The organism is Paraburkholderia phenoliruptrix, assembly GCF_047325075.1.
GTDB lineage: Bacteria > Pseudomonadota > Gammaproteobacteria > Burkholderiales > Burkholderiaceae > Paraburkholderia > Paraburkholderia phenoliruptrix.
This window is the reverse complement of the sequence record NZ_CP168530.1, coordinates 57672-115342: the sequence shown is the minus strand read 5'-3', so window position 1 is coordinate 115342 and position 57671 is coordinate 57672. Positions and strand designations below refer to the sequence as shown.

Below are 57671 nucleotides of genomic sequence, written 5' to 3'. Positions count from 1 at the left end.
TTCTTCGAGCGAAGCCGCCTGTTGTTCCGTGCGCGAGGAGAGGTCGATGTTGCCCGCTGCGATTTCCCGTGAAGCCACCGTCACCATTTCCGTGCCCGTGCGAATCGAGCCAATTGCAGTGGCCAGACGGCGCTGCATGAGCGCGACGGCGTGCAGCACGCTGTTGCCGCCGACCGTGCTGGCGTCGATCGGCGTTTGAAGGTCGCCTTCGGCGATCTGCTCGACGAGGCTTGCGACTTTCGCGGGTTCGCCGCCGATCTGCCGCACGATCGAGCGCGTGACCGCGAGACCCATGGCAAGCGCAATGCCGACGCCCACGACCGCACAACCGACGATCCACCAGGTGACGTCGCCGACGAGCGCCACGCCCGCCTCGGCACGCGCCTTTGCCGACGCATCGCGCAGGTTGGAAAACTCGATCAGGATCTTGCGGATTTTCACATGCAGCCCGTCGGTGTTCTCGCGCATCTCGGCAAGCGCGCCATTCTGGTCGCCTTGCCGCGCGAGCTCCTCGACTTTTTGCACCGACGCGAGATAGACCGGCCACGTGGCGTCGAAGTCGGCCAGCAACTGCTTTTGCCGATCGTCGAATTGATGCGTGCGCTCATAGTCGAACGCGGTGACGATTGCCGCCTCGCCGCTCTTGTTGAACGTGAGCGTCTCTTCACGACCCTTCGGGTCGGTTTTCACGACGTAATCGTAGAGCCGTCGATAGTGCGCCGCAGCCTGCCACGCAGCGGTGCCGATCTGCCGGATGGGCACGACCTCGCTGTCGTACATGGCGGTCTGCATGGTCGCGAGTTCGCGCACCTTGACCGCGCCGACGCTGCCGACAACGGCGGTGACGAAGGCCGAAAACAACAATGCGCCGACGAGTTTCTGATTCAGCTTGAGGCTGGCAAACAATTTCATGGTGACGAGTTCCTGTGGATCCTGGTCCTGCATCCGCTGATTCCCGAAAGTTCGGCGCGGGCAGGACAGAACAGGCGCCGCGGCTTGCGGCGGGTGAGTCGGCTGTTGCCTCGGAACTCGTGTAAACGGCTAAAGAGGCCGGATTCTGAAGGGCATATGCTGGAGTGGTGCGGCGACTGCCTGGATTGGGCTACTGCTGCGATGACGCTTCCAGACGGCCCTTCAGTCGCAAGACTGCCGTGTCCGATTCCGATTGAATCCGCCCGCGCAGCACCGCCCAGTTCAATACCGCGAACCACAACGACGGCGCGCGATAAGTGAACTCGCGTTCGAACGCGGTTCCGTCGACGGTCGGGCTCAGCGAATAGCTGACCGTGCCGGCGGCTCTGCCATCAATCTTTCCTGCTATGACCCATCGGCTGGGGCGCACGCGTTGAGCGACGGTCCATACAACCTGCCCGCGTCGGCCGGCCACGCTGAATGCCTCTGTCACCTGCTCGTCCACATCGAGCGGATGGTCCACTGTGCCGCTGACCGCCAGTGACGACGGGTGCCAGTCCGGCCAGTGGGCTGGCGTCGTGACGTAATCGAACACGACCGGAGGAGGGCGCCGTATCGACGCCGTAGAAACGATGCGCGTGTCGAATCGAAGCCGCTGCGGTAAAGGGACGAAGAGCACCGCGAGAGCAACAAGCAGCGCGAAGGTTGCGACGATAAACCGTGTGCGGGTTTTCATGGCGCCTCCTGTCCAACGCTGTTGGACGCGAGGATATTTTATGGCGGGGCGGGAGGCGGTGGCTGATCGAAAACACCGAATAGCGCCGCAAATTTCATTCCAACGCGAGGTGACGTTAATTTGAATTCGGCCTTTTAGGGGGCGCGACGGCACGCCTCCCTCACCGCGCGTCGTTCTATCCCCACGCACATGCCGCATCAATCCGACTGTGCGCCAGCGCACAGTCGGCAACACATTTTTCGCGCCTAATTGCGCAGATATGTGGCCTTCCGGGAGATTGATCATGGCACGGGTCGAATTCGAGGTCAGCGAACGCACCATTGACACTGTCAGGCGGATCGAAGAGCGGTTCGTGTCGCACCACATCGACGTATCCATCAATGCGCTGCACCTCTTCGCGTTGACCCTGCATGCGCAAGAAGCGGAAGAAGAAAACAGGACGCGCTTAAACCGCATCGAAGAACTGCTGGACACGTTTTTCGGCGACGACGCCTTCTTCGACTATTACGGCTCCACCTACGGCAACCGCAAACTGACCTTCAATCGGGCGCTGCACGTGGTCCACCATTTCGGCGAACTAAGCAAGTTTCCGTGGACGCCGACACCCGATTAAGGTCGGGAATCTTCAAGCGGTCATGCAATGAGCACGGTCCCTCCACCGACGCCTGGCGCTACTCCGGCGCCCGCTCCGGTTCAAGCGCCGGCTCCGGCGCCACCGGTGCCACCGGCGCGCACCCAGACCGATTGGGTCGACCCCGATGCGCCAGGCTCGCCGTCGACCGACAGGTTGTATATCCGAAGCCAACTATTCACCGCGCGGATGAAAGCGCACGACGTTCTCCTGGAACATCTGAAGCAAACGGTCACCATCGCGAGTGCGACGCTTGCACTGACCATCGGCTTTATCAAGGACATTCTGGGGCCCGCCACCGGCAACCTGCGCGCGGAATGGCTGTTGAAAGCGTCGTGGGGCCTGCTCGGCCTCGTCATACTCCTCGCCATCTACGTGCTCGCTACGCTCATCAATAATCTCGACACGGCGGGCAGGAGCGCCGAGAAGGCATTCAAGGCGGGCGACAATCGCCTGCGGCAACTGGTCACGTTGGGCACGTTTCTGTCTTTCGGCGTGGGTATGCTATTTCTCGGCCTGTTCGCCGCGCTCAACTATGACAGTGTGGTGCACAGGCCGCCGCAAAACGTGGCGGTCGGTTCCGCGACACTGGCTATCGAGGCTGCAAAAAAGGCAACGCCGAACGCGCAGGACATCAAGCGTGTCGCCTCCGTCGATCTCATTCCGGGAGCGGGCGGTAGCGGATCACCCAGCGCGGTATGGCATGTGGTTCTCGAAACGCGCGGAACGCAATCGGCCGTCCCGCCCTCCGGCATCGCGAGCTCAGCTCGCCCGGCTGGCGGGGCGGCGAAACCGAAGGGCAAGCGCAGGCATACGGTCGTCAGCCATACTCCGCCGGCGCAGGCCGCCGACACATCGCCCGCTTTGCAGCGAGTCGACTACTATATCGACGCAAAGACCGGTGCAGTTACCGTGCAGCCCTAAGTGAGGGGGGTCACCCGGATTCGCCCGGATTCACCCGAGCCGGAACAACCCCACGACCTTCGACAACCCATGCGCCTGTTCATTCAACGTCGCCGAAGCGGCTGTTGACTGCTCAACCAGCGCCGCATTCTGCTGCGTGGCCTGATCCATCTCCGCGACGCTGCGGTCGATCTGACTGATCCCCGCGCTCTGCTCGCTCATCGCGCCGTCGATCTCGGCAATGACGCGATTCACACGGTCAATGCCTTCCACGATCTCCTGCATTGCCGAGCCGGCCGCCTGCACACGCTGCGCGCCCGTGCCGACACTTGCTTCGGACGCCTGAATCAAGTCCTTGATCTCGCGCGCCGCAGTCGCGCAGCGCTGCGCCAAGGTGCGCACTTCGCCGGCGACAACGGCAAAGCCGCGGCCGTTTTCACCGGCACGCGCCGCTTCCACCGCCGCGTTCAGCGCCAGAATATTGGTCTGAAATGCAATGCTGTCGATCACGCCGATAATTTCGGTGATGCGCGCGGACGACTTCGCAATCTCGTCCATCGTGCTGACCGCGCTCGTGACCACTTCGCCGCCGCGTGCCGCGGCCTGGCTTGCCGACGTCGCGAGCCGCGTCGCTTCGACGGCGGCTTCTGCGGACTGTTTGACGCTCGCGGTCAATTCCGTCAGCGCAGCAGACGTATTCTGCAAGTTGGAAGCCGACGTCTCTGTGCGTTGCGACAGATCGCGGTTACCCATTTCGATTTCACTCGTCGCCGTCTTCATGTTCTCGACGCCGGCCCGCACTTCATGCAGCACCGCGCCGATCTTCTCGACGAAAGCATTGAACGACGCGGAGATTTGCGAGACCTCGTCATTGCCGACAACCGGCAGACGATGCGAAAGGTCGCCGCTCCCCGAGCCGATCTTATCCATCGCGTCGCGCACCTTCGAGAGGCTGCGGAACGAGTGCGACGTAAAGAATGCAGCGACGCCCACGGCAGCCAGCGTCAGCAACACCATTGCCACGCCCAGTGCTTTGAGCACGTTGCCGAGGCCCGCGGTGGCTTCCGCCTTGTCGAGTGCAATGACCAGATACCAGTCGGTCCCATGCACCGGTTGCGCCTTGAGCAGTTTGGCGGCGCCGCCCAGTTCGACTTGCAGCGGCGCGGTGGCCTGCGCAAGCGAAGCGAGCGCATCAGGCGTGAGGGCCGCGGAAATGTCGGTCGCCTGCTTGAGCGTCAGCTTCGCATCCGGATGCGCGATCACCTGACCGTCGCGCGCGACGACAAACGCCAGACTTGCAGGCGTGGGGTGGACGGCGGCCACCACTTCGCGCACGCCTTCGAGCGGCACCGCGCCGCTCAATGCACCGGTCGGTTCGCCATTGCGAATCATCGGTGCAGCAAAGGAAACATAAGGCACGCCCGTCGACGCATCGCCGTACGGCTTCGTCACGATCAGTGTGCCTGCTGCAATCGCTGCCTTATACCAGGGACGCACGGTCGGGTCGTAGTCTTTCGGTGTGCCCGGACTCGTTGAAAAGAAACTTTTGTCCGTCCAGCCGACTGTCGTGATCGGGAAACCGTCGGCGTTACCCAGATGCTTGACGAAGCCTTGTGGATCGCCGTGCTCGACTTCTTCTGCAGTGGCCTTCACGGCTTGTGCCTTGGCTGCCACCCATTTGTCGATGGCGAGCGTATTGGCGCCCGCAATGGCGGTCAGGTTCTGCTCGATCGTCTCCATCGTATTGGCGCGCACCGTGACGTAGGTCGCGGCACCGGAAAGCGCGAGTGCGCCGATGACGGTCGCCGACGAAATGGTCAGAATGCGGGTGCGGAGTGAGGACATCGTGTTTTCCGTGAGGGTGAAAGGGGTACTGCACGAATCGAACGCCGGTTGCGACGCCTTTAGCGCGGTTCTGCCGGGGCCGCGGATCGGGAGCCTTTTTACGGACTACGGCGGAAAAAGGCAGAACTTGAGGTTCGAGGGTAGCGAAGGCACGACGGGCGCCAGTGTCGGCGGCGCGGCCTGGGAATCCTGCGCGCGGGCTCAGAGAACGAATAATTAAGCGGCCACTGCGTCGGGCAATCTCGGCGTCGAGGCTTGCGACCCCTAGCTCCCCATGACCTTCTTTGATTTCTTTTTCTTCGCGCCCGGTTCGACTCCAATGCGCGAGTCACGCCTGCTGACGAGTTTGACCAGCGTGCCGGCAATCGCTTCGAAGTCCTCATTCCTTTGCGACAGATAAAGCCATTTGCCCAGCACAGGATGCGGCGCGAGTTCCGGAAACTCGCGAACAAGATCTGCATGCCGTTCACGTGACGTACACACCAGCAGCCCATTCCACGGTTCTTCGCCATCGCCGACCGAGAGGCACAGCAGGCCGTCCATATAAGCGGCTTCGAAACCGAACATGCGTTTTCTCATGAAGCCCGCGTCGTCGTTCAATGGGTCGAACACCCATAGCAATGAGTTCTTGACGGTTGATCCCATAAGCGCTCCTTTTTCGAAGGCTTATCTTAGAGCGGATGCTGTGAAAGCGCATCTTCAGCTCATCCCAAAAGACCTTTTGCGGGTCCGCTGCTTTATAATTATCGAGTCGTTGGGAAACACCTGGCGACCAGGTTTAGCAGCCTGCGATACAAACCGCACACCCGCTCAGGCGGGTCGTGCGTCTACTGCTGCACGTCTATATTGTCTATGGGTGGGCCGTGGTGGGGGAGCCGCGAGGCTCGCCGGTTTGTTTGTATCCCGGTCTGCTAACCCCGCTACGTGCCCGCTCACCCACCTTGCAAGCGAGTGTCGGGCGATCTGAAGAAGTAAAACAGGAGATCGCAGCATGAGCAAATCCACCAAGAATCCACTCGCCATGCGCCCGCCCGTCGACGCCCTTCAACACGAAAAGCTCGCCCCGTCGGCGTTCGATCTATGCGACCGGCAATTGAGTCAACTGAATGCCTTGACGACGCTTGCGGCCTCGATATGTAGGATTCCTGCTATTACCAGCGATGAGCGGCACCGTCGCCAGACCATGCTCGAATTGCTCGTCGACACGGCGGAACAGTATCAGCGCGAATTGGAATGCGACCGTGCGTGAGTTGTATCAGGTGATCGCGCTCGACGCGAAAGGGGTGCCGCAAAGCCGTATTACGGCGAGCCGTGCGACGCGGCTTCTTGCAGAGGCATCGCAGATAGCGCAGCAGGAGCCCGAGTCAAGCGGGAACGCTGTGACTTTGCAGCATTGAAAGGCTGGGCGAGATAAAACAGCGTGCAATTGCAGCGGGAAACGCAGAAGGCGCAGAATGAACAGCGCCTTCCGTCGGCGGCAAAGCGCCGCATGCCCACGCGAAACCCGCTGTCACTGAGCCGGCGCGCCAGATCCGGTTTGCGACGATCCCGTCGCCGTCGAGCCATACCCCGTGGTGTCGCTTTGCGCCATCGCATTCTGCGCGGCGACGCGAGCTTCGGCTGCCTGAATATCGGCGGGATAGTTCGCATCCACGGCCGTCGCCGGGTTGTAGCCGGCCTGTTCGATCTGCTTTAACTGCGCCTTCACTTCGGCGCGCGTGAGCGGCTGTTCCGACTGTGCAAACGAGGCGGCCGGCGCAGCCAGAACAACGGCGAGCGCGACTGCTCTAATCAGCGTTTTCATATGCTTCCTCCGGGAATGGCGTTCCGATGCCGCAGCGGATTCTCGGCACCATGCGCGGATTGTAGGAAGCGGTTATGCAAGAGGAAACGTCCAATACAGTAATTCAGTCTTGCAGCAATTGATAAGTCGGCTAGCTGTAATCGAGCACGTCAGCCTTTGCAGCGAGCTGTCACACGCCCTGGCGCACACCCACGCAGTATGCCGTGACCTGGCGGTACGTGTCGCCGGGCCGCAGAATGACATCTTCCTGTTCTGCCGGCATATTCACCTGGTTCGGAAAACCGCCCGCTTCGAGACAAAGCCCGGCATGCGCCTGATAGACCACTCCGCCGCGCCCCGCTTCGCCTTTCAACCAGTTGCCGCTGTAAAACTGCAAACCTCGCTGATCCGTTGAGACGGTCAATTCGCGGCCGCTGCCGGGGTCGTAGAGACAGGCGACTTCGCGCAGATTGCCGGAGCCACCAGCCGCGTTGCGTAACACATAGCAGTGATCGAATCCGCCTGCCTGCACCAGTTGCGCGTGCGGCCAGTCGAGGCGCGCGCCAATCGGCGCGCTTTGCCGGAAGTCGAATGCGTTGCCCGCCACATCGGCGAGGCGCGTAGGGATCATGGCCGCGTCGACTTCGAAGAACTGATCCGCGTCGATTGACAGCATATGTCCGCGAATATCGGTGCCGGGGCGTCCCGTCAGATTGAAGTAGCCGTGGCTCGTGAGATTGAGCGGCGTGGCGGCGTCCGTCATGGCTTCGTATTCGATCGTCAAGGTGCCGTCGTCGTCGAGCGTATAGCGGACTTGCGTGGTCACATTGCCGGGAAAGCCGGCATCGCCTTCCGGCGACTCGAGGCGCATGAGCAGAGACCCGTTGTCTTCGCTCACGTCCCATATCGCGCGATGAAAGCCGACGCTCCCGCCATGCAACAGTTTCGTGCCTTCATTGCGGTCGAGCGTGTACTCAATGCCGTCGAGCGTAAAGCGTGCGTCGGCAATGCGGTTCGCCCAGCGGCCAATCAGGCCGCCCATATAAGTTGTGGCCGCAACATATTGAGCGGGCGTGTCGTGGCCGAGCAGAATGTCGCCGAGTCGTCCGGCGCGATCCGGCGCGTGCCACGAAACGAGTGTGCCGCCCAGATTGCTGATGGCGACCTTCATGCCGTGCGCGTTGCGCAGTGTGAAGAGCGACACCGGGTCTCCGCCTCTCAGCGCGCCCCATGATTCGGAGGAAAGTTGTGCAATGCTGATCATGTCGTCGATAAAGAATAAGAGAGTAAAAGCATGCTCAGCCTGGCTCGGAAGCCTGAGTCGAGTTGGCGCGCTCCTGATACTCGCGCGGCGTGCATCCCAGCTCGCGGCGAAAGACCGCATACATGTATTGCAATGACGTGAAGCCGCAGCGTATGGCCACTTCGGCGCTGGACGCATCGCGCTTCGCAAGCAGCGCCTTCGCGACGTCGAGTTTGTGGCGCAAAATTTCCTGATGCACCGTGCATTGCCGCTCGCGTCGAAAGTACTCTTCGAGCGACGAACGCGACACGCCGACATAATCGGCCACCTGTTCCGTGCGAATGCCCTGGCACGCGTACTGACGAATAAAGTGCCGCGCGCGCATCACATACGGACTCGCGAGTGGTTGGTGCTTCGTCGATTCGAGCACGTTGATGCCGACAGGCGGCACCAGAATGCGCCGCCCTGGAAAGCGGGCGCCCCGCAACATCTGGTGCAGAAGGTGAGCAGCGGTGCGGCCCATTTCCTCGGTGCCCTGAATGACCGACGAAAGCGGAATGCGCGTGAGCGTGCGCGTGAGCGGATCGTTGTCGATGCCGATAATCGCGACTTCCTCGGGCACGGGAATGCCGGCAATCAGGCACGCTTGCAGCAAATGCCTTGCACGCGCGTCGGTCACGGCAATGATGCCGACGGGCTTCGGCAACTCGCGCAGCCATGCGGTGAGTTGCTCGGTCGCCTGATTCCATGAAGGTGCACTGGTCGACAGGCCGCGATAAACCTCGCTCTGAATCTGCTCCGCGCTGTGGCCGTCCGCGTGACGCAGATGCGCGAAGGCAAGCTCACGCTCCTGCGCCCAGCGGTTTTGCTGCGCCTGCGGCAGGCTGTATAGCGCGAAATGCTCGAGGCCCGCGCCGATCAAATGCGTGTAGGCGAGGGAGACGAGCTTGCTGTTATCGGTCGCAATATAGGGTAAGTCCGGAGGATACTGCGCCGGGTCCTCGAATGACGAGCCCACTGCGACCACCGGCAACGGACAATCGCGGAGCGCTTCGCTCACGGCTGGATCGTCGAAATCGGCGATGATGCCGTCGCCGTCAAAGCGCTCGATGCCCGCCAGCCGGCAGCGAAAATCTTCTTCCAGAAAGAGATCCCACGCCACGCGCGTGGACAGGAGATAGTTGCCGATGCCGGTAATGATCTCGCGGTCGTAGACCTTGTTCGCGTTGAACAGCAGCGCGATTCGATGCGTCGTCTGGGGTGTTGGCGGACGGGTCATGGCGGTGAGCGGCATGCGAGTCGTCAACCCGCAGTACCTTTGTCTCCTGAGTCCTTGTTTTTAAGCGTCCGGTTATTCTAGGCCGCGAATCGCGCGCCTGGGCAAAACAAAACGGCGGGCGGTAAGAAACATCAAGCACACTGCGCAATTTCGCAATTGCCGATGCCTCGTGCAAGCGGCAGCATGGCGTCACCTTATCGACCGGCCCGGCCATGTCGCACGGGTTGCGGTGCAACATATCCCTTTAGATGGGAAGGAGACGCTGATGTCCTACTTCGAACATATTCCCGAGATCCGTTATGAAGGCCCGCAATCGGACAATCCGCTTGCGTATCGCTACTACGATAAAAGCAAAAAGGTCCTCGGCAAAACGCTCGAAGAACATCTGCGCATTGCAGTGTGCTACTGGCATACCTTTGTGTGGCCGGGCGTGGACATTTTCGGCCAGGGCACGTTCAGGCGCCCCTGGCAGCAGCCCGGCAACGCCATGGAAATGGCGCATCTGAAAGCGGATGCCGCATTCGAATTCTTCTCAAAGCTGGGCACGCCGTATTACACCTTTCACGATACCGATGTCGCGCCGGAAGGCACAAGCCTGAAGGAATACAGCGAGAATTTTTCCCGCATAGTGGACTACCTGGCGCGCAAACAGCAGGACACGGGCATAAAACTGCTGTGGGGCACGGCCAATCTGTTTTCGCATCCGCGTTATGCGGCCGGCGCGGCGACGAGTCCCGATCCGGAGACCTTCGCCTTTGCCGCCACGCAGGTACGTCATGCGCTTGACGCGACGCAGCGGCTCGGCGGAGAGAATTATGTGCTGTGGGGTGGACGCGAAGGTTACGACACGCTGCTCAATACCGACCTCGTGCGTGAACGCGATCAACTCGCGCACTTCCTGCATATGGTGGTCGAGCATGCCCACAAGATGGGCTTCAAAGGTTCTCTGTTGATCGAGCCGAAGCCGCAGGAGCCGACCAAGCATCAATACGATTACGATGTCGCGACCGTGCACGGCTTCCTGCTGCAATACGGGCTCGAGAAAGAAATCCGCGTGAACATCGAGGCGAATCATGCGACGCTTGCCGGCCACTCGTTTCATCACGAGATCGCGACGGCGTATGCGCTCGGCATCTTCGGCAGCGTGGACGCGAATCGCGGCGATCCTCAAAACGGCTGGGACACGGATCAATTCCCCAACAGCGTGGAAGAGCTGACACTTGCCTTCTACGAAATCCTGCGGCACGGCGGCTTCACGACGGGCGGCATGAACTTCGACTCGAAAGTGCGCCGGCAAAGTGTGGATCCTGAAGATCTGTTTTATGGCCACGTGGGCGCAATCGATAACCTCGCGCTCGCTGTCGAACGCGCGGCTGTGCTGATCGAAAACGACCGCCTCGGCCAGTTTAAACGTCAGCGTTATGCAGGATGGGACGCCGAGTTCGGCCGCAAGATTCTGTCCGGCGACTACTCGCTGTCGACACTCGCAGCCGAGGCGTTGTCGCGCGATCTGAATCCGCAGCATGTGAGCGGTCAGCAGGAACGCATGGAAAACATCGTCAATCAGGCTATTTATAGCGGACGCTAAAGAGCATCGTTGCAATCGAAGAAGACGCGCGGGCGTGTCCCGCGCGAAAACAAAAAGAAGCTTTGGGTTGTCGCTTGTCCGGACCTGCGGCTCGCAGCGCAGGCCGTCCAATCCGGTATTCCGGCTATCAGAAGAAGGAGACAGAGATGAAATTCGCAACGCGTCGTACTGTACTGAGTTCGCTCGTGTGTGGAGCGGTGCTGGCCAGCCTGTCGCTTGTCGCGCCGCTCGCGCACGCGAGCAAGGATCACCCTGAAATCGGTTTCTGTATCGACGACTTGCGCGTCGAGCGCTGGTCGCGCGATCGCGACTATTTCGTCGCCGCGGCGGAAAAGCTCGGCGCGAAAGTGTCGGTGCAATCGGCGGACGCCAGCGAGGAACGGCAAATCTCGCAGATCGAAAACCTGATCTCGCGCGGCGTGGATGTGATCGTCATCGTGCCGTTCAATTCGAAGACGCTCGGCAACGTGGTGGCGGAAGCGAGAAAGGCGGGCATCAAGGTGGTGTCATACGACCGCCTGATTCTGGATGCCGACGTGGATGCCTATATCTCGTTCGACAACGAAAAGGTCGGCGAATTGCAGGCACAGGGCGTGTATAAGGCGCAACCGAAGGGCAACTACTTCCTGCTCGGCGGCGCGCCGACCGACAACAATGCGAAGATGCTGCGCGAAGGACAACTGAAGGTATTGAAGCCGGCCATCGACAAGGGCGACATCAAGATTGTCGGTCAGCAATGGGTGCCGGAGTGGAGCGCGTCGACGGCGCTGCGCATTGTCGAAGATGCGCTGACCGCGAACAACAACAAGATCGACGCCATTGTCGCGTCGAACGACGGTACGGCCGGCGGTGCGATCCAGGCACTCGCCGCGCAACACATGGCGGGCAAGGTGCCGGTGTCGGGCCAGGACGCGGACCTCGCGGCGGTCAAGCGCGTGATCGCGGGTACGCAAACGATGACGGTGTACAAGCCGTTGAAGCTGATTGCCGGCGAAGCGGCGAAGCTCTCGGTCGCGTTGGCGAAAGGCGAGAAGCCCGCCTTCAATGCGCAATACGACAACGGCAAGAAGAAGGTCGACACGGTGCTGCTGCAGCCCACGTTGCTAACGAAGAGCAATGTGGACGTGGTCGTCAAGGACGGCTTCTACACTCAGGCTCAGCTCGCGAGCCAATGAGCGTAACGCGCGCGGTGTACGCCGGTACGGTTGCATCGTATCGGCGTGCCCGCGCGCCCTGCAGCGAGGCATAGCGAATGACGCAACCGTTACTGACGATGCGCGGCATCGTCAAAGCGTTTTCAGGCGTAAAGGCACTCGACGGCATCGACCTGACGGTCGCGCCGGGCGAGTGCGTCGGCTTGTGCGGCGAAAACGGCGCAGGCAAATCCACGCTGATGAAAGTCCTGTCCGGTGTCTATCCGCACGGTACCTGGGAGGGCGAAATAACCTGGGAAGGAAAGCCGCTGAAAGCGGCGAGCATACGCGATACCGAGCGCGCCGGCATTATCATCATTCATCAGGAGCTGATGCTGGTGCCGGAGTTGTCGGTGGCGGAGAACATCTTTCTCGGCAACGAAATCACGCTGCCCGGCGGCCGCATGAATTACGCCGCGATGTATCAGCGTGCCGACGAATTGCTGCGCGAGCTCGGCATTAGCGGCATTAATGCCGCACAGCCTGTCATGAATTATGGCGGCGGCCACCAGCAGCTGATAGAAATTGCCAAGGCGCTCAACAAGCGCGCAAAACTGCTGATTCTGGATGAGCCGTCTTCTTCGCTCACTTCAGCCGAGATCGCGATTTTGCTGGATATTGTGCGCGATCTGAAGCGGCGCGGCGTGGCGTGCGTGTACATCTCGCACAAGCTCGACGAAGTCGCCGCGGTTTGCGACACGATCAGCGTGATTCGCGACGGACGCCATGTCGCCACCGAGCCGATGCGCGCGCTCACCACCGACCGCATCATCTCGCTGATGGTCGGGCGCGAAATCAAGAACCTGTTTCCGCGCGAGCCGCATCCCATCGGCGACGTCATTTTCGAAGCCCGCAACGTGACCTGCTTCGACGTGACGAATCCACGCCGCAAGCGCGTGAACGATGTGTCGTTCCAATTGCGGCGCGGCGAGATTCTCGGCGTGGCCGGACTGGTCGGCGCCGGGCGCACGGAGTTGATGCAGGCGATTTTCGGCGCGTATCCCGGCGTGAGCGAGGCGACGGTTCTCATGGAAGGCAAGCCGGTCAAGATTCGCGCGCCTATCGATGCGATCCGCGCGGGCATCGGCATGGTGCCGGAAGACCGTAAGCGCCACGGCATCGTGCCGGGCCTGAGTGTCGGCCATAACATTACGCTGGCGGTGCTGCAGCGTTTTGCATCCGGTGGACGTATCGACTCGGCAGCGGAACTCGACACGATACACACGGAAATGAAGCGGCTTTCCGTGCGCGCGGCTCACCCGATGTTGTCGATAGCGAGTCTGTCCGGCGGCAATCAGCAGAAGGCGGTACTGACGCGCATGCTGCTGACCGATCCGAAAGTGCTGATACTCGACGAGCCCACGCGCGGTGTCGACGTCGGCGCAAAATTCGAAATCTACAAACTCATTTTTCAACTGGCGCAGCGCGGCATGTCGATCGTGATGGTGTCGTCGGAATTGCCGGAAGTGCTCGGCATGAGCGATCGCGTTCTCGTGATCGGCGAAGGCGAGCTGCGTGGCGATTTCGTCAACGACGGCCTCACGCAGGAAGACATTCTCAGCGCCGCGATCCGTCCCGTGCAGCGAGTCCCGAACCCTACCGCAGCGAGTGCAGCATGACGCCCGACGTTACTTCCCAACGCGCCGACGAGACCGCGCCACGAGGCGCATTCGGCGGCACACAGCGCATTCAGCAACTGTTCGCGCGCTACAAGATTCTCGCGTTACTAATTGCCGTGGCCGCGATCTGGATTTTCTTTTCGCTGCTGACCCACGGCGCGTTTGTCACGCCGCGCAACCTGTCGAACCTGCTGCGGCAAATGTCGATTACCGGCATGCTCGCGTGCGGCATGGTGTTCGTGATCATTGCAGGCGAGATCGATCTGTCGGTTGGATCGTTGCTCGGCTTGCTAGGCGGTGTGGCCGCGATACTCGACGTGAACCGCCATTGGCCAATCGGCGTCACATTGCCGGTTGTGATGTTGTTGGGTGTACTGATCGGCCTTTTCAACGGATGGTGGTCGACCTACCGGCGAGTGCCTTCGTTCATTGTCGGACTTGGCGGTATGCTCGCGTATCGCGGCATTCTGCTTGGCGTGACAGGCGGCTCGACTATCGCACCGGTGTCCGACAGTTTCGTGTTCGTGGGTCAGGGCTATCTGCCGAAACTCGCCGGCGATACGCTCGCGGTGGTGCTGTTTCTGCTGCTCGCGTTTCTCACGATACGTCAGCGCCGCAATCGCGAGCGCTATCAGTTGAGCGTGGTGCCGATCTGGCAGGACGTCGCCAAAGTGGTCGGGGCGGGCGCGATTCTCGCGGGCTTCGTCGCGACGCTGGATCGCTATGGCGGCATTCCGGTGCCTGTGTTGCTGCTGCTCGCGCTGCTCGGTATCTTCACGTGGATTGCCACGCAGACCGTGTTTGGCCGCCGCATCTACGCGGTGGGTTCGAATCTGGAAGCGACGCGCCTCTCGGGCGTCAACACGGATCGCGTGAAGCTCGTCATTTTTGCGCTGATGGGCTTGATGTGCGCGTTCGCCGGCATCGTGAACACCGCGCGCCTTGCCGCGGGTTCGCCGTCCGCGGGCTCGATGGGCGAACTCGACGCGATTGCCGCGTGCTTTATCGGCGGCACGTCGATGCGCGGCGGCTCCGGCACGGTTTACGGCGCCTTGATCGGCGCACTGGTCATGGCAAGCCTCGACAACGGCATGTCGATGCTCGACGTCGACGCCTATTGGCAGATGATTGTGAAGGGCGGCATTCTCGTGCTGGCCGTGTGGATCGACGTGATGTCTGGGTCCAACCGCAGATAGCTCAGACGAATAAAGCCGGGGCGTGCAGCCATTTAATGAAACGCCTCACGACTCGCGCACCCCCGGCTGAGTTCGCTAGCGCGCCCGCCCCGCGCGCATACGGCCTCGTCCGACGAATTTAAGTCCGCGCGCGTTCCTCCGTCTTACTAATATTGCGTGGGGAACGCAGGGCGCGAATCGCGCCCCCCATGCGTCTTAGCGGCGGGCAAGCGGGGCAGGCCATTATCATGAAGCGCAGAACCTTCGTCATCGGCGGTGCGGGCGCGGTGGGCGCGTTGCTGGTCGGCTGGTCTGTGTTGCCCGCGCGGCAGCGCCTCACGACCAGTGCGCCCTTGCCGGTGGAAGGCACCCAAACGGCGCTCAATGGCTGGGTCAAGATCGCCGCGGACAACACCGTGACCGTCGTGGTCTGTAAGGCGGAGATGGGGCAGGGCGTGCACACCGGTCTCGCCATGCTGCTTGCTGAGGAACTGGACGCCGACTGGTCGCGCGTGCGCGTCGAAGACGCGCCGATCGACAACATCTATAACAGCGTGCAGAACGTCGTTGACGATCTGCCGTTTCGCCCCGATCAGGACAGCATCACGAAGCGCGCGGTGGTCTGGTACACGCGCAAAGTCGTGCGCGAGGCCGGCACGATGATGACGGGCGGCTCGTCGAGCATCAATGATTTATGGACTCCTATGCGTGAGGCCGGCGCCTCGGCGCGCGCGATGTTGATTGCCGCCGCCGCCGCGCAATGGCATGTACCGCCCGGCGAGTGCGTCGCGGAAAGCGGCTACGTCGTGCATCCATCGGGACATAAGGCGAGCTTTGGCGAGTTGTCGTCGATGGCCGCGCAGCAGGCGCTGCCGCGCAAGATCACGTTAAAAGATCCCGCCAGTTTCAAGCTGATCGGCAAACCGCTGCGGCGTGTCGAGGCGGCGTCGAAGATCAACGGCACCGCGCGCTTCGGCATCGATGCGTTGCCGGACGGCCTGCTGTACGCAAGCGTCGTGATGTGCCCGACGCTCGGCGGCACGGTCGCGAGCTTCGATGCGGCAGCGGCGCAGGCCATGCGCGGCTTCGTCAAGGCGCTTGCTGTCGCGCCCTATGCGGGCGGCACCGGCGGCGTCGCCGTCATCGCGGACAACCCGTTTCGCGCGATGAACGCCGTCGACGCGATCAGGGTGAACTGGACGCACGGCGCCGCGGCTTCGCTGTCGAGCGCCGAAGTGGAGCGCCGCCTCGCGCTCGCACTCGACGACGGCGACGGCCACGCGTACTACCGTCGCGGCGAGGTCAACGACGCGCTAAACGGCGCGGCCCGCACCATCGCCGCTGAATATCACGCGCCGTATCTGGCGCATGGCGCGGTCGAGCCGCTTAACTGCACGGTGCAGGTCGCGGACGGCGCGGCGAATGTCTGGGTGTCGACGCAGATGCCCGCGCTCGCGCGGCATCACGTGGCCAAGGTGCTGCATCTCGACGACGACAAGGTCCAGGTGCATACGCAATTGCTCGGCGGCGCATTCGGACGGCGCCTCGAACTCGATTACATTGCGCAGGCCGCGGCGATTGCGCGCGAGGCGGGTGGCCGTCCCGTGCAAACGCTCTGGTCGCGCGCGCAGGACTTCACGCACGATTTCTATCGGCCGGCCTGCGTAGCGCGCCTCAAGGCAGGCTTTGACAGCAACGGCAACCTCGTGGCGTGGCACAGCGCGTCCGCGAGCCAGGCGATCGTGCCCGACGCGCTCGCGCGCTATTATGGCGCGCCGCGCATTCCGCTCGACAAGACCACGGTGGAAGGCGCATTCGATCAGCCGTATGAATGGCCGGCGGCGCGCGTCGCGCACAAGATCGTGGACTTGCCGGTGCCGGTCGGTTTCTGGCGCTCGGTCGGCCACTCGCATCAAGCCTTCTTCACCGAGAGTTTTACCGATGAACTCGCCGTGGCGACCGAACACGATCCGATTGCGTTTCGCGCCGCGCTGCTCGCGCAGCATCCGCGGCATCTGGCTGTGTTGCAGCGAGCGGCGCTGCTCTCAGATTGGCAGCATCCATTGACGCATGCCGCCGACGGCGCTCCGCGTGCGCGCGGCGTCGCGCTTCACGAGGCATTTGGCAGCGTCGTCGCGCAAGTGGCGGAAGTGTCCATTGGGCCCGGCAGCCGGATTCGCGTGCATCGCGTGATCTGCGTGATCGATTGCGGCTTGCCGGTGAACCCGAATCTGATTCGTCAGCAGATGGAGAGCGGCATCGTCTTCGGGCTTTCCGCCGCGTTGCAGGACGAAATCACGATTGTGAACGGCCAGGTCGAGCAGAAGAACTTCGTCGACTTTCCGGTGGTGCGCATCAACGATTGCCCGGTGATCGACGTCGACATCATGCCGAGCCAGTTGCATCCGCAAGGCGTCGGCGAACCTGGCGTGCCGCCGATTGCGCCCGCCGTGGCCAATGCGGTTTTCGCACTCACGGGCAAGCGCCTGCGCACGCTGCCCCTGAAACTCACATAAAGCGGGAGGCGCAGATGGGATCGCTGAACATCAACGGACAGGCGGTGGCCGTGCAAGTGGAGCCCGATATGCCGCTACTGTGGGTGCTGCGTTGCGAACTCGGCATGACGGGTACGAAGTTCGGCTGCGGCGTCGGCATTTGCGGGGCGTGTACGGTGCATCTGAACGACAAGCCGTTTCTGTCGTGTCAGATACCCATGTCGAATTTGAATACGCAGAAGATCACGACGATAGAAGGACTGCAAGGCGCAGAAGCGCAAGCGTTGAAAGCTGCGTGGGTCGATCTCGACGTGGTGCAGTGCGGCTACTGTCAAAGCGCGCAACTGATGGCTGCTTGTGCGCTGCTGAAGGAGAAGCCGCATCCGACCGACGCCGATATCGACGCGGCCATGAGCCATATTGTGTGCCGTTGCGGCACGTATCCGCGTGTGCGCGCCGCGATTCATCAAGCGGCGAAGCGCCGGCCTGCGTGATGCACCGGCGCTTCGAGGGCAAGCGCCTTCTAGCCCGCCAGCAACTCGAGCACGGCCACCACCGCCGTGAAGATGCCGATGCATCCGCCCAATGCTGCTGCGCTTTTCATGAATGACGACATACGTTGGCCTCGTAACGTGTGGTGAGTGGCCCGTATTTAACCGCAAATGAAATGCAAAAGAAAGTTTGTCAAAAATAAAACGTAAGCAATCGCGCGATGAGGTTAGGGAGCTTTGCTTGTCGCCGTCGGTGCTGTTGCGCTCGCTCCTGTCGGCGTGCCGGCCGCAGGCGCGCTTTGCCGATCCTGTTCCCAGCCGCCGCCGAGTGCGAGGAACAGATTGACCTGGTCGATGGCCACCTGGCCTTCGGCCGCCGCGACCTGCGATTTCGTCGAGGTGAGCGTGCGCGTTGCGTCCAGATCGGAGATAAAGGACTCGCGGCCCGCGCGATACAGCCGGTGCGTTTCGTCAGCGGATTGCGCTGCCGATTTGAGCGCGGCGCGCAACGCTTCGGCGCGAGCGTAATCGGACGCGTAGGTCGCGAGGTTAGTCTCGGTTTCGCGCAACGCGGTCAACACGACGCCGTCGAAGCGGGCGAGCGCCACCTGGCTCGACGCCGCTGCTTCCCGCACGCGGCCGCGCGCGCCGTTCGCGGGAAAAGTCCAACTGATGAGCGGACCGAAGCCCCAACGCGCGGTGGGCGAGGTGCCGAGATCTTCGAGCACGCCCGTTAAACCCGCCGAGGCGCCGATACTCACCGTGGGATACAGCGCGCCGGTCGCCACGCCGATGCGCGCCGTGGAAGCCGCCAGTTGACGCTCGGCCTCGCGCACGTCGGGCCGGCGCTTGAGCAGTGCGGCGCCGTCGCCGACGGGAATGGGCTGCCTGATCTGCGGCAGCTTTTCGCAGGCGAGAGCGGCGGGCGGCAAGTCGGACGGCGCGCGCGCGAGCAGCCCCGCGAGCCGGTATTGCGCGATCTTGCGGCGCGCGGTGTAACGCGGAATGTCCGCGGCCAAGGTATCGACCTGCGTTTGCCCGCGCGTGACTTCGGTCTGATTGCCCCGGCCCGCGTCACGCAGGCGCCGCGATACATCCACGCGCTGCCTTTGCAATGCAAGCGATTGCTGCGCGATTTTCAGCTCCTCGGCTGCCGAACATTGTTCGACGTACGCGCGCACCACATCGGCGACCACGGTGATGCGCGCGAGATCGCCCGCGGCCTGCACGGCTTCGGCGTCGGCCTGGGCCGCTTCCACGCCGCGCCGCAGCTTGCCGAACAAATCGATCTCATAGGCGACGCTGATGCCGACGTCGCCTTCGTTCACGACCGGCAATTTCTCGGTCAGCAAGTATTGTTCGCCCGATTCCTGCGCGCGCTGGAAAGCCGCCGACGCCTTGCCGGAGAACCCGCCTTGCGCCTGCGCGACGCCGAGCGCCTCGCGCGAGCGCGCGAGATTCGCGGCGGCCACGCGCAGGTCGGTATTGGATTGCAGTGCTTCGTCGACGAGACTGTTCAGGACCGGATCGTCGTACAGCTTCCACCACACGGCGGGCACATTGGCGCGCGTGGTGAGCGCAGTGTCGGCGCCTTCGATGGGCGCATTGGCGAGCGGCGTGTTGACGAGTGCCTCTTTCGGCAACGAATAATTCGGGCCGACATTCATGCAGCCGTTGAGCAGCGCGGCGAGCGGCAGCAGGGCGAGTGCGCGCGCGCTCACGGCGCGCAACGGCAGGGACGGCATGCGGCGCGACAGTTTCATTGCGAGGCGCCCGAAGCGATGGCAGCGGGCGCGGATTGTGCCGCGGCCGCCCCCGAAGCATAGGAAGCGCCCGCCGCATGCGAGGCCCGCGTCTTCCCGGCTTCGCGCACCGACACGGTCGCGGTGCGCCCCGCGATGAGGCGGAAATCGGCGGGCACTTCGTCGAGCGCGACGCGCACCGGAATGCGCTGGGCGAGCCGCACCCAGCTGAAGGCCGGATTCACGTTCGGCAGCAGATTGGTGCCCTGCGTGCGGTCGCGGTCCTCGATACCTGCCACGATGCTCTGCACGTGGCCACGCAGCACGTGAGACTCACCCATGACGCTGATGTCCACCGGTTGGCCGATCTCGATGCCGCCGAGCTTCGTCTCTTCGAAGTAGCCGTCGACGCGAAACGAATGCATGTCCACCACGGAAAGCACCGCGCGTCCCGCCGCCACGAATTCGCCGGCACGCGGCGCACGGTCGTTCAGATAACCGTCGACGGGGCTCATGATCGTCGAGCGTTGCAGGTTCAGCCTGGCGGTGTCGACGGCAACATTCGCGTCGGCCAGTGCCGCTTCCGCCTGATCGACGCGCGAGCGGCTCTCTTCGGCGACTTCGGCGGCGACGAGGTTGCCGAGCTTCCGATTGCGCGCGTCTTCGCGGCGCGCCTGGTCGAGCGTGGCGCGGCGTTGCTGCGCCGTGGCCTGCGCCTGGCGCAGTGCAAGCGCATAACGCGCCTGATCGATGACGAACAGCACCTGGCCTTGCTTCACCTGCTGGTTGTCCACGACTTGAACCGACGAGATCAGTCCCGAGACATCGGGCGCGACCTGAATCACGTCGGCGCGCACATGCCCGTCGCGCGTCCATGGCGCGAACATGTAGTAGCCGACCAGCTTCCACAGCACGAGCGCCGCAATCACGACGACGATCAGGGTCAGCAGGATCTGACCGACGGAGAACCAGGTTTTTTTCACGTTGATTTCACGAAACGAGTCTGTGCAAAACGACGACGACAAGGCCCAGCACCAGTACATAGATGCCGAGATCGAAGATGGAGCGATGCCACACGAAGCGATAAAAGCCGACGCGCGCGAGCACCGCGCGGATGGCGAGGTTGATCAGATAGGCGACCAGCATCAGCACCAGCACGGCCGGCACGAATACGCCGAAGATATCGATTTCACCGATCATCGCGGGAACAGGGCAAAGGTGTTGGGCGGCGCATCAGGCACCCGCCTCGCGTGCGGGCGGCGCGACTGCTTGCAGCGTGGCGGGAAAGAGCGACAGACGCAAGCCGATCAACGCATGCAGCGCGTCGCGCAAGTGGCGTGCCGAAGTCTGCGAGGTCGCGCTCGGCGCGTCGGCATTCGCGAGCCCTTGTGCGGTGACGCGCGCGACGGCTGAATCGATCGACGACATGAGGCTCCTCGGCACCGGCTCGCGCGTGCGACGGTTCACGCAGCTTTCGTAATAGGCGCGTACGTCGTCGAGCACCTGCTCGATCGCGGCCGGCGCTTCGCCGCCCAGCTTGCGCGTGAGCCGGCGCAGGTCGATGGAGTTGAACGCGATACGCAGATCGCGAAAGCTTTCGATAGAAGGATGCCGATGGTCGTCGGTCGCGCCGAGCCGCGGAATCAGCTGCATCAGCCGGTCGAGCATGCGCGCCGCGTGATTGCGTGGGTCTTCGATGGGTCGCGTGGAGGCGGTCAAGGCGACGTCGCTCCAGCTTGAGCGCAGCAGACGAGCGGCTGCCAGCTCTGCGCCGAACGGGCGTGTCACGCGAGTCCACACATAAGCGTAGAGCAGCCCGGCGAGACCCGCGAGATTGCTGTTCAGGAAGGTCAGGAAGTTCGCGTCGTAAGCGTCCTGAATGCTGATGAATGTCGCGGTGTTCACCGCGACGAGCACCGTCACCATATTGAACTGCGGGCGCGGAATCAGCGTGCCGACCAGAATGAATGGCGCGGCGAACAGAATCACCAACATCGGGAAGTCGTGCACGTGCGGCAGGACGGCGAACAGATACACGCCTGCCGCGACCACGCTGATAGCGGTTGCAACGAAGAAGCGGAACACCATCGGCGCGGGTTCGTCGAGTGCGGCGAAGAAGCAGCACGCCACGGCCGCCAACGTCACGGCGCTGGCGCCATCCGCCCAGCCCGAGCCGATCCACAAACTGCACGCGAGAATCACGGCTGCTGCGGTGGAACCGGTGGAAAACAGCATCATGCCGCGATCGTAGAAACGTTCTGTGCCGCCAAGCCGCCAATGACGAAAACGCGGCCGCCAGAAGCCTTCTTCACGCGTGATGATGATGCGCAGCGAGCGGCAGTCCTGCCATACGTCGATCACCTGCTTCATGCGCCACAGCGCGCTGGACAGCAGCGCGCCCTCCCACGTGGTGAGCGCGGCGGGCGGCGGCTGCATCGCGGCAACACGCTCGCGCAGCGCGTTCGCGGCGGGGTCGGGATGATAGCCCGCGCTCGCGGCCGGCAGCGGCGCATTGAACCATTTGACGATATCCGCGAGCAGTGCTTCGAGCCCTTCGGGCCACATGTGGCTGCCGCTGTTATAAAGCGCGATGAGCGGATCGGCCAGCGCCGACATGAGCGGCAGCAGCAGTTGCATGCGTCCGCGAAGTTCGTGCGCGCGCGTGAGCAGGTCGGGGCGCGTGTGATCGTACGCGAGCTGGCTCAGCAGCAACTCGAGACCGTTGATGGTGGCCGCGAGCCGCTGCCGCGCACCGGAAATCGCCGCGCCCGCAATGCGCCCCGACAGCGTTTCCGTCGAGTAAAAGGCGGCGTCGCGAAACCACGCATCGGTCCGTTCGATGATGGTCGGCGCGAGCCGGCTCGGAAACAGCACACTGCCCACGATGCTCGCGCAGACAATGCCGAGCGTGATCTCCTCCGTGCGGCTCACGGCAAGATCGAACACACCCGTGGGGTTCGTCACGGCGGGCAGCGCGATGATCGGCATCGTATAGCTTGCGAGCAGGAACACGTAGCTGCGCGCGGTGCGGTCGGACATGGCGAGAAAAAGCAGCGTGCCGACCCACAGCGCGAGGACCACGCTGAACAGGTAGGGCGATTCGACGAAGGGCGGCACCAGCAGCACGGCCGCCGACGCGCCGAGCACGGTGCCGAGCGCACGATAAATCGCCTTCGAGCGCGTGGCGCCGACGAATGGATTCGACACGATATACACCGTGGCCATCGCCCAGTAGGGGCGCGGCAATTCCAGCGCGAGACCGATGTACAGCGCGATCATCGCGGCGGCAAAAGTCTTGACCGAAAAGAGCCAGTCGCGAGCGGAGGGGTAGATCATGGCGCGTTACGCCGGTCCTCAGGCGTGGCGCGACGCGGCTTCGCGCGTTGTGCTTTTGCTGACCTGGTGGAGGGGCTCTGCTTCGCGTCACGCGCCGCACTCACGGGTTGGGGCTCTTGGGCAGAATCAGCGGTGAAAGCGGACAGCACGCGCAAGGTGGCTTCGAGGTCGCTGCGTGAAATGCCTTTGAGCGCCTGTGCACGCAGTGTGACGAGCTCTTCTTCCATTTTCTGCGTCACGGCTCGGCCTTCTTTGGTCAGCACCACGGTTTTGGCGCGCCGGTCCGCGGGGTCTTCGTCGCGGCGCATGAGGCCCGCGGCGCACAACTGGTCGAGCAGACGCACAAGCGAGGGCCCTTCAATGCCGATGTAATCGGCCAGCGTGACCTGACGGACCGCTTCGCCAAGCCGGCTCGCCGTCAGCAGCGGCGTGGCGCAGGCCTCCGACACGTTGAATGCGGACAGCACGCCATGACTCGTGCGCCGCCACTTGCGGGCAGCAATCACGAGCGTGCTGCTGACTTTGCGGCGTAAGGCGTCGAGATTCGTCATGGCCGGTATTGTATTTCCAAAACAATCGTTAGCAAACTATCGAATTGGAAATTTTTTGGCGGCGCCGGATGAAGCAAGTATTTCAGGCAACCAGTCCGAGCCGGATGGTTCGTGCGAGGTCGTCGAGCTGAAACGGTTTGCGCAATACCGTGCAGCGTTCCACCGCAAGACCGGAAATGTCGACGTCGGCGTAACCGGTTGCGAGAATCACCGGCAGATCGCGGCGCATCTTGCGCGCCTCCGCGATGACGTCGATGCCGTTCATGCCGGGCATCGCGAAGTCGACCATCAGCAGGTCCGGGTTGTCGTCTTCGAGACGGTTCAGGCCGGCGCGCCCGTCGGCGGCTTCCGTCACGTTGTAACCGAGCATTTTCAGCGACTCCACGAGCATGGCGCGCACTTCGCTGTCGTCTTCGATCACGAGCACGCGTTTTTCGCCGACAGCGTTCGCCTCGGTATCGAAGACCTCGGCATTTTGCGGGGCCACGCGGTCGCGCTGCGGCAGCCACAGTTCGACCGTGGTGCCGACACCTTCTTCGCTGACGAGCCGTGCGGTGCCGCCGGCCTGGCGCGCGATCCCGTAGACCTGGCTCAAGCCGAGTCCGGTTCCTTTGCCGATCGGCTTCGTCGTAAAGAACGGATCGAACACGCGCGTCACGATGTCGGGCGGTATGCCCGAGCCGGTGTCGGCGACCTCGATCACGACATAGCGGCCCTCGGCGAGGGTTTGATCGGGTGCAGGGCGCTCCTTCACGCGCACGCTCAACTGGCCGCCGCCGGGCATGGCGTCGCGTGCGTTGATCGCGAGATTCAGCACGGCAAGTTCCAACTGGTTCGCGTCGGCCTGCGTCCACATCTCGTCGCTTTCGAATTCATTGCTGTAGCTGATGCCGGATCCGAGCGACACGGTGATGATGTCGCGCATGCCTTGCAGCAAGGCGACGACGTCCACGGCTTTCAGGTCGAGATTGCTGTTGCGCGAGAAGGTGAGCAATTGGCCCGTCAGTTTCGCGCCGCGTTCGGTCGCGCGCTTGACGGTCGCCGCCATGCCGCGAATGCGCTCGTCGCCGCTCACGCGCGCAATCAACTCGGAGTTGACCATGATGACGTTCAGCAGATTGTTGAAGTCGTGCGCGATGCCGCCGGTGAGTTGCCCGAGTGCTTCCATTTTCTGCGACTGGACGAGCACGGCCTGCACCTTTGCGCGCTCGTGGATTTCCATCATCAGCCGGTTGTTGGCTGAGGCGAGCTCATGAGTGCGCTCGGCGATCCTGCTTTCGAGCGAATCGTTTAGCTGGACTAACGCTTCCTGCGCCTCGATGCGCTCGGCGAGATGGCGGCGCGATTCGTATTGGCGGGCGCGCGCGCGCAGCCCCGAGGCGACCGCGCGCCGCAGCGTCTCCGAGTTGAGCGGTCGTTCGAGAACGACGACATTGCCGAGCCGCTCCAGCACCTCGATGCCGCGCGCCGAGCGATGCCCGATGCCGGCCGCCGCGAGGAGAATGAAGGGAAAGTCGGACCACGCCGGCTGGTTTTCGAGCCAATCGAAAAGACGCGTCGCGTGTTTGTCGGCGAGCGCTTCTTCGGCGATCAGCGCACTGCCCGCGCCGGCGTCGAGCGCTTCGGTCAGCGCGTCGGCATCGCGGCAGGCGACGCATACCCGGTTGTCCTTGTTCAGGACTTCGGCAATGACATCGGCGTCGCGGCCAAACGGCGCGAGGATCAGAACGCGTTGCTCCATGAGCTTACTGCCGCGATGTGTCGATGACGTGGTCGGTCGCGCCGAGCAGCGCGGTGCTGCCGCGATAGGCGGGCAGCCCCGAGAGCACGCCTTCGAAATCGCGCAGCGCTTCGCCCACCTCGACGCCGGTCTCTGTCAGCCTGAACTGGCGGATGGAACGCTCGTGGGCATTCGCACGACTCTTCACGGCAGTCACGGCAGTCAGGACTTCGCCGTGATGCTCGAAGTAACGGAACAGGATGACGACGTCGCTGAGATAGCTGATGTCGATATCGCTTTGAACCTCGCCGATAATGCCGTGCTGCCCGAGCACGAGCATGGTGATGATGCCTTGCTGGTTGAGATAGCCGAGCAGTTCATGCATCTGCAGCAGCAGGTAGCGTTCGCCGGGCATGGCTTGCAGGTAGGCGTTCAGGCTGTCAATCGCGACGTATCGCACGCCCCTTTGTTCGACCGAGACGCGCACGTCGCTTGCGAACTCGCCGGGTGAGATTTCGGCGGGGTCGATCTGGCGCAGCGTGAGCAATCCGTTATCCACATAGGGCTGCAGGTTCATGCCGACCGTCGCGCACCGCGCGATCAGCGTGACGAGCGTTTCGTCGAATACGTAATAGAGGCAGCGCTCGCCTCGTTGAAGGGCCGCAATCAGACATGAGACGACCGTGGTGGTTTTGCCGACGCCCGACGGACCCACGATCAGCGCGTTGGTGCCGGGAATCAGGCCGCCGCCGAGCAGCACGTCGAGGCCCGGCGTGCCGGTGCTCATCATCGCCGTACTGAATTCGGCGTGATGCTCTGCCGCGACAAGGCGCGGGTAGACCTGGATGCCGCCCGTGTCGAGCGAGAAGTCGTGATAGCCCTCGCGAAACTTGATGCCGCGCATCTTGGCGATGCGCACGCGGCGCCGGTTGCCGCCGTAGTCGTGCACGAGATTGTCGAGCGTGATCACGCCGTGCGCGATGCTATGCAACTGGATGTCCGACGGATCCGAGGTGTTGTCGTCGAGCAGCAGCACGGTGCACTCGCGCGTGGCGAAATAGCGCTTGAGCGCAAGAATCTGCCGCCGGTAGCGCAGCGGGTTCTGCGACAGCAGGCGCAACTCGGACAGACTGTCGAGCACGATGCGCGCGGGTTTGATCTCATCCACTTGCCTGATCACATTACGGACGGTTTCGCCGAGTTCGACCTCCGCGGGATGCAGCACCGATTGCTCGAATTGCGGATCGAGGCCCTCGTCGGACAGCAGTTCCAGAATGTGGAACTGGCTCAGGTCCCAGCCGTGGCTCTCGGCGACCGAGATCAACTCCGAGCGCGTCTCCGAGAGCGTAATGTATAGACCGGTTTGGCGTTCCTCGATGCCTTTGAGTAAAAATTGCAAGGCCAGGGTAGTTTTACCCGTGCCAGGCGCGCCTTCCACGAGATACATGCGGTGCGGCGTAAAACCGCCTCCCAGGATGTCATCGATTCCGTCGATTCCCGAGCGAAGGCGGTCAGTCGTGTGATTGGCTTTTGACATAGCGGTGGTTGTGGCATCAGGTAATGGACTGAAGGTCAGTCAGCCGGTATCGCGAGAATGCAAGTTGCATGCCTATCGGCGGACGGCACGGGCTGGCGCCGCCGGCAAGGGCACGAAGCGTGCTCTTGCCATGAGCATCTGTTACCTTTCAAAGCGCCCGCCGATATGAAGCTCAAGCCGCTATTCGTTACCACCCTCGCCGTCGCGTCGCTCGGCGGCCTCGTGCCCTGCGCCGCCCATGCCGATGATTCGCCGAGCCCCTGTGCATCGCTGAAACGAATTGTCGCGGCCGCGCCCGGCGGGCTCGCCTCGCTCACCGCGGACGACGGGAAAGGCGTCGCCGAACCCTATGGCGACGACGCGCAGTGCTCCGCCGCGCGGGGCAGCTACCAGTGCATGTGGACGCCGCATCGCGATGCGGGCTCTACGGCGGATGCCTTGCAGGCCGTCGCCGCAGACATTGCCTCATGCCTGCCGGACGCGACGCACGATCAGAATTCGCCGGGACGTCAGCACTTTTATCTCGGCGCGCCGGGCAAGCGCACGGAAATCACCTTGACGCCTGCCGGTTCGGGCAAGCTGCGGCTGTCGGTATCGGGCAAGTAGCGTTGCACTTGCAACCCGCCTTACGACGATGCGGCCCACCAGCTCCAGCCGCGCTGCCGCGAGTGCTGGAGCTCGACGACCGCGAGCGGCGCGATTTCGATGCGGGAGAAGATGGCCGGTGACGCGCCGAGCACATGCACGATAGCCGCGCGAATCACCGGCGCGTGCGTGAGGGCGACGACATGGCGCTCATCGGCCGACGCGTTGTCTGGCGTCGCTGCGAGGGCGTCGAGCCACCTGCCGATCCGCGTCACCACCTGACTGAACGACTCGCCGCCGTGAGGCGCGGCATCGGGATCGCGCGTCCAGGCCGCGAGCGCGTCGGGCGTTTGTGCGGCGAGCTCGTTCAGGCGTTGGCCGCGCCAGTTGCCATAGTCGATATCTGCGAGTGCTGCGTCGGTCTGCGCGGTCAGGCCGAGTGCCGTCGATGTTTCTCGTGCGCAAAGCGCGGGGCTGACGAAGGTAGTTGCGTCGTCGGCAAATTTCAGGCGGAGGTTCAGGCTCGTGCGCGCGGTGGTCGCTGCCGCGAGGCCGCGGGCGTCGAGCGGATCGTCGGCGGGAAAGCGGCCCGTGCGCATTGCCGCGGTCGGCGCATGGCTGATCAGCAACAGCCGTAGGTTCATGCTTCGGATCCGTGAAAAAGTGCTCGCGCAGGCGCCGCGATAGCGTGGCGTCGAAGTTTAGCGCGTAGAATAGCCGCACTGCGAGGCGCGGAAGCCGGTGAGAGCCCGGCGCGGTCGCGCCACTGTAATCGGCATCGCAAGCCGAAAGCCAGACCTGAGCTTCGCAGCATTCCTTTGCAATCGACTACGGGGCGCGTTACCCCAGGAGATGTTCATCATGACCGAAGCTGTTTTCGATCCCGCCGGCCAGCCCGCTATTCAGCCCACGCCGATTCCGTTGCGCGAACTGTTGCCTTGGGCCGTGTTCGGCGGATTGCTGCTGTTGCTCGCGCTGTATTTCGTCGGCGCGGAACAGGGCGCTACCTCGATCTTCCCCGGCATGTACGTGCATGAGTTCGTGCACGACGGCCGCCATCTGCTCGGCTTTCCCTGCCACTAACGGAGCAGAACATGGTCGGTAAGTTGTTGTTGCGCGGCATGCTCGCAGGCATCGCCGCGGGGCTGCTCACGTTCGCATTCGCGAGAGTGGCAGGTGAGCCGCAGGTCAATCAGGCCATTGCTATCGAGGAAAATGCGGGCGCCTCGGGCGGCGCCGCGCACGAGCATGAACACGCGAATGAGGCTGCGGAGCAGCCCGTGGATGAGCACGCCAGCGCGCCCGAGCATGCGCATGGGGAGCTTGTCAGCCGCGAGACGCAAGCCGGCTGGGGACTGCTGACCGGCGTGGTCGTCTACGGCGCGGCGTTCGGCGGATTGTTCTCGTTGGTGTTTGCCTACGCGTATGGGCGAGTCGGCGCGATGAGCGCGCGCGCGTTGTCGGCGTGGCTCGCGCTCGGCGCTTTCGTCGCGCTGGTGATCGTGCCGAACATCAAGTACCCGGCGAACCCGCCTGCCGTCGGCGAGCCGGGGACCATCGGAATGCGCACGGGCTTGTTCTTTCTGATGATCGCCATCTCGCTGGCCGCGCTGGTGTTTTCGCTGCAGGTTCGGCGGCGGGCGGCGCTGAAATTCGGCGCATGGAACGGTTCGATCGTCGGTGGACTCGTGTTTGTCGCCATTATTGCTGCCGTGCAGACGTCGATGCCGGTTATCGACGAAGTGCCGGCCGGTTTTCCTGCCGCGCTGCTGTGGAAATTCCGCGTGGCCGCGCTCGGCATGCAGGCCATCGTGTGGACGACGATCGGGCTGTTGTTCGGGGCGATTGTGGAACGCGGCGGGTTGGCGCAAAGCCGTCAACTCGCATCATGAAAAATAATCCCCAACGTATGCCGCCGCCCTGAGCGCAACCGGCTCACTCCGTGTCGCAAATTCACGCGATACGCGCCGCGCGTGCCCTGCACCGGCCGATGATGAACCGCGAACACCACAGCGTCGCCCTTGCGCAGGGGCACGACCTCGGTACGTGACTGCATGCGCGGACGCTGCTCGGTCATGACGAATTCGCCGCCTGTGAAATCCTCGCCGGGCTCCGAGAGCAGGATCGCAACCTGCAGCGGGAACACGTGCTCGCCGTAAAGATCCTGATGCAGGCAGTTGTAGTCGTCGGTTGCGTATTGGAGGATGAGCGGTGTCGGGCGCGTCTGGCCGGCGGCATGGCAGCGTTCGATAAACGCCGCGTGTGCCGCCGGATAACGCACGTCGATTCCCATCGCCTCATTCCAGCGGTTCGCCACCGGCACCAGATGCGGATAAAGCTCGCGGCGCAAGTCCGTAATCAACGCAGGCAGCGGATACGCGAAATACTTGTATTCGCCGCGGCCGAAGGCGTGACGCGCCATCACCACACGGCTGCGATAAAGCTCGTCGCACGGGTACAGCGCGGCAAGCGCGTCGCATTCGTCTGCGCCGAGCAGCCCGCGCAACATCGCGCAGCCATAGCCGTTCAGTTCTTCCTCGACGTTGAACCAGTCGATCTGTGCTATGCGCGCCGTCAGCGCGTGAGCGGCGGCGCGGTGCTGCGGCCGCGTGCGAGGTTCGTTCGCCACCGTGTTCATGAGTTACTCCATCAATGATCTTTCAATGATGATTCAGTGTAAGCGCGTCTTTCAGAGCGCGCACTCCGACTCTTGCTCTGCAATTCGCTGCCGCCGGGCAAAAGAGCCGTGACGAATATTCGACGATGCACGCAATCGCGGAAATCATATGGCTGAAATAAACACCTCGCGTGATGAAAAGGCGCGGTGTCGATAGGCCTGCGTGCGTAATTCAGGGGATATTGCCGCCCATCGCGTAGGAACATATCCGCATTAAGCTGCGAGTCTGTCGGACTGCACCTTTTTATGTGCATAATGAATTGCCGCGTTCCATGGAATCATGCGCGCACACGCGCGCCAGCTTGACGCCTAGCCGCTTGTTGTTTAATTCGCGTGAGCTCAGAAGAGTCGAGGAACACGTTCCGCTGTATTAATCAAGCGTGAGATTCCTACACTGCATCGGGAAAACGTCGCCGATTCGTTAAATTCAATTCGGACTGGTTTGCGGTTAAAAATATCGGTTATCATCGCTGCCTTCAGCGATCGGTCACGGCAGCTTAATCCGGCCGGCATCAACGTTAATATCGTCGCATCGAACCAGAAAAAATCAGATGAAGATGTCGCGTAAAAAGATTGCAATCCTCGTGGCCGGGCTGCTGATCGTGGCCGCCGTCCTCATTCAGGCGGTCTGGCGTCCATTCGCGCATCGCAAGGCAGCCAATACCGGCGAGGTCGTTCTCGACATTCATCATCCGGACGCCGTCATCGACAGCGAGGCGCTCTCGCGCCTGCCGCGCGACATGCTGCGCGTGCCGCTGCTTCACGACGTGCTCACCCAGGACTTCGTCGACTATTACGAATCGGCGAATACGCGGCTTTCCGCGGAAGGCGCGCTGCGGCGGCTTGCATTCGAACATCAGCTCGACTGGCGCGACGAACTGGTTCGCCGGGTGTTCGACGAGCCCGCGCATGTGCTGCTGTGGCGCTCGCCGGACGGCCGCCTCGGTTACTGGGTGCTCTCGGTACGCCGCAACGGTCTCGCCAAACTGCTGCAAGGCATCGGCAACGTCGCCGCCAGCGACACGCAGTTGAGCCAGGTCGCCAAGCTTTCGGGCGACGTGCCGGTTTATGCATTGAAACTCGCCGTGGGCCGCACGCTGCTGTTCGCGACAAAAGACGATCGCCTCGTCGTCCTGTCGGCGCCCGGCGTGCTGCTCGACGAAAAAGGCGGCCTGCTGGGCGAACGCGCCGATGCCGTGTCCGACATGCTGGCGTCGGGTCATGACGATGCGGCGCGCGCCTATGGCCTCGACGCCACAGACGCGCCGAAGGGCCATCGCCTCGTGGTGTCGGCGAATTACCTGTCGTTCGGTTATCAGGCGTTCTTTTCGGGCATCGACGCCTTGCGTTTCGATTTTTCGCCGAACGGCAACGCTGCGGCCGCCTGGCGGACCTCGGCGCTCATCGAGCCTGGCAAGCTGCCGCAGCAATGGAACGGCGCGGACTTATGGCGCGCGCTGCCGGCCAACGCCGCGGCGTGCACGAGCTTGCCGGCGGACTGGAAAGAGGCGTCGGCGCTGTTGGGCAAGGTCGCGGAGGGCGGCGATGCAGCCGGCGCCATCGGCGACGGCCTGGCGGGCCCGGCCGCGGTGTGCTGGTACGCGAAGTCCACGCTGGTGGCGCCGGTGTTCATCGCCCGTGTGAAGGCGCAGGACGCTGCGGCTATCGCGGCGCTCAAGACCGCGCTCGGCAAAACGTTCGGCGAAGTGGTCGGCGCCTATGAAGCCAAGGCCGCGAAGGCGGACGGCAACGAGGCGGGCTATCGGCGCCTGCCTGTTACCACGCGCGAGCAGGGCGCGGGCGTCACCGTGTGGCAGCGGCCGGTCAGCGCGCGTTCGGGCACGGCAGCGAGCAGCAAGGCGTCGTTTGCGTCGCAGTTGTCGGCGGAACGCTATTTCCCGGTGACGCTCGCGCTCGCCCACGGCTACGTGATCTTCTCGCCCGACGCGCGTCTCGTCGACGACACGCTCGCCGTGCTCGACAAGCGTTATCCGGCGCTCGCCGATACGCTCGCGCCGGAGCGTTTGCCGCGCACGATCCTCACGCTCTCGCCTGCGTCGGCTGCCGCGCTGATCGAACGGGAAGCAGGCGCCGCGTTGCCGGCGGATCAGGAGGCGGTGTTCCGCAACGCGGCGCGCACTCATCTGACGCCGAAGCTGCGCGCGCTCGCGCACTATCCGCCGCTTTCGTTGACGTTGCCGCAGACCTTGCCTGGCTCGGCCGGCTGGGTGCCGGTTCAGTGGTGGTTCGACCGCGCGAAGAGCGATGCCGGCTCGGAGAACGCCGCTGCAGACGCACCCGCGGATCAACCCGGCACCGAGGGCGATTAAGTGCGCCGCCTTCGTGCAGCAGGCGCCATGCGCTCGCCTTGCGAGGCGCACGCGCGCAGTGAACCTGGCGCAGCGGTCCCGAGCCGTGCGTCGCGCCGTGTCTGCCTCTCGCGAATGGCCGCTCTATCTGCGTTGGCCGCGCTGGCAGCCGTCGCGCCCGCTGCCCATGCGCTGAGCCTCGCCGCCACATCGCCCGACCCGGACGCGCTCAGCGCGCAGCAATCCGCCGCGTTTCGTGCCTGGTTCGCGCGCATCGTCGATCAGCAGATGCGCCGCGGCCCGACGCCGCGCTGGACGCAGCGCGACTGCGCGGGACTCGTGCGCTTTGCCGTCGGCGAGACATTGCGTCCGCACGACAGCAAATGGCTGCGCGCCAACGGTATGACCGGTCTCGCCGACACGAGCAGCTTACCGCCCGAACTGCAGCTGTCCGCGGCGCAGCGCACGATCGCGAATCGCTGGACGCAGCTCGACGGTTCCACTGGCGCCTATGCGTCGGCCATCGCGCTGATTCAACGCAACAGCCGCTTCGTTTCGAAGGACGTGAACCAGGCGCTGCCTGGCGATTTGCTGTTCTTCGACCAGGGCGACGACCAGCATCTGATGATCTGGCTCGAGCGCTACATCGCTTATCACACAGGCACCGTCACGCCGACCGATACCGGTCTGCGCGCGGTTGCCGTTTCAGACCTGATGCAATGGAAAGATTCCCGCTGGCAGCCGCTCGACGGCAATCCGAACTTCGTCGGCGTATTTCGTTTGGACTTTTTGACACCATGACCCGAATGATTTCCGTCGTCGCAATGGGCAACTGGTTGGGCGCGGCGCGGCGCCGCGCGGCTTTCGCCGTGGCGCCGCTGCTTGCGGCCGTCGTCCTCGTTGCCGCCAGCAATCCGGCGCATGCCGACGACGACGCCGCGAGCGCGGCAGCCGCGGAGGCCAGCATCGCCGCGAATCCCACCTTGAATCCGGCGCCGTCGAGCAACTACAGCGGGCAGAAAGTGGACGGCCAACCGTTCTTCCTGCTCTCGGACGCGAGCTTCGGCAGCAATCAGCTCGCGCAGGTCCGGCTGGAGGCGCCCGGCCGTGACTTCAAGGATGCGTTGCAGCCGTATGGCGGCGCGGACATCGTCGTGTATCGCGTGCCGAGGCCGCTCGAATTTCTGAAGGCGCAGAAGAACCTGCATCGGCTGAACGTCGCCCCGAACTATCAGGGCGAAGGGCTCGCGAACACGCTGGCTTACCTGTGGGACCGCTGGTTCACCGAGGCGCGCCGCGCCTGGCAGCGCGTGCTTTCGTTCGCGACTCGCAGCAAGGCGACGGCAGCCGCGCCGCAATTCAAACTCGGCGAAGAGACCGGCAAACAGACGCAGTTCGAGCAGAACTCGCAGTTTGCGCCGCTCAAGGGCTATGACGTGGTCGCGCGCTTTCGCTATCCGATCTGGGACGCGAAGGTGATCGAACCACCCAAAGGCGTGAACCTCGCGGGCAGCAGCAGTAACTTTATCGAGGCGAGCGCCGGGAACGTGATGATTCCGGTCGGCAAGCTGCCGCCGGGGCTGTATATCGTCGAGGCGGTGATCGGCAACTATCGCGCGCATACGCTGCTCTTCGTGTCGGACACGGTGGCGGTCGTGAAAGCGGCATCGAGCGGCATGCTGGTGTGGACCACACGGCGCGACAACGGCAAGCCGGTGGCCAGCACGGAGGTCAACTGGACCGACGGCGTGGGTGTTCTGCAAAGCGGCACCACGGGCAGCGACGGCGCGCTCGTGCTGCAGCACGTGAGCCCGGAGCGCAGCTATGTGCTTGGCGTCGATCCGGCGGGCGGCGTGTTCGTCTCCGAGAATTTCTATTACGACAGCGAGATCTACAACACCAAGATCTACGCGGTGACGGACCGGCCGATGTATCGCCCGGGCGATGCGGTGCATGTGAAGTTCATCGGGCGCACGTTCCAGAACGCGACGCAATCGTCGGCGCCGGCTGAAGCCGACATCAAACTGGAAGTGCTCGATCCGAACGGTTCGCCGGTCGCAACTACGAAGACGCATTTCGCTTCGGACACCGGCGGCGACACGTCGTTTTCGCTGCCCGCCGACGCGACCGCCGGCGGCTACACGTTGCGCTTCGACTACAACGGCGACGTATACGGCAGCGCGTTTCGCGTCGCCGAATACGTGAAGCCGCATTTCGACGTGAACCTGTCGATGGACAAAGCCGACTACGCCACCGGCGAGCCGCTGAAGGGCAAGATCCAGCTGCGTTATCCGGACGGCAAGCCGGTGCGCGACAGCAAGGTTTCCGTCACGCTGCGCGCGCAGAAAGTGACGATTGTCGACGGCGAATTGCGCTATGCGGGGCTCTTCCCGGTCAAGCTGGAGCAACAGGAACTGAAGACCGACAGCGACGGCAATGCGAGCCTCACGCTGCCGGCCGCGACCGAGCCGAGCCGTTACGCGCTGACGCTGTTCGCGCAGGACGGCGCCGCGTACAAGGTGCGCGTCACGCGCGAAGTGCTGATTGCGCGCGGCGCGACGCCGTATCGCCTGAGCACCGCCAGGTCGTTCTCGCAGCCCAAAGAGCCGGTGAACTTCGATCTGCAGGCGCTGGCCGCGCTGGATCCGTCGGCCCACGCGCCGGCCAAGTGGGAGTGGACGCGCCTCGAATCGCAGACCCACGCCGAAGGCTCGTTGAAGAACGCGTCGGGCAAGGGCACGGGCGGCAAGCTGTCGTTTCCGGTTCAGTTCGATGAGCCGGGCTCCTACATGCTGTCGGTCAAGGACGACTCGGGCAATCTGCTCGCGGCCGTCAGCCATTGGGTGGCGGGCGACGGCCTGAAGGCGGTGCCCGGCAGCGTCGAAATCGTATTCGACCGCGAGAAGTACCGGGTCGGCGACACGGCCGAGGCGCTCATCACGTTCCCGTTGCCCGTCGACGACGCGTTGCTGACGCTCGAACGCGACAACGTGGAACGGCGCGCGCTGCTGAGCGCAGGCGGCGACTGGCTGCAATTGCAGCGCGTCACGCCGTCGCAATGGAAAGCACGCGTCAAGGTCGGCGAGGACTTCGCGCCCAACATGACGTTCTCGGTGCTGTACGTGCATGGCGGCGAATACGCGTTCCAGAACGCGGGCATCGTGGTCGCGCAGCCGCAGATCGAGCTCAACGTAAAGAGCGACAAGCCGGTGTACGGTCCCGGCGACACGGTCACGCTGAGCTTCGACAGCTCGCTGAACGGCAAGCCGGAGGCGGCGAACCTGACGGTGAGCGTGGTCGACGAAATGGTCTATGTGCTGCAGCCGGAGATTGCGCCGAACATCGTCGACTTCTTCTATCACCCGCGACGCAACAACGTGCGTACGTCGTCGAGCCTGTCGTTCATTACTTACGATCTGGCGCGCTCGCCGCTCAAAGGCGCGCCCGGCGGTCCGCAGCGCGCGAACTACAACGAGCGCGGCGTGAAGGTGCTCGAGCGTCCGCGCCGCGACGATCAGGATACGGCCGCGTGGGAAGGCAATCTGAAAACCGACGCGAACGGCCATGCGACCATGAGCTTCCGGATGCCCGACTCGCTCGCGCGCTGGCGCATCACCGTGCGCGCGGCCGGGCCCGACGGCATGGTCGGCCAGCGCACGGCCTACGTGCGCTCGGACAAGGCGCTGTATCTGAAGTGGAGCGGGCCGTCGCATTTCCGCGTCAACGATCAGCCGGCCATCGACATGATCGCCTTCAATCAGACCGACGCGGACATGGACGCGCAGTGGGTGGTCGAAGGCGGCGGTTTGTCGCTCAACCAGAAGGTGACGCTCAGGCGTGGCGCGAACTATCTGCGTCTGCCGAGCGGCGCGTTGAAGGCGGGCGTGATCAACGCGAGCCTGCGCAAGGGCGACAAGGAGGTGGACCGCTTGCAGACCACGATCCGGCTCGACGCGAGCGGCTGGCTCGATCTGCATCAGAACACGGTCGCGCTCGATAGCGCCGGCAAGCCGCTCAATCTGCCGCAAGACGCGCAGGACGTGAGCGTGCGTTTTGTCGGCAACGCGGCGAGCCAGTTCATGCGTGTGGCCGACGATCTGATCAACTATCCGTATGGCTGCGCCGAGCAGACGTCGAGCCGGTTGATCCCGCTTGCGCTCGCGCATGATGCGATCGGCCGCGGCGACAACAGCAGTGCGACGCAAGGCATCGAAGCGCTGCTGCGCAACCAGCGTCAGCGGCTTGCGATGCTGGCGGGCGTCGGCGGCACTTTCGGCTGGTGGGGCGATACCACGGGTGGCAGCGCGCTCATCACGGCCTACGCGTACTACGCCGACTGGCTCGCGAGCCGCAGTCTCGGCATCACCTTGCCCGCCGCCAACTGGCAGCACGCGATGGAGGTCTACCGCGACGCCGGCGCCAAAGAGCCGCTGTTGCACCGCGCGCTCGCGCTATGGTTCATGCAGCAGATGGGCTTGCCGGTCGCGACGCCGGTCTCGGGCGTCGCCGCGGACCTCATGAGCGACGCGGCTGCCACGGCGAATGCGCAGGGTCGCAATGCAAGCAATGTCACGTACGCCGCATCGGACAGTATCGTGTTCGCGCAGTCCGATTCGCCGCGCGGCAAGCAGATGGCGACGCTGCTCGTCGCGGGCATGGCCCGTGGCACGGGCGCGCAGGTGCCCGACGGTTTCGACGCCGCGGCAGGCGCGGCGCGCGTCGCGCTGGCCAACGACCCGGCGCCGCTCGTCCAAAGCCTGCTTGCCATGTCCGGCGACGGCGCGGGCGTCGATGCATCGGCCCTGCTCGCGAAGAGCAGCGCCGATTACCCGACGCTCGACCGCGCACTTTCGCTGTTGTGGTTGCGCAAGGCGCTCGGCGGCGACGCGGCGGCTGCGCCCTTGCCGTCGCTGCAAGGCGCGGGCTGGACACGTGCGGCGACACCGACCGGCACGCCCGCGTGGAAGTGGACCGGCGCCGGACTGCCGGCCACGCTCGACCTAGGCGCCGCGCGTTCGGACGTCAGCGCCGTCGTGTCGTTCCGCAGCCACGCGAGCGAGGACAGCCGACTGAATATCACCGTCGCGCGCCGCTTCTACAAGCTCGATCCGCTGGAAGTGAAGGCCGACCCGAAGAAGTCGGGCGCCGGCGAAAGCAGCCTGGGACGCGCGGCCTTCACGGCGCGCCTCGTGAAATCGGGCGATGCCATCGACAGTAATGCGCTGTACGTCGACGAAGTCACGCTTACGCCGCGCTCGGGCAACGCGTATCACTACGGCTTGCTCGATGTGCCGCTGCCGCCCGGCGGCAGCATCGAGGCGACGAGCTGGGGCGTGTCGATCGAGGGCTTGCCGGGCGAGAAGGAGGGCGAGAGCGGGCCGCAACCGTTCGCGCGCGCGGCGTCGTATGAAATGGGCGAGCTGTCGTATCACCAGCCGGTGCCCTTGCTCGACCGGCCGGTTGCGCTGCGGCAACTGGTGCGCTTCGCGTTGCCGGGCACCTTCGCGTTGCCGCCCGCGCGCTATTTCCGCATGTATCAGCCGGACGCGAAGGCGTTCGAAGGCGGCAAGAGCGATCGCGCGACGACGCTGCGCATCCAGTAAGCGAGGCGCGAGCATGGTCCGCGTGTTGCCTCGGCCTGTCTGCGAACGCATTGCAGCGATGCTGCGCATGGTGCTCGCCATGGGTACGGCGTACGCGGCGTGCGCCTTGGGCGGCGCCGATGCGAGCAGCGCTCGGGCCGCGGCTTTGGCTTCGCCGCCTGCCGCGTCGCAGCCGGCCTTGCGCTTTGCATGGCTGCGCGACGGACAAAGCCAGCTCTGGCAGACCGCCGCCGAGGGCGCCGCTGTCGGCTTCTCGCCGCAATCCGCGCTCGCGTTGCCCGCCACATTGGAGACGCCGCTCGGCAGCGTGTGGAAGCTTTTCGTGTATGGCTATCTTGTCGATCGAAACATCGCGACGCCGGACTATACGTGCAGCGGCGGCGATCCCGAGGAAGTGTATTGCTGTATGACCGGCGGTCATGTCGACCGCGAACACGCGCTCGTGCAATCGTGCGGACGCTTTTTCGAGCCCGCGCGGTTGCAACTCGATCCCGCCGACTGGCGCAAGTACTGGGCAGCCGCACATGCGCCGGCCTGGCTGCGCGATTTGCACGCGATGACGCCAGCGCAGCGCGTGCCCGTCACACAACTGCTCGCCGCCTTGCAGGCGATGCCGGCGCGACCGCGCGAAGCGGCGGCGAGCACGCTCGTGTCGGTGCTGACGAGCGGCCGCGGCGAAGGCACGGTCGCGCTTTACGGCAGCCTGCTGCGCGCGAAGACATGGACGATGCCGGACGCGGCGCGGCCGGGCGCGTCGGTGGGCGGCGCTGCCGGTTGGCTCGCCGACGGCACGCCGGTGTGGCTCGGCGGCCCGGGCGGGAGTGCGCGCGTGCTCGCGTCGGCTGCTCCGCGCATCGCGCCGCTGCTCGCGCAAATCGCCGTGCCGGATGACGGCGCGTGCGTCGTCGTGGATTTTTTCAGCCGCTATGCGGTTCGCGAAGTGCTCGGCGAAAAGGGCGTGAACCGTTCTGCCGCCGTGCCCGACGGGCCGCTGAACGGCGAGTTTCGCGTCGGCTTTGTGAACGGCAACTGGGCGCGCGTGACGAGCCGCGGCGAGCTGCGGCTCGATCGCAATGCAGCCGGCGCGCCGCAAATAGTCGGCCGCTTCGGCATGAACGACTATGTGGCGCGCGTGGTCGAGCGCGAAGGCGACACGGCGCAGCCGGAAGCGGCCAAGGCGTTGGCCGTGGCGGCGCGCACCTACGCCGTGCAGCACGGCGTACACGACCATGGCTGCTTGCGGATCGACGACAGCAGCAGCACACAACGCGTTTTGCCGCGCGCGCCGACGGCGGCGGCCCGTCGTGCGGCCGATTTCACCGACGCGCTCGTGCTGGCCGGCGTGCCGGTGCAGTATCACCACGACAAGGCCGCGCCGGGGCAGATGAGCTGGCTCGCCGCGAAGGCGTTCGCCCAAACCGGTCTCACCTTTGATGCGATCCTCGCGCGCACGTGGCCGCAAGCGACGCTGACGTCGTCGATGAGTCCGCTGTCCGGCGATTGCATCGCGGTCGCCGGCGCGCGCGAATGGCTGCAGCGCAATGCACCGTTGTGGGCGCGGCGCATGGACGGCATGGCCGGCTATGAGACGCCTGATCTGCCTGCCGTATGCGCGGTCCGCGAGGGGCGTCCGTATGCGGATGCACAGCGCAACCGCGTGTATGTGTACCGCTTGCAGACCGAGGAAGATCGCATCGCGCTCGCGCATGAATATGTTCATCTCGCGTTTCAGCACCATCCACGTGGGCTCGATGAAGATTTTGTGGAGCGCACCGCGCGTCTCCTGATTCGTACCGACAATCCGATCCAATGAAAGACGTCACCTTTTTATTCCCGTTGATGCGGCCTTCGGTGGCGTGTGGGGTTCGCTCGCGCGCCGCGATGTTGGTGGCGGCGGCAGCGCTCGGCATGTGCACGGCCGGCTTTGGCACGCAGGCTTACGCGGCTGGCGCCGGCGGCGCGGTCGCCGATCTCACCGGCGCGTTCGGCGGCTGGCGTCATAGCGGGCTGACCAACGAGGGCGAGCAATTCGTCGCGGCTTATCCGCGGCCGCCCGTCGATCGCGGCGCGCAGCGCTATCGCACGCTGATCGAAGGGCGCCTGAAGCAGATCGACAAGCACGCGCGCAAGCCGCCCACACTCGTCGTCAACGGCAATCCCACGCCGCTTTACACCGACGACGAAGGCGCGTTCGCGCGGCCGTGGGCGTTCGGCGCGGGCTCGAACAGCATCGAGCTGATTTCCGCCGATGGCAGGCAGCGTCAGCGCATGCAGTTCTACGAAGGGGACCGCACGAAGCCGCAGGCGAAGCTGCGCGCCATGGTCACGTGGGACGACCCGCATGCGCAGGTCGATCTGCACGTCATCACGCCGGGCGGCCTGCACGCGTTCTTCGCCAATCCGACGCTGGAAGACGGCAGCGGCTTCGATGTGGATTCCGTGGACGGCGCGGGGCCGGGCATTTTTTCGTCCGCGGCGCCGGAGCGCGGCACGTGGCTGTTCTTTCTGAACTATTGGGGCAACTTCGATTCGACGGGCTATAACTTCGACGCCGCCGCGCACGATCGCGACGTGATCACGGCGACGTTGACGCTCGTCTTCAACGAAAACACGCCGAACGAACGGCGTGAGACGATGGTCGTGCCGTTGCGCAAAATCGGCGATCTCATGCTCGTGAAGAGCGAGCGACTTTGACAGCGGGACGGGAGCAGTCACGATGAAGCGCAGAACGACAGGACGGATGAGCACGGGCCTCAGCTTGCTGGTCCTCGCATGCTGGCTGGGCGCGTCGGCCGCGCGCGCGAGCGATATCGACATGAATGCGCCTTTGAACGGCTGGCGCAATTCGGGCGGCGACAGCAACGAGCGCTACACGCAGGACGTGCACTATCCGGCTGTTGCAGTCGCGACGCCCGAGGGGCAGTCGAAGTCCGCGCTGATCGAAGGGCAGATCCGCAACGCGCCGAAGAAGAAAGGCACCGCGGTCGGCACGCTGGTCGTGGACGGCACGCCGTTGCCGCAGCGCATCGAGGAAGACGGCAAGTTCTCGCGGCCGTACGCGTTTCCTGCCGGCAGCAACGGGGTCGAGCTGCGCGCGCCGGACGGCAGCCGCAAGCGCGTGCAGTTTTACGACGCCTACAGCGGCAAGACGCAGCCGAAGCTGCGCGTCGTGCTCGCGTGGGACACCGACGGCACGGATCTCGACTTGCATGTCGTCTCGCCCGACGGTGCGCATGCATGGTACGGCGACCGCGTGACGCCGAACGGCGGCGCGCTCGACGTCGACGTGACGACGGGTTATGGACCGGAAATCTATTCGTCGGCGGCACCGCTTAAGGGCACCTATCTCGTCTACGTGAACTACTACGGCAGTGGCAGCGGCCGCAGCGACATGACCGTCGCACAGGTGACGATCATCACCAACGAGAACACGCCCGACGAAAAGAGCGAGACGATCCGCGTGCCGATGCGCAAAGCCGGCGAACTCACGCTCGTGAAGACGTTTGTCGTGCCCTGAGCGGCGCGTGGCTGCGTCGCATGGCGGCTGTTGCCTCGCTTTGTTTCGTGTTGCCTGTCGAGTTGCGACTTGTCGCATGCAGGGCGCGAAAACCCTGCGCGCTCAGATACTTGGCTGACTCTTGCGCAGGATATCCACAGGCTTGCAAACATTTTCTGTGGACAAACGCGGTGTGGCCGACAGTCTCGTTGCGTGACTTCTGGCTGAACGCCCCCCGCTTGCACTTACCGTCCCTTACGGGAGGTCAAGTTTCGGCCGGCAAGGGTCGATAGAGCCTGTAACCGGCTCTGCGCCGAACGCCTTGAAGCAAATAAACGGAGGTTGCAATGCAGATCGACAGCGCGTTGCCGTCGACAACCCAGGCTGCCGCTCGCGCAACGGAGAATGCCGCGTCGTCATCCGTGGCGCGCAACGATGACGCCGCGTCGCGTTTGGCTGCCTGGAACACGTCGACGCAGGACGATGCGGTGCACATCTCCAGCGAAGGCGCCGCTGCGGCGGCTCAGCACGCAAACGCCGTAGACGGCACGAACGCGGCCGATGCGCAAAGCAACGGCGCGGCGGACGCGGATCCGTCGGCGGTCAAGTCGTTTGCGTATGGCACGCTCGGGCTGGAGCGGCCGGATCAGCCGGCCGAAGAGCGCAACGCTTTCTACACGGCCGGGCGTTGGCTCGCGGCGGGCATCACCCTTGGCGGGATCATCTCGCTGCTGATCTGAAACTGCTCGGGTGGGAGCCTGGCGGACTTTGAGATGTGAGGACTTCAGGCGGGGCGCGCTTGCCGTGCAGGGCGCACGGCAAGCGCGATGAGGCGGATTTGGGTTAGCGGTCGAGGAACGATTTCAGGCGGTCTGCACGGCTCGGATGCATGAGCTTGCGCATGGCCTTGCTCTCGATCTGGCGAATGCGCTCGCGCGTGACGTCGAACTGCTTGCCCACTTCTTCCAGCGTGTGGTCCGACTTCGTGTTGATGCCGTAGCGCATACGCAGCACCTTCGCTTCGCGCGGCGACAGGGAATCGAGCGCGTCGTCGATGGCGGCGCGCAGGTCGGCCTGCATGGCCGCATCCGCCGGCGACGAAGCCGCGGAGTCTTCGATCATGTCGCCGAGCGTGGCGTCGCCGTCATCGCCGACGGGCGTTTCCATCGAGACCGGCTGCTTCGCGATCTTCAGAATGCCGCGCACTTTCTCTTCCGACAGATCCATGCGTTCCGCCAGCACGGACGGGTGCGCTTCCTGACCGGTCTGCTGCAGGATCTCGCGCGAAATGCGGTTCAGCTTGTTGATCGTTTCGATCATGTGCACCGGCACGCGGATCGTGCGCGCCTGGTCGGCGAGCGAACGCGTCACGGCCTGACGGACCCACCACGTTGCATACGTGGAAAACTTCCAGCCGCGGCGATATTCGAACTTGTCCACCGCCTTCATCAGGCCGATGTTGCCTTCCTGGATCAGGTCGAGGAACAGCATGCCGCGATTGACGTACTTCTTCGCGATGGAAATGACGAGACGCAGGTTTGCCTCGATCATTTCGCTCTTCGCCTTGCGCATCTTCGATTCGGCCGCGACCATCTGGCGGTTGATCTCTTTCAGATGCTTGAGCGGCAGCGAAACGGTGGCTTCAATGTCGATCAGCTTCTGCTGTTCCGACTGGATGGCCGGCAGGTGGCGCTCGAGCGCCGCGCCGTACGACGTGTTGCCGCGCGCTGCGCGTTCGGTCCAGCCGAGATCGGCTTCATGACCCGAGAACGATTCGATGAACTTCTCGCGCGGCATGCCGCTCTTCGTGACGACGATTTGCAGAATGTTGCGCTCGATCGCGCGGACCTGCGCGACCTGATGCTGCACGTCGCCGCACAGACGGTCGATGGTGCGCGCCGTAAAGCGGATTTTCGCGAGATGCTGCTGGATCTCTTCGCGCGCCTTCTGGTACGCCTTCGAGCTCACGTCGCCGCGCGTGTGCGAGGCGTTCATCTGGTCGTACAGAATGCCGACCTGCGCGAAGATTTCGAGGCAGTCGCTCGTGAGTTGCTTCAGGCGTGCTTCGTCAGCGGCCGAGGAATCGGCCGGGCCGACGTCGTCGTCGCCATCGCTGTCTTCGTCATCTTCGGCGTCCGTGTCTTCGTCTGCTGAGGCGTCGGCGCTGACGTTCTCTTCTTCAGCTGCGACGTTGTCTTCGTTCAGGCCGTCAACCAGTTCGTCGATGCGCAGTTCGCCGTCCGCCACCTGCTGGGCGCTGGCCAGAATGGCGGAAATGGCGAGCGGGCAGCCGGCGATGGCTTGCACCATTTCGTGCAGACCGTCCTCGATACGCTTCGCGATGGCAATTTCGCCCGCGCGCGTGAGCAGTTCGGTCGCGCCCATTTCGCGCATGTACATGCGCACAGGGTCGGTTGTGCGGCCGAACTCGGAGTCCACCGTGGACAAGGCAACCTCTGTTTCCTCGTCCGCCTGGTCGTCCGACACGACGGCCGGCGCGTTCGAGTTCAGCAGCAGCGTTTCAGCGTCCGGGGCCTGCTCGTAGACCTGCACGCCCATGTCGTTGAATGCGCTGACGATGCTGTCGATCGCCGCCGTCTGCGCGAAGTTGTCGGGCAGGTGGTCGTTGATCTGCGCGTGGGTCAGGTAGCCTTGCTCCTTGCCCAACTGAATGAGCGCGCGCATCTGGCGCTGACGCTCTTCGGCCTGCTGCGGCGGCAGCTCGGCCGCCACGGGGATCGCTTTACCCGCGCCCTTGCCCTTCGGCGTGCGGCCCGACGGAGCTTTCGTGTAGGCGGCGGTTTCGTGTTGCGAATCTTCGCGATCAAAAGGGTTCACGTATTCTCCTCTAGAGGCTTCGCTATGAGACGCAAGACGCGACCGTCAGGCGTTTCGAGCATGGCTCAACATCACCTGAGTGACTCAACGCGGTTATAGGGCTGTGTGCTCTGGGGAGCAAAAAAGATGAGCCCGCATGGAGCGGGCCGATAGAATGTGCGAAATTCGCGCGGCTCGCATTATATACGAGCTTGCGCCTTCGCGCGCATTGTGCGCAGCAATTCGTCGCAGGTTGTTGTCGGTCTGCGTGCTGGGCGTGGCTCGCGGGCAGCCGAGCCGGTACAAAAAAGTTGCGACTGCAACGAGGCGCGTGTCGCGGAAAAGCACCGAGTCACAACTATAGACGAACTTGTTCGTTCTCACATGAGTGCGGGCGGCTTGCCAGTGTCGGCTTGTATCGCTTGTCCCTGCTTGTGTGCAGACACCCCTCTATATATAGCGCGAAGTTTTTTGGCGCCGATCGGTGTTTATGCAAAAGAAAATTCGCAGAAGGGGGTTGACGACCTGTCACTTGGTCTTCATAATCTCGCTTCTCTGCTGCTGATGCAGCGACGCAGAACGAAGCGGTGCCGGGTGGTTGAAATCAGGCGCTGCGAAGTGTGCGAACCGATCTTTAAAAACTAACAGCCGATAAGTGTGGGCGCTTGATGCGACGACGCTACGCCGGACTCTCCGGGGTCTGGCGGAAAAGCGAAAGTATCAAGTCTCACACAGTAATGAAAGGAAGGTTGCCTGACTCTTCTATGGAGGAGTGAGGTTAATCATTCGTCAGTACGTTGAGTGAGCGACCGGGTTCGAGAGAGCCCGAAAACAGTAACAGGTTTGAACTGAAGAGTTTGATCCTGGCTCAGATTGAACGCTGGCGGCATGCCTTACACATGCAAGTCGGACGGCAGCGCGGGCTTCGGCCTGGCGGCGAGTGGCGAACGGGTGAGTAATACATCGGAACGTGTCCTGTAGTGGGGGATAGCCCGGCGAAAGCCGGATTAATACCGCATACGCTCTGCGGAGGAAAGCGGGGGATCCTTCGGGACCTCGCGCTACAGGGGCGGCCGATGGCAGATTAGCTAGTTGGTGGGGTAAAGGCCTACCAAGGCGACGATCTGTAGCTGGTCTGAGAGGACGACCAGCCACACTGGGACTGAGACACGGCCCAGACTCCTACGGGAGGCAGCAGTGGGGAATTTTGGACAATGGGGGCAACCCTGATCCAGCAATGCCGCGTGTGTGAAGAAGGCCTTCGGGTTGTAAAGCACTTTTGTCCGGAAAGAAAACGCCGTGGCTAATACCCGTGGCGGATGACGGTACCGGAAGAATAAGCACCGGCTAACTACGTGCCAGCAGCCGCGGTAATACGTAGGGTGCAAGCGTTAATCGGAATTACTGGGCGTAAAGCGTGCGCAGGCGGTTCGCTAAGACAGATGTGAAATCCCCGGGCTTAACCTGGGAACTGCATTTGTGACTGGCGGGCTAGAGTATGGCAGAGGGGGGTAGAATTCCACGTGTAGCAGTGAAATGCGTAGAGATGTGGAGGAATACCGATGGCGAAGGCAGCCCCCTGGGCCAATACTGACGCTCATGCACGAAAGCGTGGGGAGCAAACAGGATTAGATACCCTGGTAGTCCACGCCCTAAACGATGTCAACTGGTTGTCGGGCCTTCATTGGCTTGGTAACGTAGCTAACGCGTGAAGTTGACCGCCTGGGGAGTACGGTCGCAAGATTAAAACTCAAAGGAATTGACGGGGACCCGCACAAGCGGTGGATGATGTGGATTAATTCGATGCAACGCGAAAAACCTTACCTACCCTTGACATGGATGGAATCCCGCTGAGAGGTGGGAGTGCCCGAAAGGGAGCCATCACACAGGTGCTGCATGGCTGTCGTCAGCTCGTGTCGTGAGATGTTGGGTTAAGTCCCGCAACGAGCGCAACCCTTGTCCCTAGTTGCTACGCAAGAGCACTCCAGGGAGACTGCCGGTGACAAACCGGAGGAAGGTGGGGATGACGTCAAGTCCTCATGGCCCTTATGGGTAGGGCTTCACACGTCATACAATGGTCGGAACAGAGGGTCGCCAAGCCGCGAGGTGGAGCCAATCCCAGAAAACCGATCGTAGTCCGGATCGCACTCTGCAACTCGAGTGCGTGAAGCTGGAATCGCTAGTAATCGCGGATCAGCATGCCGCGGTGAATACGTTCCCGGGTCTTGTACACACCGCCCGTCACACCATGGGAGTGGGTTTTACCAGAAGTGGCTAGTCTAACCGCAAGGAGGACGGTCACCACGGTAGGATTCATGACTGGGGTGAAGTCGTAACAAGGTAGCCGTATCGGAAGGTGCGGCTGGATCACCTCCTTTCCAGAGCTTGACGCGTCAGGGTGTTGAGCGCTCACGCTTATCGGCTGTAAGTAAAGAAACGCAGACAGACGCAGGGGTCTGTAGCTCAGTCGGTTAGAGCACCGTCTTGATAAGGCGGGGGTCGATGGTTCGAATCCATCCAGACCCACCAGCTGTCTTGTGTGGTGGCTGACCGGGGTGCTTACTGAGGTCCCCTGTATCTGTGTGACCCGCGGGGGGATTAGCTCAGCTGGGAGAGCACCTGCTTTGCAAGCAGGGGGTCGTCGGTTCGATCCCGTCATCCTCCACCAATTCCCAATGCCTAGTGTTCAGTGCGAGCTGAGCGTTATGCATTGGCAATTGAGCCAGTCAGCGTGATGCACGATCCAGTCGTGATATCGGCTGAACGTTCTTTAACAATCAGGAAGAAGTAGTAAAGAGATTCACGAAAGTGTGCCTGGAGATGGGTGCGCGAGTAGGTGAATCAGGGTTGTGATTGTATCGATGTATTTTAAAGGTGATCGAAAGATCGCTTTGGAATACGGCGCAACACGAATACTCAACCTGTAGCGAGTGGGTCCTGTCGTGTCCAGCACGATGAGACATACCCGTTATAGGGTCAAGCGAACAAGTGCATGTGGTGGATGCCTTGGCGATCACAGGCGATGAAGGACGCGGTAGCCTGCGAAAAGCTACGGGGAGCTGGCAAACGAGCTTTGATCCGTAGATGTCCGAATGGGGAAACCCACTCCGAATGGAGTATCCATGACTGAATCCATAGGTCATGTGAGGCGAACGCGGTGAACTGAAACATCTAAGTAACCGCAGGAAAAGAAATCAACCGAGATTCCCAGAGTAGTGGCGAGCGAAATGGGAGCAGCCTGCATTCTTTATCTGAACTGTTAGCTGAACGCTCTGGAAAGTGCGGCCATAGCGGGTGATAGCCCCGTAAGCGAAAACAGATTGGAAGAACTAGGTATGCGAGAAGTAGGGCGGGACACGTGAAATCCTGTCTGAAGATGGGGGGACCATCCTCCAAGGCTAAATACTCGTGATCGACCGATAGTGAACCAGTACCGTGAGGGAAAGGCGAAAAGAACCCCGGGAGGGGAGTGAAACAGATCCTGAAACCGCATGCATACAAACAGTCGGAGCCTTCGCAAGGGGGTGACGGCGTACCTTTTGTATAATGGGTCAGCGACTTACATTCAGTGGCAAGCTTAACCGATTAGGGCAGGCGTAGCGAAAGCGAGTCCGAACAGGGCGTTCAGTCGCTGGGTGTAGACCCGAAACCAGGTGATCTATCCATGGCCAGGATGAAGGTGCGGTAACACGTACTGGAGGTCCGAACCCACTAACGTTGAAAAGTTAGGGGATGAGCTGTGGATAGGGGTGAAAGGCTAAACAAACCTGGAAATAGCTGGTTCTCTCCGAAAACTATTTAGGTAGTGCCTCGTGTATCACCTTCGGGGGTAGAGCACTGTCATGGTTGTGGGGTCCATTGCGGATTACTACGCCATAGCAAACTCCGAATACCGAAGAGTGCAATCACGGGAGACAGACATCGGGTGCTAACGTCCGGTGTCAAGAGGGAAACAACCCAGACCGCCAGCTAAGGTCCCCAAATATGGCTAAGTGGGAAACGAAGTGGGAAGGCTAAAACAGTCAGGAGGTTGGCTTAGAAGCAGCCATCCTTTAAAGAAAGCGTAATAGCTCACTGATCGAGTCGTCCTGCGCGGAAGATGTAACGGGGCTAAGCCATATACCGAAGCTGCGGATGCATATTTATATGCATGGTAGGAGAGCGTTCCGTAAGCCTGCGAAGGTGCACTGGAAAGTGTGCTGGAGGTATCGGAAGTGCGAATGCTGACATGAGTAGCGATAAAGGGGGTGAAAGGCCCCCTCGCCGTAAGCCCAAGGTTTCCTACGCAACGTTCATCGGCGTAGGGTGAGTCGGCCCCTAAGGCGAGGCAGAAATGCGTAGCTGATGGGAAGCAGGTTAATATTCCTGCACCATTGTTGAATGCGATGGGGGGACGGATCGCGGAAGGTTGTCCGGGTGTTGGAAGTCCCGGTCCTTGCATTGGAGAAGGCGCTTTGGCAAATCCGGGCGCGGAATTCAAGGGTGCGAGGCCAGTGATCTAGGTCACGAAGCAATCGGAAGTGGTTCCGGGAAAAGCCTCTAAGCTTCAGTTCAACAAGACCGTACCGCAAACCGACACAGGTGGGCGAGATGAGTATTCTAAGGCGCTTGAGAGAACTCGGGAGAAGGAACTCGGCAAATTGGTACCGTAACTTCGGGATAAGGTACGCCCCTGTAGCTTGACTCGCCTGCGCGAGAAGGGTGAAGGGGTTGCAATAAACTGGTGGCTGCGACTGTTTAATAAAAACACAGCACTCTGCAAACACGAAAGTGGACGTATAGGGTGTGACGCCTGCCCGGTGCCGGAAGATTAAATGATGGGGTGCAAGCTCCTGATTGAAGTCCCGGTAAAACGGCGGCCGTAACTATAACGGTCCTAAGGTAGCGAAATTCCTTGTCGGGTAAGTTCCGACCTGCACGAATGGCGTAACGATGGCCACACTGTCTCCTCCCGAGACTCAGCGAAGTTGAAGTGTTTGTGATGATGCAATCTCCCCGCGGCTAGACGGAAAGACCCCATGAACCTTTACTGTAGCTTTGCATTGGACTTTGAACCGGTCTGTGTAGGATAGGTGGGAGGCTGTGAAGCGTGGACGCCAGTCTGCGTGGAGCCATCCTTGAAATACCACCCTGATCTGTTTGAGGTTCTAACCTTGGTCCGTAATCCGGATCGGGGACAGTGCATGGTAGGCAGTTTGACTGGGGCGGTCTCCTCCCAAAGTGTAACGGAGGAGTACGAAGGTACGCTAGGTACGGTCGGAAATCGTGCTGATAGTGCAATGGCATAAGCGTGCTTAACTGCGAGACCGACAAGTCGAGCAGGTGCGAAAGCAGGTCATAGTGATCCGGTGGTTCTGTATGGAAGGGCCATCGCTCAACGGATAAAAGGTACTCTGGGGATAACAGGCTGATACCGCCCAAGAGTTCATATCGACGGCGGTGTTTGGCACCTCGATGTCGGCTCATCTCATCCTGGGGCTGTAGCCGGTCCCAAGGGTATGGCTGTTCGCCATTTAAAGAGGTACGTGAGCTGGGTTTAAAACGTCGTGAGACAGTTTGGTCCCTATCTGCCGTGGGCGCTGGATATTTGAAGGGGGCTGCTCCTAGTACGAGAGGACCGGAGTGGACGAACCTCTGGTGTACCGGTTGTCACGCCAGTGGCATCGCCGGGTAGCTATGTTCGGAAGAGATAACCGCTGAAAGCATCTAAGCGGGAAACTCGCCTTAAGATGAGATATCCCCGGGGCTTCGAGCCCCTTGAAGGGTCGTTCAAGACCAGGACGTTGATAGGTCAGGTGTGTAAGCGCAGTAATGCGTTCAGCTAACTGATACTAATTGCCCGTAAGGCTTGATCCTATAACAGGTGTGTGTCGGCAGCCGTGAGTGCTTCAGCACTTATGGATGCCCCACCCTGCGCCACGCGCAGGGTCTTATGCAGACCACACACGGTTGAGATCCATGTTGTGCCCGATACAGCACAACCCCGCATCGCCTGGTGTGCATCACCAGAAACTACTTCTTCCAGATTGGCTGTATTGCCCCACCGGCAGTACGGCAACCCGTCAAAGCCTGATGACCATAGCGAGTCGGTCCCACCCCTTCCCATCCCGAACAGGACCGTGAAACGACTCCACGCCGATGATAGTGCGGATTACCCGTGTGAAAGTAGGTAATCGTCAGGCTCCCCACCACCGTCAGAAACCCCACCCCGCAAAGGTGGGGTTTCTGCGTTTACGGACCGCGGAAAAACCAACGCCACACAAAACGGATGCCCCCAACAAGCCCATCAGCAAATGACTGCACGCCGTGCAGCCATTTCGCGGTTTCAGCCAGTTAAGCGTGGCCGTCAAGCCCTCTTGCGTGCGGGAAGCTGATGCGGCAAACCGGCGGTAAAGCGATCGAGCCGTTCGCTCGCTTCGGTGATTGCCCACAGCGGGGCGCGATGCAATTGTTGATCGTAGTTCGTCGCTATTTGCGCAAAAAGCACAAATTCATCTTCGTCTAGCGCCCATCTCCCGGTATCTCGCCCAATATCGAACGCCTTCGCTATCACGCGCTCCGCCGCGCCGAGCTGCTCACTGGTCGCTGATCCGAAGCCAGCTTCCGCCAGAAAGCCCGTCAACAGCATCACTTGCGTCAGCGTCTGAGCGTCGCCCATTCCGCCGTCGCCTCGGCGCAACGCATCCAGCGCCAGATGTACGCGCAAGGCGAGATCATCGGCGACTTGACGGGCGATCGGCAGCAGCATTGCCTTGGCGTGGCGGGCGCGGCCAGCGCCGGTAGGTCGGGAAAACGGGATAGGTTGTGCCATGAAGGTTCAGAATTGTGCCTGTGCAGATGCAATAACGGCGCGCGCGAAAAAAGGTTGAGCCCGCCGAACCCCGGCGCCAATCCCGAGTCAATCCCCGCCGTCCAGCCCATTAATCTCAGCGGAATCCGCCGGCGCGACGTTGCGCGCCCGCACCCGCCGACGGATCTCAGAATCCAGTATCAATCTCCCTCGCAACTTCCCTTTCATCCGCTTCACGTACCGGGGCGCCTCGGTCATATGCACGGTCATCAGTTCGCGCACTTTTTCGACATCACGCTCGCGTGCCGCCTTGGTAATCGCCTTATGAATCTTGACGTTGGCCTGTCCGAACCGCTCATGCTCAGCCTGCGGCGTATCGTTACGGAACTCGATCAGTTGCCGGATCATCTCGTTGATGAGTTCGCAACTGAAGCGCAGAAACGGATTCGGATTCGCCGCAGCGAGAATGTCGTGGAAATTCACATCCTCCTGACGTTGCCGCACGATATCCTGGCCCCCGTGCACCGAAGCGGGCCGGTCGCAACACGCGATGCTCGCCTCGAGCGCGTCGAAATCCTGCTCCGTCAGGTAGGGCACCGCCCCGGCCGCGAGCTCCGGCTCGAGGAGTTTGCGCACGGTGTAAATGTCGTCGATAGACACGTCCTTGAAGAACAGATAGTTCTGCAGAAGCTGCAACGTTCGATCCAGCGGCACCTCCACCACCATGCCGCCGCCGCTCGGTCCAGTTGTCACCTTGATGAGCCCTTGCACTTCCAGCGATTTCAGCGCCTCGCGAATCGTGCTCTTGCTCACCGAAAAGAGCTGCTGCAGTTCGACCTCGCGCGGCAGCCGGTCGCCGGGCTTCAGATCCTTCTCTGTGATCAAGCGCTTGATTTCCTCCGCGACCAGATCGGCGCGCTTTTGCTGCTTGATCTCGATCGCCGCGCCAGCCTTGGCTCGATCCATGGCCATGTTCACTACTCCCATTTTGTGTACTGCACCATCCGCGTTCCGCCAACGTCCACCGCAACGCAGGCCGTCGCGCGTCGTCGCCACCAGGAATTTTGCCTTATTGACACCGGAATTTATTGTACCTACGATCGTTTCTAACCTATTTATCATGATAAATAGCACAGAGCCGAAGCGGTGAAAAAGTTCTCGGCGGCCAGCAGGTTTTCGCAGTCGTTCAGTGCGTGTCTCTTCGAAGGAGCGTCATTTTGAATCGCCGAAATATGTTGAAGCTGGCCGCGCTGTCGGCCGTCCCGGGCACGCTTGGCTCGCTCGTCGCGCGCAGCGCCTTTGCCCAGGCGGGCACCCTTCAATTCGCCTGTCCGGTACCGATGTCGGGCGCATTCGCCGCAAACGGCAAATACGCCGATCTCGGCATGAAGCTCGCCATCGAACAATATGGCAAGGTGCTGGGAGAACCGCTCGCTTATTCGGTGCTGGACACCGAGGGCAAGCCGGCGACGGCAGTGCGCCGCGTGCAGGAAATCGCGCAGCAAAAGAACGCGCGGTTCTTCGCCGGCGGTATTTTGTCGTCCGAAGCATTGGCGATGGGCAAGGAAGTGCAGAAGGCCGGCGGCGTTTTCATCACGACGGCGGGCGCCGACGAAATCACCGGAAAGGACTGCAATGACGCCACTTTCCGCTGGTCCGTACCCACCTATGGCGCGATTGAACAGACGGTGCGCCCGCTCGCGCAGATGCTGCCGAAGGCCAAGCGCTGGTACACCATCACGCCGCAATACGTGTTCGGCGACGGTTTGCTGTCCGCGGCGAAAGCGGTCTTCAAGGACAAAGGCATCGAGCACGTGGGCAACAGCTATCACTCGCTCAACGAAAAGGAATTCAGCGGCTATCTGACGAATGCGGTCGCCGCGAAGCCTGACGTGCTGCTCATCCTGAACTTCGGCTCGCAATCGTCGGACACGCTGCGCCAGGCCGTGAGTTTCGGCATGAAAAACAACTGCACGATCCTGCTCGCGTGGGCTTCCGGCCTCGAGCAATTCGAGTCGCTCGGCGCGGATCTGTGCGACGGCGTCTATTTCGGCGCGCAGTATTGGCATGCCATCGATTCGCCGCTCAACCGCGATCTTGTCAAACGCACGCAGGCGGCATTCAAGGCCAATCCCAACTACAGCCTCGCGGGCTCGTACGTCTGCACGAAGATTTTGCTCGACGGCATCGTCAAGGCCGGCAATGTCGATCCGAAGAAAGTGGTCGCGGCGCTCGAAGGCATGAAATACGACGGTTTGACAGGACCCGAAGAAGTCCGCAAGGGCGATCATCAGGTGCTGAAAAACTACTATCTGCTGAAGGGTAAGGCGAAGAGCAAGATGAAAAATGCCGACGACTACGCGGATATCGTGAGTTCGGGCCAATCATTCCTGCCGCTCGACAAGACCGGTTGCAAGCTGACCTGACGCGAAACCGCGCGCGAAGCTTCGCCGCGACCGGACGGTGTCGGGGGCCCAGCGGGGCACGCATTAACGCAGCAACGTTTCGCCTAACCTTCAGGCGGTAGCCATGAACGTTTATCTTCTGCAGATCGTCAACGGTATCGGAGTCGGGATGCTGTACTTCCTGCTCGCGGTCGGTTTGTCGATCGTCTTCGGCCTGCTGCGCTTCGTGAACTTCGCGCACGGTGCCTTTTATCTGCTCGGCGCTTACTTCTGCTATCAGGCGATGCAGTGGTCGATGAGCTTCTGGGCAGCACTCGTCGTCGTGCCGATTGCAGTGGGCGCGTTGGCGTGGGTCGTCGAGAAACTGGTGCTGCGTCACGTCTACGCTCAGCAGCACGAGTTTCATATTCTCGCGACGGTGGGCCTCGCGCTCGTCGTTCAGGAATGCGCGATTCTCGCGTGGGGGCCGCTTGGCGACAACGTGGCCGTTCCCGACGTCCTGAACGGCGTGGTGATCTGGGGCAGCTTTGTCTATCCAAAGTACCGTCTGTTCGTGATCGGCTTCACCGCGGTGCTCGCCGCATTGCTGTGGTGGGTGCTCGAGGGGACGCGTCTTGGCAGCGCAGTGCGGGCGGGCAGCGAATCGACGGAAATGGTGTCGCTGCTCGGCATCAATGTGTTGCGCGTGTTCAGTCTTGTGTTCGCACTCGGCGCCGCCACAGCTGCGCTCGCCGGCGTGCTCGCGGCGCCGATTCGCGGTGTCGATCCTTTCATGGGCATCGAGGCACTCGGCGTCGCCTTTGTCGTCGTGGTGGTGGGCGGCATGGGCAACTTTCTCGGCGCGCTGGTGGGTGGACTGCTCGTCGGCATCGTGCAGAGCGTGATGAGCACGCTATGGCCCGAGGGCGCGCGTCTGATGATCTACGTCGCGATGGCCGCCGTCCTCCTTTTGCGGCCGAATGGCTTACTCGGGAGAGCCGCGTGATCAATACTTCGAAATCCGCAGTGACGAAGCCGGGGCCGCATGCATCGGGCCGCCCGTTAGGCCACGCGCTGCATCGCTACCGTTTTCTTTTGCTGGCGTTGCTCGTCGTGTGCACTCTGCCCGCGACGCTGCGCTCCGGCTCGCTCGCTACCGAAGTGCTCGTATTCGCGCTTGCTGCGCTGGGCTGCAATCTTCTGCTCGGCCATACGGGGCTGCTGTCGTTCGGGCAAGGCATCTTCTTTGGACTCGGCAGCTACAGCGCGGGGCTCGTGCTGACCAAAGCCGCGTTGCCGGTTCCCGTCGCGCTGTTGGCGGCGATCGCGATCGGTGCCGTGGCGGCCGCGTTTGTCGGATGGTTTTCGATCAGACAGCGCGGTACCTATTTCGTGATGCTGACGCTCGCGTTCGGGCAACTGTTCTACTTCCTCGCCTACACCACGCCGGATCTGACCGGCGGCGACAACGGCCTGCTCGATATTCCGCGCCCTGCGCTCGGGCTATTCGGCAAGGAATTGATCGTGCTGACGTCTCCCTGGCAGTACTACGGATTCGTCGCGGTACTTTTCCTCGTCGTATTCTGGCTGCTCATGCGCGTTTCGCACTCGGTATTCGGCCGCACGCTGCTCGCCATCCGCGACAACGAAGCGCGCGCCGCGGCTGTCGGTTACGACGTCAAGCGATTCAAGCTGATGGCGTTCGTGATCTCCGGCGGAGTCACGGGGCTTGCGGGCGCGCTGCACGCGCTGATGACCGGTATCGCGCCGCTATCCAATATCGACTACCACACGAGCGAAATGATCCTCGTGATGACCGTGATAGGCGGCACCGGCAATCTGTTTGCGTCGGTACTGGGCGCAGCATTCTATGTGCTGTTCGCCGACTGGCTCTCTACATTGTGGCCGCGCTGGCTGCTGTTGCTCGGCATCGTGCTGATGGCGGTGAGCCTCTACATGCAGCGCGGCTTGTGGGGACTCGGCGAGCGGATCTGGCAAGCACTGCGCCGCAATCCGCCAGTCCACGCCAACCCGGCCGATGCCGGCGACGACCCCGCAACGGAGCGCATATGAGCGAAGCCATTCTCAACGCAAGCGGCGTGGCGAAGCGCTACGGCAAATTCGCGGCGCTCTCCGATGTCAACTTGCGCATCATGCCGCGCACCGTGCATTCGGTGATCGGCCCGAACGGCGCGGGCAAGACCACGCTCTTTCATGTGCTGACCGGCACGCTGCCGCTCACCGCGGGCACCATCGTGTTCGACGGCCACGACGTGACGCACGAGCCCGACCACAAGCGCGTGCGTCGCGGCGTCGCGAGATCGTTTCAGGTGACGAGCCTGTTCGCCAATCTGAGCGTGCGCGAGAACCTGCGGCTGGCCGCGCAAGGCGTCGACGCGACGCGCGCGCTCAACGCATGGACGCCGCCGCGCGGCGCGATCGCGCACACGGATACCGTCGACGGCGTGCTCGAACGCCTGGCGTTGCAACGCTTCAGCGAAGTCTCCGCAGGCGCGTTGTCGCATGGACAGCAGCGGCGGCTCGAGGTCGGCATGGCGCTCGCCGCGCGCCCCAAGGCGATTTTTCTCGACGAGCCGACGTCCGGCATGGGCATCGATGATCTCGACGCTATGAAGCAGCTGATCCGCGGCCTGCGCGACGACTACACCGTCGTGCTGATCGAGCACAACATGGGCATCGTGATGGACATCTCAGACACGATTACCGTCATGCAACAAGGGCGCGTGCTGGTGGAAGGACGGCCCGACGAGATTCGCGGCGACGAGCGCGTGCGCAGCGCGTATCTCGGCAACATGATCACCGGAGGCCGCGCATGATGCTCGACGTGCAGGACATTCACGGCTTCTACGGCAAAAGTCACATACTGCAAGGCGTTTCGCTGCAGATCGGCGAGGGCGAGACCGTCACGCTCCTCGGCCGCAACGGCGCGGGCAAGTCCACCACGTTGAAGGCGATTGCCGGCGTGGTCGCGCCGAAAAACGGTCGCGTGACCTTCAACGGCGCCACGATCAGCACGCTGCCGCCGCACAAGATCGCGTCGCGCGGCGTGTGCTTCGTGCCCGAACACCGCGGTATCTTCCGCTTGCTCACGGTCGAAGAGAACCTGCGGCTCGGCGCGCGCAAGGACTCGCCGTGGCAACTCGACGACATCTACCGCATTTTTCCGCGCCTGAAGGAGCGGCGTACGAACGGCGGCGGACAGTTGTCGGGCGGCGAACAGCAGATGCTCGCCATTGGCCGCGCGTTGATGAATCACCCACGACTGCTGATGCTGGACGAACCCGTCGAAGGCCTCGCACCCGTGATCGTCGAAGAAATCGTCGCGCAACTGAAGCTGATTCGCGAAGCGGGCGTCGCCATTCTGCTCGTCGAGCAGAACCTGGAAGTCTGCACGCAACTCGCGGATCGCCACTACATCATCGAACAGGGCGTGATCGTTTATTCGGGCGACAACGCGTCGTTCGCCGCGGACGATTCGATCAAGGACCGCTATCTGGGCGTCGGCGTCGTCTGAGCCCGCACCCGACTTCATTATGAGGAAGCATTGATGCAAGTTCATGACTTTGAGAGCGGCGCGGCGCTCGCTCGTTTGCGCGTCGACGGCCAACGGCTTTGGAACAGCCTCATGCAACTCGCGCAGATCGGCGCGACGGAGAAGGGCGGCGTTTGCCGGCTCGCGCTGACCGAACTGGATCGCATCGCGCGCGACTGGTTTGTCGCGTGGGCGAAGGAAATCGGCTGCACGGTGCGGGTGGACGCAATCGGCAATATCTTCGCGCGCCGGGCAGGCTTGCGCGACGATCTGCCGCCTGTCATGACGGGCAGTCATATCGACACGCAGCCGACCGGCGGCAAATTCGACGGCAACTACGGCGTGCTTGCGGGCCTCGAAGTGCTGCGCACGCTGGCCGACGCCAACATTACGACGCTCGCGCCGCTCGAAGTCGCGGTGTGGACCAACGAGGAAGGCTCACGCTTCGTGCCGGTGATGATGGGCTCCGGTGTCTTCGCCGGCGCGTTTACGCTGGACCATGCGCTCGATCAGCGCGACCGCGACGGCGTCTCGGTGCGCGACGCGTTGGCCGCCATCGGCTACATCGGCGAAAACATAAAACCGCATACCGTTGCAGCGTATTTCGAAGCGCACATCGAGCAGGGGCCGGTGCTGGAGGCGCACGACAAGACCATCGGCATTGTGCAAGGCGCGCTC

At 62.7% G+C, this 57671-nt stretch carries 43 protein-coding genes, 2 tRNA genes, 3 rRNA genes, 1 pseudogene and 1 riboswitch (2 of these 50 cut by a window edge); of the genes and pseudogenes, 30 read left to right on the top strand and 19 right to left on the bottom strand.

What is annotated here, in order from left to right:
- Positions 1-912, bottom strand: the 5' portion of a protein-coding gene (locus ACEN8U_RS00515) for a methyl-accepting chemotaxis protein (protein WP_310111766.1). The gene continues 888 nt to the left of window position 1, outside the view; 912 of the gene's 1800 nt are visible here — the first part of the coding sequence; its start codon is at positions 910-912; its stop codon lies beyond the left edge, outside the window.
- Positions 913-1102: 190 nt separating this feature from the next.
- Complete coding sequence (locus ACEN8U_RS00510) at positions 1103-1648, bottom strand: SRPBCC family protein (protein ID WP_310111767.1); 546 nt, start codon at positions 1646-1648, stop codon at positions 1103-1105.
- A 283-nt stretch (positions 1649-1931) separates the two neighbouring features.
- Here ACEN8U_RS00510 and ACEN8U_RS00505 point away from each other — a divergent pair, with 283 nt between their 5' ends.
- Both ACEN8U_RS00505 and ACEN8U_RS00500 read left to right on the top strand, forming a co-directional pair.
- The gene (locus ACEN8U_RS00505) at positions 1932-2261 is read left to right on the top strand and encodes a hypothetical protein (protein ID WP_013591526.1); all 330 of its coding nucleotides are present in this window, start codon (positions 1932-1934) and stop codon (positions 2259-2261) included.
- A 207-nt stretch (positions 2262-2468) separates the two neighbouring features.
- Positions 2469-3203, top strand: coding sequence for a hypothetical protein (locus ACEN8U_RS00500; RefSeq protein ID WP_310111770.1), 735 nt, complete (start codon positions 2469-2471; stop codon positions 3201-3203).
- Positions 3204-3233: 30 nt separating this feature from the next.
- Here ACEN8U_RS00500 and ACEN8U_RS00495 read toward each other — a convergent pair whose 3' ends face one another.
- Complete coding sequence (locus ACEN8U_RS00495; protein ID WP_310111772.1) at positions 3234-5027, bottom strand: methyl-accepting chemotaxis protein; 1794 nt, start codon at positions 5025-5027, stop codon at positions 3234-3236.
- A gap of 264 nt (positions 5028-5291) precedes the next feature.
- Complete coding sequence (locus ACEN8U_RS00490) at positions 5292-5672, bottom strand: hypothetical protein (protein WP_310111774.1); 381 nt, start codon at positions 5670-5672, stop codon at positions 5292-5294.
- Positions 5673-6018: 346 nt separating this feature from the next.
- Between ACEN8U_RS00490 and ACEN8U_RS00485 the strand changes: the two are divergent.
- Positions 6019-6424, top strand: a pseudogene (locus tag ACEN8U_RS00485) (hypothetical protein).
- Positions 6425-6537: 113 nt separating this feature from the next.
- On the opposite strand, the gene ACEN8U_RS00480 reads toward ACEN8U_RS00485, so the two are convergent.
- From ACEN8U_RS00480 to ACEN8U_RS00470, 3 genes are all read right to left on the bottom strand, one after another.
- A complete protein-coding gene (locus ACEN8U_RS00480; RefSeq protein ID WP_014972870.1) occupies positions 6538-6831 on the bottom strand; it encodes a DUF4148 domain-containing protein in 294 nt (97 codons plus the stop codon).
- A 169-nt stretch (positions 6832-7000) separates the two neighbouring features.
- Complete coding sequence (locus tag ACEN8U_RS00475; RefSeq protein WP_310111776.1) at positions 7001-8074, bottom strand: aldose epimerase family protein; 1074 nt, start codon at positions 8072-8074, stop codon at positions 7001-7003.
- Positions 8075-8108: 34 nt separating this feature from the next.
- Positions 8109-9332: a DNA-binding transcriptional regulator gene (locus ACEN8U_RS00470; protein WP_310111778.1), complete on the bottom strand. Its 1224-nt coding sequence runs from the start codon at positions 9330-9332 to the stop codon at positions 8109-8111.
- Between the two features lie 265 nt (positions 9333-9597).
- Here ACEN8U_RS00470 and xylA point away from each other — a divergent pair, with 265 nt between their 5' ends.
- The 6 genes from xylA (at position 9598) to ACEN8U_RS00440 (ending at position 17896) form a co-directional block, all read left to right on the top strand.
- Positions 9598-10920: a xylose isomerase gene (gene xylA / locus ACEN8U_RS00465; protein WP_310111780.1), complete on the top strand. Its 1323-nt coding sequence runs from the start codon at positions 9598-9600 to the stop codon at positions 10918-10920.
- A gap of 146 nt (positions 10921-11066) precedes the next feature.
- Entirely contained in the window at positions 11067-12095 is a 1029-nt protein-coding gene (gene xylF / locus ACEN8U_RS00460; protein WP_013591535.1) for a D-xylose ABC transporter substrate-binding protein, read from the top strand.
- 77 nt (positions 12096-12172) lie between these two features.
- Positions 12173-13732, top strand: coding sequence for a D-xylose ABC transporter ATP-binding protein (xylG, locus tag ACEN8U_RS00455; protein WP_310111783.1), 1560 nt, complete (start codon positions 12173-12175; stop codon positions 13730-13732).
- Positions 13729-14928: a sugar ABC transporter permease gene (locus tag ACEN8U_RS00450; RefSeq protein WP_013591537.1), complete on the top strand. Its 1200-nt coding sequence runs from the start codon at positions 13729-13731 to the stop codon at positions 14926-14928. Before xylG ends, ACEN8U_RS00450 begins: the two co-directional genes overlap by 4 nt.
- Before the next feature lie 227 nt (positions 14929-15155).
- Complete coding sequence (locus ACEN8U_RS00445) at positions 15156-17423, top strand: xanthine dehydrogenase family protein molybdopterin-binding subunit (RefSeq protein ID WP_310111786.1); 2268 nt, start codon at positions 15156-15158, stop codon at positions 17421-17423.
- A gap of 14 nt (positions 17424-17437) precedes the next feature.
- Positions 17438-17896 (top strand): (2Fe-2S)-binding protein, encoded by a 459-nt coding sequence (locus ACEN8U_RS00440; RefSeq protein ID WP_310111787.1) that lies wholly within the window; start codon positions 17438-17440, stop codon positions 17894-17896.
- Positions 17897-18120: 224 nt separating this feature from the next.
- Here ACEN8U_RS00440 and ACEN8U_RS00435 read toward each other — a convergent pair whose 3' ends face one another.
- The 7 genes from ACEN8U_RS00435 to ACEN8U_RS00405 all read right to left on the bottom strand — a co-directional run bounded on the left by ACEN8U_RS00435 (position 18121) and on the right by ACEN8U_RS00405 (position 26779).
- On the bottom strand, positions 18121-19656 hold the full coding sequence (locus ACEN8U_RS00435) for an efflux transporter outer membrane subunit (RefSeq protein WP_310111789.1): 1536 nt from the start codon (positions 19654-19656) through the stop codon (positions 18121-18123).
- Complete coding sequence (locus ACEN8U_RS00430) at positions 19653-20618, bottom strand: efflux RND transporter periplasmic adaptor subunit (protein ID WP_310111791.1); 966 nt, start codon at positions 20616-20618, stop codon at positions 19653-19655. Before ACEN8U_RS00430 ends, ACEN8U_RS00435 begins: the two co-directional genes overlap by 4 nt.
- A 7-nt stretch (positions 20619-20625) precedes the next feature.
- Positions 20626-20835: a DUF1656 domain-containing protein gene (locus ACEN8U_RS00425; protein ID WP_310111793.1), complete on the bottom strand. Its 210-nt coding sequence runs from the start codon at positions 20833-20835 to the stop codon at positions 20626-20628.
- Between the two features lie 33 nt (positions 20836-20868).
- Positions 20869-22971, bottom strand: coding sequence for an FUSC family protein (locus tag ACEN8U_RS00420; protein ID WP_310111795.1), 2103 nt, complete (start codon positions 22969-22971; stop codon positions 20869-20871).
- Positions 22968-23522, bottom strand: a complete 555-nt coding sequence (locus tag ACEN8U_RS00415; RefSeq protein WP_310111797.1) for a MarR family winged helix-turn-helix transcriptional regulator — start codon at positions 23520-23522, stop codon at positions 22968-22970. Before ACEN8U_RS00415 ends, ACEN8U_RS00420 begins: the two co-directional genes overlap by 4 nt.
- 82 nt (positions 23523-23604) lie before the next feature.
- A complete protein-coding gene (locus ACEN8U_RS00410) occupies positions 23605-25263 on the bottom strand; it encodes an ATP-binding protein (RefSeq protein WP_310111800.1) in 1659 nt (552 codons plus the stop codon).
- Between the two features lie 4 nt (positions 25264-25267).
- Entirely contained in the window at positions 25268-26779 is a 1512-nt protein-coding gene (locus ACEN8U_RS00405) for an ATPase domain-containing protein (protein WP_310111802.1), read from the bottom strand.
- Positions 26780-26944: 165 nt separating this feature from the next.
- On the opposite strand from ACEN8U_RS00405, the gene ACEN8U_RS00400 reads away from it, so the two are divergent.
- Positions 26945-27385 (top strand): hypothetical protein, encoded by a 441-nt coding sequence (locus tag ACEN8U_RS00400; protein ID WP_310111804.1) that lies wholly within the window; start codon positions 26945-26947, stop codon positions 27383-27385.
- Positions 27386-27405: 20 nt separating this feature from the next.
- On the opposite strand, the gene ACEN8U_RS00395 is transcribed toward ACEN8U_RS00400, so the two are convergent.
- The gene (locus ACEN8U_RS00395) at positions 27406-28008 is read right to left on the bottom strand and encodes a histidine phosphatase family protein (RefSeq protein WP_310111805.1); all 603 of its coding nucleotides are present in this window, start codon (positions 28006-28008) and stop codon (positions 27406-27408) included.
- A 78-nt stretch (positions 28009-28086) separates the two neighbouring features.
- A riboswitch (adenosylcobalamin (AdoCbl) riboswitch) is annotated at positions 28087-28175 on the top strand.
- Positions 28176-28225: 50 nt separating this feature from the next.
- Here ACEN8U_RS00395 and ACEN8U_RS00390 point away from each other — a divergent pair.
- On the top strand, positions 28226-28447 hold the full coding sequence (locus ACEN8U_RS00390) for a CbtB domain-containing protein (RefSeq protein ID WP_310111806.1): 222 nt from the start codon (positions 28226-28228) through the stop codon (positions 28445-28447).
- A gap of 11 nt (positions 28448-28458) precedes the next feature.
- Positions 28459-29256, top strand: coding sequence for a CbtA family protein (locus ACEN8U_RS00385; RefSeq protein ID WP_310111810.1), 798 nt, complete (start codon positions 28459-28461; stop codon positions 29254-29256).
- Here ACEN8U_RS00385 and ACEN8U_RS00380 read toward each other — a convergent pair.
- On the bottom strand, positions 29241-30002 hold the full coding sequence (locus ACEN8U_RS00380; RefSeq protein ID WP_310111813.1) for a 2OG-Fe(II) oxygenase: 762 nt from the start codon (positions 30000-30002) through the stop codon (positions 29241-29243). The two genes, ACEN8U_RS00385 and ACEN8U_RS00380, sit on opposite strands and share 16 nt — an antisense overlap.
- Positions 30003-30592: 590 nt before the next feature.
- On the opposite strand from ACEN8U_RS00380, the gene ACEN8U_RS00375 reads away from it, so the two are divergent.
- The 7 genes from ACEN8U_RS00375 (at position 30593) to ACEN8U_RS00345 (ending at position 42189) form a co-directional block, all read left to right on the top strand.
- A complete protein-coding gene (locus tag ACEN8U_RS00375; protein ID WP_310111815.1) occupies positions 30593-32371 on the top strand; it encodes a DUF2138 domain-containing protein in 1779 nt (592 codons plus the stop codon).
- 27 nt (positions 32372-32398) lie between these two features.
- Positions 32399-33151 (top strand): DUF1175 domain-containing protein, encoded by a 753-nt coding sequence (locus ACEN8U_RS00370; protein ID WP_310111818.1) that lies wholly within the window; start codon positions 32399-32401, stop codon positions 33149-33151.
- The gene (locus ACEN8U_RS00365; protein WP_310111821.1) at positions 33148-37953 is read left to right on the top strand and encodes an alpha-2-macroglobulin; all 4806 of its coding nucleotides are present in this window, start codon (positions 33148-33150) and stop codon (positions 37951-37953) included. The genes ACEN8U_RS00370 and ACEN8U_RS00365 overlap by 4 nt, the downstream gene beginning before the upstream one ends.
- Before the next feature lie 13 nt (positions 37954-37966).
- Complete coding sequence (locus tag ACEN8U_RS00360) at positions 37967-39766, top strand: DUF2300 domain-containing protein (RefSeq protein ID WP_310111822.1); 1800 nt, start codon at positions 37967-37969, stop codon at positions 39764-39766.
- Entirely contained in the window at positions 39763-40647 is an 885-nt protein-coding gene (locus ACEN8U_RS00355) for a YfaP family protein (protein ID WP_310111824.1), read from the top strand. Before ACEN8U_RS00360 ends, ACEN8U_RS00355 begins: the two co-directional genes overlap by 4 nt.
- A 22-nt stretch (positions 40648-40669) precedes the next feature.
- Entirely contained in the window at positions 40670-41470 is an 801-nt protein-coding gene (locus tag ACEN8U_RS00350) for a YfaP family protein (protein WP_310111827.1), read from the top strand.
- A 326-nt stretch (positions 41471-41796) separates the two neighbouring features.
- Entirely contained in the window at positions 41797-42189 is a 393-nt protein-coding gene (locus ACEN8U_RS00345) for a hypothetical protein (protein WP_310111829.1), read from the top strand.
- Positions 42190-42292: 103 nt separating this feature from the next.
- Here ACEN8U_RS00345 and rpoD read toward each other — a convergent pair whose 3' ends face one another.
- Complete coding sequence (gene rpoD / locus ACEN8U_RS00340) at positions 42293-44287, bottom strand: RNA polymerase sigma factor RpoD (protein ID WP_013591559.1); 1995 nt, start codon at positions 44285-44287, stop codon at positions 42293-42295.
- An 824-nt stretch (positions 44288-45111) separates the two neighbouring features.
- On the opposite strand from rpoD, the gene ACEN8U_RS00335 reads away from it, so the two are divergent.
- From ACEN8U_RS00335 to rrf, 5 genes are all read left to right on the top strand, one after another.
- Positions 45112-46644: ribosomal RNA gene (locus ACEN8U_RS00335) — 16S ribosomal RNA — on the top strand.
- Between the two features lie 74 nt (positions 46645-46718).
- A tRNA-Ile gene (locus ACEN8U_RS00330) sits at positions 46719-46795 on the top strand.
- A gap of 63 nt (positions 46796-46858) precedes the next feature.
- Positions 46859-46934 (top strand) — tRNA-Ala (locus ACEN8U_RS00325).
- Between the two features lie 306 nt (positions 46935-47240).
- Positions 47241-50122: ribosomal RNA gene (locus ACEN8U_RS00320) — 23S ribosomal RNA — on the top strand.
- Positions 50123-50334: 212 nt separating this feature from the next.
- A 5S ribosomal RNA gene (rrf, locus tag ACEN8U_RS00315) occupies positions 50335-50448 on the top strand.
- Together the 16S, 23S and 5S rRNA genes with 2 tRNA genes alongside form the textbook arrangement of a ribosomal RNA operon.
- Before the next feature lie 164 nt (positions 50449-50612).
- Here rrf and ACEN8U_RS00310 read toward each other — a convergent pair.
- Both ACEN8U_RS00310 and ACEN8U_RS00305 read right to left on the bottom strand, forming a co-directional pair.
- Positions 50613-51077 (bottom strand): hypothetical protein, encoded by a 465-nt coding sequence (locus tag ACEN8U_RS00310; protein ID WP_310109623.1) that lies wholly within the window; start codon positions 51075-51077, stop codon positions 50613-50615.
- 87 nt (positions 51078-51164) lie between these two features.
- Positions 51165-52028: a FadR/GntR family transcriptional regulator gene (locus ACEN8U_RS00305; protein ID WP_310109648.1), complete on the bottom strand. Its 864-nt coding sequence runs from the start codon at positions 52026-52028 to the stop codon at positions 51165-51167.
- Between the two features lie 245 nt (positions 52029-52273).
- Between ACEN8U_RS00305 and ACEN8U_RS00300 the strand changes: the two genes are divergently transcribed.
- From ACEN8U_RS00300 to ACEN8U_RS00275, 6 genes are all read left to right on the top strand, one after another.
- Positions 52274-53482 (top strand): ABC transporter substrate-binding protein, encoded by a 1209-nt coding sequence (locus ACEN8U_RS00300; protein ID WP_013591562.1) that lies wholly within the window; start codon positions 52274-52276, stop codon positions 53480-53482.
- A 103-nt stretch (positions 53483-53585) separates the two neighbouring features.
- Positions 53586-54446, top strand: a complete 861-nt coding sequence (locus ACEN8U_RS00295; protein ID WP_310109622.1) for a branched-chain amino acid ABC transporter permease — start codon at positions 53586-53588, stop codon at positions 54444-54446.
- Positions 54443-55513 carry a branched-chain amino acid ABC transporter permease gene (locus tag ACEN8U_RS00290; RefSeq protein ID WP_310109620.1) on the top strand — a complete coding sequence of 357 codons (1071 nt, stop codon included), beginning with the start codon at positions 54443-54445 and terminating at the stop codon, positions 55511-55513. The genes ACEN8U_RS00295 and ACEN8U_RS00290 overlap by 4 nt, the downstream gene beginning before the upstream one ends.
- Complete coding sequence (locus tag ACEN8U_RS00285; RefSeq protein WP_310109619.1) at positions 55510-56277, top strand: ABC transporter ATP-binding protein; 768 nt, start codon at positions 55510-55512, stop codon at positions 56275-56277. The genes ACEN8U_RS00290 and ACEN8U_RS00285 overlap by 4 nt, the downstream gene beginning before the upstream one ends.
- The gene (locus ACEN8U_RS00280) at positions 56274-56975 is read left to right on the top strand and encodes an ABC transporter ATP-binding protein (protein WP_310109617.1); all 702 of its coding nucleotides are present in this window, start codon (positions 56274-56276) and stop codon (positions 56973-56975) included. Before ACEN8U_RS00285 ends, ACEN8U_RS00280 begins: the two co-directional genes overlap by 4 nt.
- 33 nt (positions 56976-57008) lie before the next feature.
- Positions 57009-57671 carry the 5' portion of a Zn-dependent hydrolase gene (locus tag ACEN8U_RS00275; protein WP_310109616.1) on the top strand. Its footprint extends 636 nt past the window's final position, so only the first 663 of its 1299 coding nucleotides appear in the window; the start codon lies at positions 57009-57011; its stop codon lies beyond the right edge, outside the window.

Excerpts from the sequence above, each read along its gene's own strand:
- ACEN8U_RS00375 (WP_310111815.1), top strand. The coding sequence starts at position 30,593 with ATGAAGATGTCGCGTAAAAAGATTGCAATCCTCGTGGCCGGGCTGCTG.
- ACEN8U_RS00295 (WP_310109622.1), top strand. The coding sequence starts at position 53,586 with ATGAACGTTTATCTTCTGCAGATCGTCAACGGTATCGGAGTCGGGATG.
- ACEN8U_RS00385 (WP_310111810.1), top strand. The coding sequence starts at position 28,459 with ATGGTCGGTAAGTTGTTGTTGCGCGGCATGCTCGCAGGCATCGCCGCG.
- ACEN8U_RS00445 (WP_310111786.1), top strand. The coding sequence starts at position 15,156 with ATGAAGCGCAGAACCTTCGTCATCGGCGGTGCGGGCGCGGTGGGCGCG.
- ACEN8U_RS00355 (WP_310111824.1), top strand. The coding sequence starts at position 39,763 with ATGAAAGACGTCACCTTTTTATTCCCGTTGATGCGGCCTTCGGTGGCG.
- ACEN8U_RS00440 (WP_310111787.1), top strand. The coding sequence starts at position 17,438 with ATGGGATCGCTGAACATCAACGGACAGGCGGTGGCCGTGCAAGTGGAG.
- ACEN8U_RS00360 (WP_310111822.1), top strand. The coding sequence starts at position 37,967 with ATGGTCCGCGTGTTGCCTCGGCCTGTCTGCGAACGCATTGCAGCGATG.
- ACEN8U_RS00395 (WP_310111805.1), bottom strand. The coding sequence starts at position 28,008 with ATGAACCTACGGCTGTTGCTGATCAGCCATGCGCCGACCGCGGCAATG.
- ACEN8U_RS00405 (WP_310111802.1), bottom strand. The coding sequence starts at position 26,779 with ATGTCAAAAGCCAATCACACGACTGACCGCCTTCGCTCGGGAATCGAC.
- ACEN8U_RS00390 (WP_310111806.1), top strand. The coding sequence starts at position 28,226 with ATGACCGAAGCTGTTTTCGATCCCGCCGGCCAGCCCGCTATTCAGCCC.
- ACEN8U_RS00420 (WP_310111795.1), bottom strand. The coding sequence starts at position 22,971 with ATGATCTACCCCTCCGCTCGCGACTGGCTCTTTTCGGTCAAGACTTTT.
- ACEN8U_RS00495 (WP_310111772.1), bottom strand. The coding sequence starts at position 5,027 with ATGTCCTCACTCCGCACCCGCATTCTGACCATTTCGTCGGCGACCGTC.
- ACEN8U_RS00505 (WP_013591526.1), top strand. The coding sequence starts at position 1,932 with ATGGCACGGGTCGAATTCGAGGTCAGCGAACGCACCATTGACACTGTC.
- xylF (WP_013591535.1), top strand. The coding sequence starts at position 11,067 with ATGAAATTCGCAACGCGTCGTACTGTACTGAGTTCGCTCGTGTGTGGA.
- ACEN8U_RS00435 (WP_310111789.1), bottom strand. The coding sequence starts at position 19,656 with ATGAAACTGTCGCGCCGCATGCCGTCCCTGCCGTTGCGCGCCGTGAGC.
- ACEN8U_RS00415 (WP_310111797.1), bottom strand. The coding sequence starts at position 23,522 with ATGACGAATCTCGACGCCTTACGCCGCAAAGTCAGCAGCACGCTCGTG.
- ACEN8U_RS00470 (WP_310111778.1), bottom strand. The coding sequence starts at position 9,332 with ATGACCCGTCCGCCAACACCCCAGACGACGCATCGAATCGCGCTGCTG.
- ACEN8U_RS00285 (WP_310109619.1), top strand. The coding sequence starts at position 55,510 with ATGAGCGAAGCCATTCTCAACGCAAGCGGCGTGGCGAAGCGCTACGGC.
- ACEN8U_RS00490 (WP_310111774.1), bottom strand. The coding sequence starts at position 5,672 with ATGGGATCAACCGTCAAGAACTCATTGCTATGGGTGTTCGACCCATTG.
- ACEN8U_RS00410 (WP_310111800.1), bottom strand. The coding sequence starts at position 25,263 with ATGGAGCAACGCGTTCTGATCCTCGCGCCGTTTGGCCGCGACGCCGAT.
- ACEN8U_RS00400 (WP_310111804.1), top strand. The coding sequence starts at position 26,945 with ATGAAGCTCAAGCCGCTATTCGTTACCACCCTCGCCGTCGCGTCGCTC.
- ACEN8U_RS00370 (WP_310111818.1), top strand. The coding sequence starts at position 32,399 with ATGCGCTCGCCTTGCGAGGCGCACGCGCGCAGTGAACCTGGCGCAGCG.
- ACEN8U_RS00305 (WP_310109648.1), bottom strand. The coding sequence starts at position 52,028 with ATGGCCATGGATCGAGCCAAGGCTGGCGCGGCGATCGAGATCAAGCAG.
- ACEN8U_RS00380 (WP_310111813.1), bottom strand. The coding sequence starts at position 30,002 with ATGAACACGGTGGCGAACGAACCTCGCACGCGGCCGCAGCACCGCGCC.
- ACEN8U_RS00365 (WP_310111821.1), top strand. The coding sequence starts at position 33,148 with ATGACCCGAATGATTTCCGTCGTCGCAATGGGCAACTGGTTGGGCGCG.
- ACEN8U_RS00500 (WP_310111770.1), top strand. The coding sequence starts at position 2,469 with ATGAAAGCGCACGACGTTCTCCTGGAACATCTGAAGCAAACGGTCACC.
- ACEN8U_RS00510 (WP_310111767.1), bottom strand. The coding sequence starts at position 1,648 with ATGAAAACCCGCACACGGTTTATCGTCGCAACCTTCGCGCTGCTTGTT.
- ACEN8U_RS00280 (WP_310109617.1), top strand. The coding sequence starts at position 56,274 with ATGATGCTCGACGTGCAGGACATTCACGGCTTCTACGGCAAAAGTCAC.
- ACEN8U_RS00475 (WP_310111776.1), bottom strand. The coding sequence starts at position 8,074 with ATGATCAGCATTGCACAACTTTCCTCCGAATCATGGGGCGCGCTGAGA.
- ACEN8U_RS00345 (WP_310111829.1), top strand. The coding sequence starts at position 41,797 with ATGCAGATCGACAGCGCGTTGCCGTCGACAACCCAGGCTGCCGCTCGC.
- xylA (WP_310111780.1), top strand. The coding sequence starts at position 9,598 with ATGTCCTACTTCGAACATATTCCCGAGATCCGTTATGAAGGCCCGCAA.
- ACEN8U_RS00480 (WP_014972870.1), bottom strand. The coding sequence starts at position 6,831 with ATGAAAACGCTGATTAGAGCAGTCGCGCTCGCCGTTGTTCTGGCTGCG.
- ACEN8U_RS00310 (WP_310109623.1), bottom strand. The coding sequence starts at position 51,077 with ATGGCACAACCTATCCCGTTTTCCCGACCTACCGGCGCTGGCCGCGCC.
- xylG (WP_310111783.1), top strand. The coding sequence starts at position 12,173 with ATGACGCAACCGTTACTGACGATGCGCGGCATCGTCAAAGCGTTTTCA.
- ACEN8U_RS00450 (WP_013591537.1), top strand. The coding sequence starts at position 13,729 with ATGACGCCCGACGTTACTTCCCAACGCGCCGACGAGACCGCGCCACGA.
- ACEN8U_RS00425 (WP_310111793.1), bottom strand. The coding sequence starts at position 20,835 with ATGATCGGTGAAATCGATATCTTCGGCGTATTCGTGCCGGCCGTGCTG.
- ACEN8U_RS00350 (WP_310111827.1), top strand. The coding sequence starts at position 40,670 with ATGAAGCGCAGAACGACAGGACGGATGAGCACGGGCCTCAGCTTGCTG.